This window comes from Enorma phocaeensis, assembly GCF_016901575.1.
Lineage (GTDB): Bacteria > Actinomycetota > Coriobacteriia > Coriobacteriales > Coriobacteriaceae > Limicola > Limicola phocaeensis_A.
In genome coordinates this window covers 229,696-285,190 of the sequence record NZ_JACJKQ010000002.1, presented here as the reverse complement: position 1 = coordinate 285,190, position 55,495 = coordinate 229,696, and the positions used below count along the sequence as shown (strand labels likewise).

General features: G+C 64.7%; 57 protein-coding genes and 1 pseudogene (1 of these 58 cut by a window edge). 16 read left to right on the top strand and 42 right to left on the bottom strand.

All coding sequences use genetic code 11. The features are described from left to right. Positions 1-70: 70 nt before the first annotated feature. The 3 genes and pseudogenes from H6A15_RS10705 to H6A15_RS10530 form a co-directional block, all read right to left on the bottom strand. Positions 71-367, bottom strand: a pseudogene (locus H6A15_RS10705) (sensor histidine kinase); the annotation flags it as partial. A 610-nt stretch (positions 368-977) separates the two neighbouring features. After that, positions 978-1,715, bottom strand: coding sequence for a response regulator transcription factor (locus tag H6A15_RS03025; protein ID WP_204672212.1), 738 nt, complete (start codon positions 1,713-1,715; stop codon positions 978-980). Positions 1,716-1,808: 93 nt separating this feature from the next. Then, positions 1,809-1,967, bottom strand: a complete 159-nt coding sequence (locus H6A15_RS10530) for an alanine racemase C-terminal domain-containing protein (RefSeq protein WP_204672211.1) — start codon at positions 1,965-1,967, stop codon at positions 1,809-1,811. Positions 1,968-2,058: 91 nt separating this feature from the next. Here H6A15_RS10530 and H6A15_RS03015 point away from each other — a divergent pair, with 91 nt between their 5' ends. Both H6A15_RS03015 and H6A15_RS03010 read left to right on the top strand, forming a co-directional pair. Next, positions 2,059-2,325: a hypothetical protein gene (locus H6A15_RS03015; protein ID WP_204672210.1), complete on the top strand. Its 267-nt coding sequence runs from the start codon at positions 2,059-2,061 to the stop codon at positions 2,323-2,325. Positions 2,326-2,449: 124 nt separating this feature from the next. Next, positions 2,450-3,550 carry a glycerol dehydrogenase gene (locus tag H6A15_RS03010; protein WP_204672209.1) on the top strand — a complete coding sequence of 367 codons (1,101 nt, stop codon included), beginning with the start codon at positions 2,450-2,452 and terminating at the stop codon, positions 3,548-3,550. A 73-nt stretch (positions 3,551-3,623) separates the two neighbouring features. Here the strand turns inward: H6A15_RS03010 and H6A15_RS03005 are convergent, their stop codons facing one another. After that, positions 3,624-4,562, bottom strand: a complete 939-nt coding sequence (locus H6A15_RS03005; RefSeq protein WP_204672208.1) for an AEC family transporter — start codon at positions 4,560-4,562, stop codon at positions 3,624-3,626. Positions 4,563-4,823: 261 nt separating this feature from the next. Between H6A15_RS03005 and H6A15_RS03000 the strand changes: the two genes are divergently transcribed. Continuing rightward, positions 4,824-6,002 carry a cation diffusion facilitator family transporter gene (locus tag H6A15_RS03000; RefSeq protein ID WP_204672266.1) on the top strand — a complete coding sequence of 393 codons (1,179 nt, stop codon included), beginning with the start codon at positions 4,824-4,826 and terminating at the stop codon, positions 6,000-6,002. Between the two features lie 62 nt (positions 6,003-6,064). Here the strand turns inward: H6A15_RS03000 and H6A15_RS02995 are convergent, their stop codons facing one another. The 4 genes from H6A15_RS02995 to H6A15_RS02980 form a co-directional block, all read right to left on the bottom strand. After that, on the bottom strand, positions 6,065-6,745 hold the full coding sequence (locus tag H6A15_RS02995) for a biosynthetic peptidoglycan transglycosylase (protein WP_239462298.1): 681 nt from the start codon (positions 6,743-6,745) through the stop codon (positions 6,065-6,067). 152 nt (positions 6,746-6,897) lie between these two features. Then, complete coding sequence (locus H6A15_RS02990; RefSeq protein WP_204672264.1) at positions 6,898-7,590, bottom strand: LysR substrate-binding domain-containing protein; 693 nt, start codon at positions 7,588-7,590, stop codon at positions 6,898-6,900. Continuing rightward, positions 7,587-8,960: an alpha-amylase family glycosyl hydrolase gene (locus H6A15_RS02985; protein WP_204672207.1), complete on the bottom strand. Its 1,374-nt coding sequence runs from the start codon at positions 8,958-8,960 to the stop codon at positions 7,587-7,589. The genes H6A15_RS02990 and H6A15_RS02985 overlap by 4 nt, the downstream gene beginning before the upstream one ends. A 149-nt stretch (positions 8,961-9,109) precedes the next feature. Then, on the bottom strand, positions 9,110-10,015 hold the full coding sequence (locus tag H6A15_RS02980) for an alpha/beta hydrolase (protein WP_204672206.1): 906 nt from the start codon (positions 10,013-10,015) through the stop codon (positions 9,110-9,112). A gap of 724 nt (positions 10,016-10,739) precedes the next feature. Between H6A15_RS02980 and H6A15_RS02975 the strand changes: the two genes are divergently transcribed. From H6A15_RS02975 to H6A15_RS02965, 3 genes are all read left to right on the top strand, one after another. Next, on the top strand, positions 10,740-11,075 hold the full coding sequence (locus H6A15_RS02975; protein WP_204672205.1) for an ArsR/SmtB family transcription factor: 336 nt from the start codon (positions 10,740-10,742) through the stop codon (positions 11,073-11,075). Positions 11,076-11,189: 114 nt separating this feature from the next. Beyond that, on the top strand, positions 11,190-11,408 hold the full coding sequence (locus H6A15_RS02970; protein WP_204672204.1) for a cation transporter: 219 nt from the start codon (positions 11,190-11,192) through the stop codon (positions 11,406-11,408). Between the two features lie 111 nt (positions 11,409-11,519). After that, entirely contained in the window at positions 11,520-13,430 is a 1,911-nt protein-coding gene (locus H6A15_RS02965) for a heavy metal translocating P-type ATPase (RefSeq protein WP_204672203.1), read from the top strand. Between the two features lie 102 nt (positions 13,431-13,532). Here the strand turns inward: H6A15_RS02965 and H6A15_RS02960 are convergent, their stop codons facing one another. Both H6A15_RS02960 and H6A15_RS02955 read right to left on the bottom strand, forming a co-directional pair. Then, entirely contained in the window at positions 13,533-14,114 is a 582-nt protein-coding gene (locus tag H6A15_RS02960) for a sugar O-acetyltransferase (protein ID WP_204672202.1), read from the bottom strand. 20 nt (positions 14,115-14,134) lie between these two features. Further along, positions 14,135-15,166: an ROK family transcriptional regulator gene (locus tag H6A15_RS02955; protein ID WP_204672201.1), complete on the bottom strand. Its 1,032-nt coding sequence runs from the start codon at positions 15,164-15,166 to the stop codon at positions 14,135-14,137. Positions 15,167-15,367: 201 nt separating this feature from the next. On the opposite strand from H6A15_RS02955, the gene H6A15_RS02950 reads away from it, so the two are divergent. Then, the gene (locus H6A15_RS02950; protein ID WP_204672200.1) at positions 15,368-16,036 is read left to right on the top strand and encodes a DedA family protein; all 669 of its coding nucleotides are present in this window, start codon (positions 15,368-15,370) and stop codon (positions 16,034-16,036) included. Positions 16,037-16,210: 174 nt separating this feature from the next. On the opposite strand, the gene H6A15_RS02945 is transcribed toward H6A15_RS02950, so the two are convergent. The 3 genes from H6A15_RS02945 to H6A15_RS02935 form a co-directional block, all read right to left on the bottom strand. Then, positions 16,211-16,573 carry a metal-dependent transcriptional regulator gene (locus H6A15_RS02945; RefSeq protein WP_239462296.1) on the bottom strand — a complete coding sequence of 121 codons (363 nt, stop codon included), beginning with the start codon at positions 16,571-16,573 and terminating at the stop codon, positions 16,211-16,213. A gap of 239 nt (positions 16,574-16,812) precedes the next feature. Then, the gene (locus H6A15_RS02940; RefSeq protein ID WP_204672199.1) at positions 16,813-17,583 is read right to left on the bottom strand and encodes a Cof-type HAD-IIB family hydrolase; all 771 of its coding nucleotides are present in this window, start codon (positions 17,581-17,583) and stop codon (positions 16,813-16,815) included. A gap of 37 nt (positions 17,584-17,620) precedes the next feature. After that, the gene (locus H6A15_RS02935) at positions 17,621-17,896 is read right to left on the bottom strand and encodes a hypothetical protein (protein ID WP_204672198.1); all 276 of its coding nucleotides are present in this window, start codon (positions 17,894-17,896) and stop codon (positions 17,621-17,623) included. A gap of 178 nt (positions 17,897-18,074) precedes the next feature. Between H6A15_RS02935 and H6A15_RS02930 the strand changes: the two genes are divergently transcribed. Both H6A15_RS02930 and H6A15_RS02925 read left to right on the top strand, forming a co-directional pair. Continuing rightward, positions 18,075-19,898: an ABC-F family ATP-binding cassette domain-containing protein gene (locus H6A15_RS02930; protein WP_204672197.1), complete on the top strand. Its 1,824-nt coding sequence runs from the start codon at positions 18,075-18,077 to the stop codon at positions 19,896-19,898. Positions 19,899-19,957: 59 nt separating this feature from the next. Then, positions 19,958-20,188, top strand: a complete 231-nt coding sequence (locus H6A15_RS02925; RefSeq protein WP_204672196.1) for an S-layer homology domain-containing protein — start codon at positions 19,958-19,960, stop codon at positions 20,186-20,188. A 257-nt stretch (positions 20,189-20,445) separates the two neighbouring features. Here H6A15_RS02925 and pstB read toward each other — a convergent pair whose 3' ends face one another. The 8 genes from pstB to rpsA form a co-directional block, all read right to left on the bottom strand. Then, a complete protein-coding gene (gene pstB / locus H6A15_RS02920) occupies positions 20,446-21,282 on the bottom strand; it encodes a phosphate ABC transporter ATP-binding protein PstB (protein ID WP_204672195.1) in 837 nt (278 codons plus the stop codon). Next, complete coding sequence (pstA, locus tag H6A15_RS02915) at positions 21,279-22,205, bottom strand: phosphate ABC transporter permease PstA (RefSeq protein WP_289545327.1); 927 nt, start codon at positions 22,203-22,205, stop codon at positions 21,279-21,281. The genes pstB and pstA overlap by 4 nt, the downstream gene beginning before the upstream one ends. Then, positions 22,198-23,109 carry a phosphate ABC transporter permease subunit PstC gene (gene pstC, locus H6A15_RS02910; RefSeq protein WP_204672194.1) on the bottom strand — a complete coding sequence of 304 codons (912 nt, stop codon included), beginning with the start codon at positions 23,107-23,109 and terminating at the stop codon, positions 22,198-22,200. Before pstC ends, pstA begins: the two co-directional genes overlap by 8 nt. A gap of 65 nt (positions 23,110-23,174) precedes the next feature. Next, on the bottom strand, positions 23,175-24,113 hold the full coding sequence (locus H6A15_RS02905; RefSeq protein WP_204672193.1) for a phosphate ABC transporter substrate-binding protein: 939 nt from the start codon (positions 24,111-24,113) through the stop codon (positions 23,175-23,177). Between the two features lie 224 nt (positions 24,114-24,337). Next, positions 24,338-24,514, bottom strand: a complete 177-nt coding sequence (locus H6A15_RS02900) for a hypothetical protein (protein ID WP_204672192.1) — start codon at positions 24,512-24,514, stop codon at positions 24,338-24,340. 76 nt (positions 24,515-24,590) lie between these two features. After that, positions 24,591-26,033: a Sapep family Mn(2+)-dependent dipeptidase gene (locus tag H6A15_RS02895; protein ID WP_204672191.1), complete on the bottom strand. Its 1,443-nt coding sequence runs from the start codon at positions 26,031-26,033 to the stop codon at positions 24,591-24,593. A 167-nt stretch (positions 26,034-26,200) separates the two neighbouring features. Beyond that, complete coding sequence (locus H6A15_RS02890) at positions 26,201-26,866, bottom strand: HAD family hydrolase (protein ID WP_204672190.1); 666 nt, start codon at positions 26,864-26,866, stop codon at positions 26,201-26,203. Positions 26,867-27,003: 137 nt separating this feature from the next. Further along, positions 27,004-28,161 (bottom strand): 30S ribosomal protein S1, encoded by a 1,158-nt coding sequence (rpsA, locus tag H6A15_RS02885; RefSeq protein WP_204672189.1) that lies wholly within the window; start codon positions 28,159-28,161, stop codon positions 27,004-27,006. A gap of 472 nt (positions 28,162-28,633) precedes the next feature. Here rpsA and H6A15_RS02880 point away from each other — a divergent pair, with 472 nt between their 5' ends. Continuing rightward, positions 28,634-29,419, top strand: a complete 786-nt coding sequence (locus tag H6A15_RS02880; RefSeq protein ID WP_204672188.1) for an HAD family hydrolase — start codon at positions 28,634-28,636, stop codon at positions 29,417-29,419. A 251-nt stretch (positions 29,420-29,670) separates the two neighbouring features. On the opposite strand, the gene H6A15_RS02875 is transcribed toward H6A15_RS02880, so the two are convergent. The 4 genes from H6A15_RS02875 to H6A15_RS02860 all read right to left on the bottom strand — a co-directional run bounded on the left by H6A15_RS02875 (position 29,671) and on the right by H6A15_RS02860 (position 34,324). Continuing rightward, positions 29,671-30,987: an L-serine ammonia-lyase, iron-sulfur-dependent, subunit alpha gene (locus H6A15_RS02875; protein WP_204672187.1), complete on the bottom strand. Its 1,317-nt coding sequence runs from the start codon at positions 30,985-30,987 to the stop codon at positions 29,671-29,673. Positions 30,988-31,243: 256 nt separating this feature from the next. Beyond that, positions 31,244-32,671, bottom strand: coding sequence for an argininosuccinate lyase (gene argH / locus H6A15_RS02870; RefSeq protein WP_204672186.1), 1,428 nt, complete (start codon positions 32,669-32,671; stop codon positions 31,244-31,246). Further along, entirely contained in the window at positions 32,672-32,917 is a 246-nt protein-coding gene (locus H6A15_RS02865) for a hypothetical protein (protein ID WP_204672185.1), read from the bottom strand. Between the two features lie 174 nt (positions 32,918-33,091). Beyond that, complete coding sequence (locus H6A15_RS02860; RefSeq protein WP_204672184.1) at positions 33,092-34,324, bottom strand: argininosuccinate synthase; 1,233 nt, start codon at positions 34,322-34,324, stop codon at positions 33,092-33,094. A 641-nt stretch (positions 34,325-34,965) separates the two neighbouring features. On the opposite strand from H6A15_RS02860, the gene H6A15_RS02855 reads away from it, so the two are divergent. Then, entirely contained in the window at positions 34,966-35,799 is an 834-nt protein-coding gene (locus tag H6A15_RS02855; RefSeq protein ID WP_204672183.1) for an HAD family hydrolase, read from the top strand. A 111-nt stretch (positions 35,800-35,910) separates the two neighbouring features. On the opposite strand, the gene polA is transcribed toward H6A15_RS02855, so the two are convergent. Continuing rightward, entirely contained in the window at positions 35,911-38,703 is a 2,793-nt protein-coding gene (gene polA / locus H6A15_RS02850) for a DNA polymerase I (RefSeq protein WP_204672182.1), read from the bottom strand. 245 nt (positions 38,704-38,948) lie between these two features. Here polA and H6A15_RS02845 point away from each other — a divergent pair, with 245 nt between their 5' ends. Together H6A15_RS02845 and H6A15_RS02840 are read left to right on the top strand one after the other, a co-directional pair. Beyond that, on the top strand, positions 38,949-42,284 hold the full coding sequence (locus H6A15_RS02845) for a vWA domain-containing protein (protein ID WP_204672181.1): 3,336 nt from the start codon (positions 38,949-38,951) through the stop codon (positions 42,282-42,284). Between the two features lie 170 nt (positions 42,285-42,454). Further along, a complete protein-coding gene (locus tag H6A15_RS02840; protein ID WP_204672180.1) occupies positions 42,455-42,592 on the top strand; it encodes a hypothetical protein in 138 nt (45 codons plus the stop codon). 508 nt (positions 42,593-43,100) lie between these two features. On the opposite strand, the gene H6A15_RS02835 is transcribed toward H6A15_RS02840, so the two are convergent. Both H6A15_RS02835 and H6A15_RS02830 read right to left on the bottom strand, forming a co-directional pair. Continuing rightward, the gene (locus H6A15_RS02835) at positions 43,101-44,558 is read right to left on the bottom strand and encodes an aminoacyl-histidine dipeptidase (protein ID WP_204672179.1); all 1,458 of its coding nucleotides are present in this window, start codon (positions 44,556-44,558) and stop codon (positions 43,101-43,103) included. 233 nt (positions 44,559-44,791) lie between these two features. Next, positions 44,792-45,133, bottom strand: coding sequence for an arsenate reductase family protein (locus tag H6A15_RS02830; RefSeq protein WP_204672178.1), 342 nt, complete (start codon positions 45,131-45,133; stop codon positions 44,792-44,794). Between the two features lie 220 nt (positions 45,134-45,353). On the opposite strand from H6A15_RS02830, the gene H6A15_RS02825 reads away from it, so the two are divergent. Continuing rightward, complete coding sequence (locus tag H6A15_RS02825) at positions 45,354-45,899, top strand: hypothetical protein (protein WP_204672177.1); 546 nt, start codon at positions 45,354-45,356, stop codon at positions 45,897-45,899. A gap of 26 nt (positions 45,900-45,925) precedes the next feature. On the opposite strand, the gene H6A15_RS02820 is transcribed toward H6A15_RS02825, so the two are convergent. The 5 genes from H6A15_RS02820 to H6A15_RS02800 form a co-directional block, all read right to left on the bottom strand. Further along, positions 45,926-47,191 (bottom strand): ABC transporter permease, encoded by a 1,266-nt coding sequence (locus tag H6A15_RS02820; protein WP_204672176.1) that lies wholly within the window; start codon positions 47,189-47,191, stop codon positions 45,926-45,928. After that, positions 47,184-48,098, bottom strand: coding sequence for an ABC transporter ATP-binding protein (locus H6A15_RS02815; protein ID WP_204672175.1), 915 nt, complete (start codon positions 48,096-48,098; stop codon positions 47,184-47,186). The genes H6A15_RS02820 and H6A15_RS02815 overlap by 8 nt, the downstream gene beginning before the upstream one ends. Before the next feature lie 16 nt (positions 48,099-48,114). Further along, positions 48,115-48,891 (bottom strand): hypothetical protein, encoded by a 777-nt coding sequence (locus tag H6A15_RS02810; protein ID WP_204672174.1) that lies wholly within the window; start codon positions 48,889-48,891, stop codon positions 48,115-48,117. Beyond that, positions 48,878-49,405, bottom strand: coding sequence for a sigma-70 family RNA polymerase sigma factor (locus H6A15_RS02805; protein ID WP_342635798.1), 528 nt, complete (start codon positions 49,403-49,405; stop codon positions 48,878-48,880). The genes H6A15_RS02810 and H6A15_RS02805 overlap by 14 nt, the downstream gene beginning before the upstream one ends. Positions 49,406-49,542: 137 nt before the next feature. Continuing rightward, entirely contained in the window at positions 49,543-49,686 is a 144-nt protein-coding gene (locus H6A15_RS02800) for a hypothetical protein (RefSeq protein ID WP_204672173.1), read from the bottom strand. Between the two features lie 272 nt (positions 49,687-49,958). On the opposite strand from H6A15_RS02800, the gene H6A15_RS02795 reads away from it, so the two are divergent. Beyond that, positions 49,959-50,309 (top strand): DUF2200 domain-containing protein, encoded by a 351-nt coding sequence (locus H6A15_RS02795; RefSeq protein ID WP_204672172.1) that lies wholly within the window; start codon positions 49,959-49,961, stop codon positions 50,307-50,309. Positions 50,310-50,466: 157 nt separating this feature from the next. Next, the gene (locus H6A15_RS02790; RefSeq protein WP_204672171.1) at positions 50,467-50,988 is read left to right on the top strand and encodes a gamma carbonic anhydrase family protein; all 522 of its coding nucleotides are present in this window, start codon (positions 50,467-50,469) and stop codon (positions 50,986-50,988) included. Between the two features lie 97 nt (positions 50,989-51,085). Here H6A15_RS02790 and H6A15_RS02785 read toward each other — a convergent pair whose 3' ends face one another. From H6A15_RS02785 to H6A15_RS02745, 9 genes are all read right to left on the bottom strand, one after another. Further along, positions 51,086-51,487, bottom strand: coding sequence for an MmcQ/YjbR family DNA-binding protein (locus tag H6A15_RS02785; protein ID WP_204672170.1), 402 nt, complete (start codon positions 51,485-51,487; stop codon positions 51,086-51,088). 26 nt (positions 51,488-51,513) lie between these two features. Then, entirely contained in the window at positions 51,514-51,798 is a 285-nt protein-coding gene (locus H6A15_RS02780; protein WP_204672169.1) for a DUF4160 domain-containing protein, read from the bottom strand. Between the two features lie 2 nt (positions 51,799-51,800). Next, entirely contained in the window at positions 51,801-52,028 is a 228-nt protein-coding gene (locus H6A15_RS02775; RefSeq protein WP_204672168.1) for a DUF7723 family protein, read from the bottom strand. Next, positions 52,021-52,305, bottom strand: coding sequence for a DUF7724 family protein (locus H6A15_RS02770; protein WP_204672167.1), 285 nt, complete (start codon positions 52,303-52,305; stop codon positions 52,021-52,023). The genes H6A15_RS02775 and H6A15_RS02770 overlap by 8 nt, the downstream gene beginning before the upstream one ends. Before the next feature lie 110 nt (positions 52,306-52,415). Then, on the bottom strand, positions 52,416-53,165 hold the full coding sequence (locus H6A15_RS02765) for a GyrI-like domain-containing protein (protein WP_204672166.1): 750 nt from the start codon (positions 53,163-53,165) through the stop codon (positions 52,416-52,418). A gap of 85 nt (positions 53,166-53,250) precedes the next feature. Next, entirely contained in the window at positions 53,251-53,703 is a 453-nt protein-coding gene (locus H6A15_RS02760) for a zinc ribbon domain-containing protein (protein WP_204672165.1), read from the bottom strand. A 128-nt stretch (positions 53,704-53,831) separates the two neighbouring features. Beyond that, entirely contained in the window at positions 53,832-54,485 is a 654-nt protein-coding gene (locus H6A15_RS02755; RefSeq protein ID WP_204672164.1) for a class I SAM-dependent methyltransferase, read from the bottom strand. 103 nt (positions 54,486-54,588) lie between these two features. Then, positions 54,589-55,179 carry a TetR/AcrR family transcriptional regulator gene (locus H6A15_RS02750; protein ID WP_204672163.1) on the bottom strand — a complete coding sequence of 197 codons (591 nt, stop codon included), beginning with the start codon at positions 55,177-55,179 and terminating at the stop codon, positions 54,589-54,591. Between the two features lie 246 nt (positions 55,180-55,425). Continuing rightward, positions 55,426-55,495, bottom strand: the end of a protein-coding gene (locus H6A15_RS02745; protein ID WP_204672162.1) for a helix-turn-helix domain-containing protein. Its footprint extends 260 nt past the window's final position; the window shows 70 of its 330 coding nt (coding positions 261-330); its start codon lies off the right edge, out of view; its stop codon occupies positions 55,426-55,428.

Below are 55,495 nucleotides of genomic sequence, written 5' to 3'. Positions count from 1 at the left end.
TGACCATGAGCGGCTCGCCGGGATCATCGGTGGTGGCGAGATGTCCCGAGACCTCGAGCCTGATCGAATTGCCGTGGGCGCCGAGCAGCGGGTAGAACTCGTCGGTCATCTGCACGAGCAGAAACGACAGGTCGACCGGCTCCACCTCGAGCTCGATATGCGTCAGGTTGTAGCGCGTGATGTCGAAGAACTCGTTGATGAGGCGCTCCAGGCGGCGCGCCTTGTCGAGCGTGATGCCAACATAGCGGGCGCGCTGCTCGAGCGGCATCTCGGGAATCTCGTCCAGAAGCGACAGGTATCCGATCACCGAGGTGAGGGGCGTCTTGAGGTCGTGCGCGAGGTAGGTGATGAGGTCGTTTTTGCGAGCCGCCTCGTCGCGCAGCGCGCGCTCGTGCTCGAGCATCTGGTTTTTCACCTGGGTCGCCTGCAGCGCAAAGGCGTCGTATCCCTCGGGGAACACCTCGCTCGCCTCGGCGTCGTGACGCATGTAGAACGACAGCAGGGAGGCCGCCTCGTCGATTGTCTCGCGCGAGCGGCGGCGCGCATACCACCATGCGACGGCGGCCGACACCACGACGAGCACGACCACGAACACGAGGCCCAGACGCAAAAAGAACTCCTTGGCGCCGGTGGGGTTGAAGACCAGGTTGTAGGTGACGCCGGTCTGGTAGTCCACCTCCCAGGTGCTCACAAAGGTGCTGAAGAACCAGTTGACGAAGGCGCCGTTGAGGCCGTCGTCGACAAAGCGGAACAGCAGCACATACAGCATGATTCCCACGGCGATGCCCGCGATCACGACCGCGACGACCCTCAGGCGCTCGCGGCCAGAGCGGTCGCACGGGCCGCCGACGGGCGCGCTCGCCGCATCGCGGACAAAGCCCGTGTCGGACGCGGCGCCCGCGGGGGCGACAGGCGTATGCGACGCCCCTGCAGGCGCCCGATTGGAGGGGTCGGCACCCGTTGGAGCCATCCGGCGTTTATCGCTCAATTTTGTAACCACATCCCCATACGGTCTTTATGTACTTCGGGTCTTCGAAGGAGTCTCCCATCTTTTCGCGCAGGTGGCGTATGTGCACGGCGATGGAGCCCGACCCCTTGTCGTAATAGGTATCGCCAAACGTCTTGAAATACAGGTCGCGCGCCGAGACGACCGATCCGTTCGCCTCGAGCAAGATGCGCAAGATCGAGAACTCGGTCGGCGTGAGCGACAGCGGGCGCTCGTTCAGGGTGCAGGCATGGCCAGGGACGTCCATGACCAGGCCGGCATAGGCGATCACCTCGCCGGGCCGACGCGCGGCATGGGCGTCGCCCTCCGGGGCATCGGCGTCGACTCCATAGCGCTTGTAGCGCCTGAGCTGCGCCTTCACGCGAGCGACCAGCTCGAGCGGCAAGAACGGCTTGGTCACGTAATCGTCTGCGCCCAGGGTGAGGCCGCGAATCTTGTCGATCTCCTCCCCCTTTGCCGTCAGCATGATCACGGGGTAGGTATGGTGCTCGCGGATCTTGCGACAGAGCTCGAAGCCGTCGGTGCCCGGCATCATGACGTCGAGCACCGCCAGGTCGATGGGCGCGGCAGACGCGTCCTCGACGCGCGCGAGCGCGCTGTCGCCGTCAGGAAACGCCTCGACTGCAAACCCTTCATTTTCCAGATAGACCTGCACCAGGTCGCAGATCTCTCGCTCGTCATCCGCGACGAGGACCCTCTCGCCCGCCATGCTCCTCCTTACGTCTCGCCTGGCACAAGCGTAGCGCGCGGCGCGCGGCTAATGTTAAACGAATTCTTAAGGTGAGCGCCCACGCGTGCGACGTCACGAACGGTAGATTCGGGGCAGGCGCGGACCAAGGCGGGAGACGAGCTCGTTCGCGATGGTGCCCGCATCCGCAGCGACATCCTCCATCCGCGCGCAAGCGGCGCCCGACCGCCCCACGATGGTGGCGACATCGCCCGGCCGCAACTCGAACTCCACATCGTGTTCGATTGACCCGTGTCCGCGCGAGATGCATCATAGGATAAGAACACATGTTCTACCGATGAGTCGTTGGGCAGGAGGCGGCGCCATGCACAGAAGGAAGCGCTACGTGGGCGTGACGCTCAAGGTGGACACCGCCGGCGTGGCGCGGCCGGTCGCTGTCGACTGGAGCGACAAGATCTCCTACCCCGTCGACGAGGTCGTCGACATGCGCCACACGAAAGGCAGCATCGGTGGCGACGAGGGGGTGCGCTACACCTTGCGCTTCGGAGGCGTCACCACCTACCTGTGGCGCACGGGCAAGTTCTGGTATGTGGAGGAGAAGGTCATCGATACCGACGAGCCGCTGCCCTAGCCCTGCCGCCCACCGAGCCTTTCATTCTCCTTGCGCAGCAAGGTGACCGCCTGCGCCCGTCGCGGGTACAAGAAAGGGCGGGCTCGCCCCGCGCGAGTCCGCCACCTACAACGAAGGGAGCCTCATGGCACGCATTTTCAACAGCCCCGGCAAGTACATCCAGGGCCCCGACGCCCTCGCAGAGCTGGCCCGCTACGTCGAGCCCCTGGGCACCAAGGTCCTTGCGCTCGCCACGCCCTCAGGCATCGAGCGCGTAGGCGACAAGGTGCGCGGCGGCTTTGAAGCCTCGAAGGCGGACGTGATGTTCGAGGCGTTTAACGGAGAATGCTGCGACACCGAGATCGAGCGCCTATGCGCGCTCGCGCGCGAAGCCGGCTGCGACGTGGTGGCGGGCATCGGCGGCGGCAAGATGCTCGACACCGCCAAGGCCGTGGCCTACTATCTGGACGCCCCGGTGGCCGTGTGCCCCACGGCCGCATCGAGCGACGCCCCGTGCAGCGCGCTCTCCGTCATCTACTCTGAAGACGGCGTCTTCGACCGCTACCTGTTCCTCAACGCCAATCCCGACATCGTGCTCATGGACTCCTCGGTGATCGCAGCCGCGCCGGCGCGCCTGATCGTCTCCGGCATGGGCGACGCGCTCGCCACCTACTTCGAGGCCAAGGCATCGGTGGATTCAGACAGCGACACCTGCGCGGGAGAAAAGGCCACGAGCGCCGCGCTCGCGCTTGCCCGCCTGTGTTTTGACACCCTTATGGCCGACGGCGTCAAAGCCAAGCTCGCCGTGGAGGCGGGCTGCCTCACCCCGGCGGTCGAGCACGTCATCGAGGCCAACACGCTGCTGTCGGGCATCGGCTTTGAAAGCTGCGGGCTGGCCGCGGCGCATGCGGTGCACAACGGCATGACGCAGCTTCCCGAGACCCATGCGATGCTGCATGGCGAGAAAGTCGCCTTCGGCACCCTCGTGCAGCTCGTGCTTGAGAACGCCCCCACCGAGACCATCGAGCAGGTGCTGGGCTTCTGCATGGAGGTCGGCCTGCCCATGACGCTCGAGGCGCTGGGCGTGGAAGACGTGGCGCGCGAGCGCATCATGGCCGTCGCCGAAGCCGCATGCGCGCCCACGGACACCATGGGTAACATGCCCTTCTCCGTCACGCCCGACATGGTATGCGACGCGATCCTGGCGGCCGACGCGCTGGGCCACTACTACCATCTGGAGTGTTAACGGATCCGTCTCTCATGCAGCGCTCGCAAAGGATGCCCGAGCAGCGCCCGAGACGTGCAGGCAGGACCGAAATCTACGCTCCAACGAGCACCGTTACAAGCGGAATGCTCGCAATCGAAGCGATGATGGAGAGAAACGTCGTCTGCAGCATGGGCATGGCATCCCGCCCATGCTGCAGGCAGAACAGAATGCCTGCGGTGGCAACGGGCATGGAGCAGTCGACCACCACGATGCCCAGCTGGTAAACATCGAGTGGAAAGAGCCTCGCGACCGCCAGGCTCGCCAGCGGAATCGCCACCAGACGCACGGCGCAGGCGACATAGGCGCGCCAGTTGCCCAACATGGCGAGCGGCTTGTAGTTGGCAAGCGAAGACCCCGTGACCAGCAGGGCGAGCGGCGTGGTCATCTGCCCCACGATCGCGACCGAATCGCCCACAAGCCCCAGGTCGTTCACCCCGGCCATCGCCAGCACGAGCACCACGACGCTCATGATGAGCGTGGGGCTCTTGAGCGACGAGACGGCGCGGCGAAGCCTGCGCCGCAGGCCCGTTTCGGAATCGGCGTCGAACATGATCGCCCCTGCGCTGAACAGCACCACGTTGGCCGGAATGAGCGAGATCGCCGCATAGAGAAGCGCCTCTTCGCCGAAGATCGCCGAGATGACCGGCAGTCCGATGAAGCCGCAGTTTCCGAAGGCCATGGCAAACTGGTATACGCCGCGCGCATCGGCGGGGACGCGCATGGCCGCCGTCGCCACAATGGCAATGGCGATGGCGACGATGTAGGCGGCAAAGGTCGCCGCGATGATGGCGAGCATGACGCCGGTCTCGGGAAGCTCGGGCGAGGTGCCCAGCGACGAGAGGATCGTGCAGGGCAAGGCGATGTTCATCACGAGGCGCGAGATGCCCGAATCGAGCTCGTCGTCAAGAAAGCCCAGCTTATGAATGGCCCAGCCCAACAGGATAGGCAGCGACACCATCAGCATCTGCAAGGCGACAAACTCGAACTCCACGGCACTTCCCCCACAACGCTCCATCGGCCCGGCTGCTGGCGTAGCCTACAGCTGCCGGGTTGCGAACACGTTACGACCTCCAGATTGTACCGCCTTGCCGATCGGGCGCCTCAAAGGCATGCTCCCCGCGCCCAGATTCGCGCGGCACGGCGCCGGGCGACGTGCTAGAGTCTTTGCGAACGATTCCCGGGAGCCCCGCGCCACAAAGCGCGACGCGACGCGCCCCGTGCTTGCACCCGATTCATTTCCATGGAGGTATCCATGACCGAATGGCTCATCAGGCACTTCGTGCCCGACGCAGACAACACCACAAGCCCTGCGGTTCGCAGCGCAACAGGACAGCTCGCCGGCATCGTCGGCATCCTGTGCAACGTCGCCCTGTGCCTGGCAAAAGGCACCGTCGGCGTGCTCTCGGGGTCGGTCTCGATCGTGGCGGACGCCGTGAACAACCTTTCCGACGCGTCGAGCAACATCGTGAGCCTGCTTGGCTTCAAGCTCGCCAGCCGCCCCGCCGACCCCGAACACCCCTATGGCCACGGCCGCTATGAATATCTCTCCGGCCTCGTCGTCGCGGCGCTTGTGATGGCTATCGGATTCGAACTCGTGCGCTCGTCGATCGACAAGATCGTGAACCCCGCCGCCACGGAGTTCTCCGCCGCTCTCGTGGGCGTGCTCGCGGCATCGATCGCGGTCAAGTTCTGGATGGCCGCGTTCAACCGCAACCTCGGCCGGCGCATCTCTTCGGAGACGCTCGCCGCCACCGCCATCGACTCCCGCAACGACGTCATCTCCACCGCCGCCGTGCTCGCCTGCGCCGTCATCTCGCATCTCACCGGCATCGACCTTGACGGATGGGCGGGGCTCGCCGTCGGCGTCTTCATCTTGTGGAGCGGCGTCGGACTGGTGCGAGACACCATCAATCCGCTGCTCGGCCAGGCCCCCTCGCCCGAGCTGGTGGCGCATATCCGCAACAAGATCATGAGCTACCCCGGCGTGCTCGGAACGCATGACCTCATGGTGCATGACTACGGCCCGGGCCGCCAGTTCGCCAGCGCCCACGTCGAGATGGCGGCGGAAGAGGACCCCAGGGAAAGCCACGACCTCATCGACAACATCGAGCAGGACTTCAAGACCGAAGACAGCCTCATCGTGACCTTGCACTACGACCCCATCGTCACGAACGACCCCGCCGTGCACGACATGCGCAACTGGATAGACCGCGCCGTGAAGGACATCGACCCACGCATCACCATCCACGATCTTCGCTGCGTGCCGGGCCCCACCCACACCAACGTGATCTTTGACTGCGTGCGCCCGTCCGATCTGCCGCTCGGCGAGGACGAGCTGCGCCGGAGCGTCGCGGCCATCGTGTCGAAGCACTATCCGCGCACCGTTTGCAAGATCACCATCGACGAGAGCTACGTGAGCTCGCAGCAGTAGCCCGACGCCGCCTCGGGCCGACGCCCCCAGATGCCGCCCCCGAGGCATCCTATCCCGATATCCTATCCCGCCGCCCCGGGATCAAAGCCGTATTTCTCCATCTGCCGCACCACGAGGCGCTGCCTGGCAGCGGCGGCGTCCTGGTCGGCGGACAGCACGTTGGGGGCGTTCGGGAGGCCCGCCATCAGGGTGCTCTCGTAGTCGGTCATGTCCTGCGGCTTCTTGCCCAAAAGGCCCGGCGCCGCCTGCCCGATGCCGGTAAAGCCGTCACCGAAATAGGCCGAGTTCACATAGAGCTCGAGTATCTCCCGCTTGCTGTAGAGCGCCTCGAGATCGAACGCCATGAAAACCTCGGCGACCTTGCGTGAGAAACGCTTTTCCTGCGTGAAGAAGAGGTTCTTGGCGAGCTGCTGCGTGATGGTGCTGCCTCCCTCGCGCAGGGAGAGCGTGCGCAGGTCGTTCACCGCGGCGCGGCAGATGGCGATCGCGTCGATGCCGCCATGCTCGTAAAACCGGTGGTCCTCGACGGCGACCACCGCGTCCAGGTATACCTGCGGCAGCTCGTCGATAGAGGTGTACCCGGGCTCCTCCTTAAGCTCGGCGACCGCCTCCTCGATGCCATGACGTGACAAGGCGTCGCGATAGAGCCCGTAGCCGCGCCAGGCGGTGACGGCGCACACGGCGAGCACGAGCACGAGCGCCGCGAGCAGAACTCGTTTGAGCACCTTCGCCAACAGTCCCATCTCCACCTCCGTCCATCTCCTCCATTGTGGGGCATCGCCTGCAAAAAGAAGCCCGCGACGGCAAGGTAGTCGGTGACAGTTTTGAAAGGTTGCCCCGGCGGCAGGACGTGCGGCCGAAGGGCGGCGGCCTACACGCTCGCCGCGGAGTAGGCCTAGCGAAGCTCCGGCGTCCGCCGCAGCTGCTCGGCAAGCACTTCAAGAAAATGGTCGAGGACAGCCGTACGCCTGCCACGCCGCACGCGCACCCCGAGCGTCACCACGGGAAGCCCCTCGATGGGGATATAGCGCAGCAGCGGCACCTCCATGGCGGGGATGCCCGCCTGCACGGTAAAGGCGACGCCCGCGCTCGCAAGCGCGAGCGCGACCTCTATGTTGTAGGCCATCATGACGCGCTCGGGAGGCATGTGCGACGCCGCCGCGCGCTGAATCTCGACGGTGGCCGCGGCGCAGTGGTGCGGGTCCCCCACCGCCAGGCGCCCTCCATCCGCCAGTTCGTCAAGCCCCACCCTGTCGCGGCCGGCGAGCGGGTTTTCCGGCGAGCACACGCACACGGACGGACAATCCAGCATGCGTCGAAAGACCGACGCCCCGTCCGGCTCGCCATGGGGATCCCGGCTCTCCAGCAGCACGTCGACCAAACCGTTTTCCAGCATGGAGCGCAGGGCGCCGAAAGGCGCCATCCGCACGACGGGGTCGAAGCCCTCGTGCTCCTCGTTCATGCGCCGCAGCGAGGACGACAGCATCTGTGCCTCGAGCCCGTCATGCACCCCGATGCGCAGCTGGTGGGCGCGCGGCTGCTGCCTATGCTTGAGCCGGCGGACCTGACCGCTCCTGCGCGCCCCTATGCCCTGCCGCTCAGAAGATAGCGCACCTCGTAGGGCTCGAGCGCAAGGGTGCCGTCCAGATGGAGCGGCGCATCGTCGGCGGCCGCGAGCATGTCGACGAAATCGCCCGCGAGCTCTGCCGCCTGCAAGCTGAAAGGCTCGCCCACGGCGTTCACCGCAACCAGCACGCGCTCGGCGGGCGCGCCGTCCGACGCCTCGGCCACGCGCTCAAAAAGGAGCTGCTTGTTCGTGATCACCACGTTGCGGTAGGTCCCGTAGCACAGCGCCCTCGATCCGGCTCCCCCGCCCGTGCGCGCGGCGATGAGACCCTTGATATACGCGGTGAGCTCGTTGGACATGGGCTCGTCGAACGACGGGCGCAGATCCCAGTCGTCATGGGCCCCCTTATGGCCCTCCTGGCCCCACTCGCTGCCATAGTACAGGCAGGGGATGCCCGGCATGCCGAACAGCAGGCCGTAGGCGGGGCGAATGCATGCCGGATCCGTAAGGATGCTCGCCAGGCGCGTGACGTCATGGTTGTCCGCAAACGACAGAAGGTGCAGTCCGCGGTAGATGCACCACGGGTCGCCGCCGAACTGCCTGTGCAGCGAATGGGCGATCTCGAACATGTTCGTGCTGTTGAAGCTCGAATACAGGCCTTTGTAGCACTCATAGTTCGTGCAGGAATGAAGCATCTCCGGATTGACGAGCTGGCTGTAGTCGCCATGCAGCGTCTCGCCGATGAGCACGAACTCGTGCTCGGGTCCAGACGCCGCCGTGAGCTCGCCGGCGACGCCGCGAAGCCGACGGATGAAGTCGTGGTCGAGCGAATAGGCGACGTCGAGCCGCAACCCGTCGATCATGAACATGGAGCGCCACTTGCGCACACAGTCCAGCAGGTACTCGACCACCTCGTTGTTGCGCAGGTTGAGCTTCACGAGGTCGAAGCAGCCCTCCCAGCCCTCGTACCAGAATCCGTCGTTGAACGCCGAGTTGCCGTCGAAGTTGGTAAAGAACCAGTCGCGGTAGCGCGAGTCCCAGCGCTTCTCGCGAACATCCTGGAATGCCCAGAACTCACGTCCCACATGGTTGAAGACGGCATCGAGCACCACGCGGATGCCGTGCTCGTGGAGGGTCTTGACGACAAAGGCAAGGTCTTCGTCGGTTCCCAGGCGACAGTCGACGTGATGCAGGTCGCGCGTGTCGTACCCGTGGGTGCTGGAATCAAAGACCGGGTTGAGCAGCACCGCGCCCACGCCCAGCTCCTCCAAATAGTCCGCCCAGTCGGCGACCTTGCGGATGCGCGAGACGGTCACGCCGTCGTTTGTGTGCGGCGCGTCGCAAAACCCAATGGGGTAGATTTGGTAGAACGCACTCTCATATGCCCACATGACTACCTCCCTGTTGACGGTTTGTCCATGTGCCAGTGTAGCGTAGGAACGCCCGCCACGGACCAGAACCGCTCTCCGCCCGAATCCTGCCGTTCGCCGACCGGCCGCGCCGAGTCCCGATCCGTCGCGCGATCGAGGCACCCGCGCGATTACGCCACGCCCCGACGCGCCAGAAAGGCGCATGCGAGGTCGAACCACGGACGCACCGCCTGCTGGCGGTCCTCGTTGTCAAAGCTGGTGTTGTCGTTTGCCACCGAGAGCCCGTGTCCGCCCTGGTCGAACACATGCACCTCGTGTGCCACGCCTTCGCGGGCGAGCGCAGATGCAAAGGCATGCACCTGAGCGATCGGGCACGTCTTATCGTCGGAGGTGCCCCACATAAAGGTGGGCGGCACGTCGCGCGTCACGTGCGTGGTGGGACAGACCTCGGCAAGGCGCTCCTCGGTCGCCTCGCCGCCCACGACCATCGAGAGGTAGTCGTTGAGCAGGTCGCGCCCCGTCTTCCCGCCTGTCTTGGGCACGCGCAGGTCGATGCGGGGGTCGCGCGTCTGCTCGTCGCGGGTAACGCGAAGGTCGAGCAGGGGATAGCCCAGCACCACCGCGTCGGGCCGGATGCGCTCGGGACGGTCCCCCACCAAGGCGGCAAAGTCGCGGTCCTTCCATGAGGTCGCGACCGAGGCGCACACAAAGCCGCCCGCCGAGAATCCCACCGCGCACACCTTCGCCGGATCGACGCGCCAGGCGTCGGCGTTTGCGCGCACCGTCGAGAGCATGCGGCCCAGGTCGACCTCGGGATTGGGATAGGCGACCTCGCCGGTGGAGCTCGTCACATAGTCCAAGACAAATGCCTGATAGCCCGCATTGAGAAAGGCGAGCGCGACCGGCTCCTGCTCATGCTCGGCGATGCGGGTGAACGCCCCTCCGCCGCAGATGATCGCGGCAGGCCTGCGCGCATCTGGCTTTGCAGGAAGCGGGTCGGCGAGATATGCCGTATAGGTTGCAGGACGGTCGGCGGTCGCCTCGTCGCCCCAGAGGGCGTGCTGCTCGATAATCATGTGGTCTTTGCTCCATTCGTAGACGTTTCAGGTGCAGTTCTATCTGCGCCCCGGCATGCGACGAGGCCGGTCGGCCCCGTCTGTGTCCAGGCGCACCCTCCAGCCGCCAGCCCCGCGCGCAGGACGGCGGCGGTCGACATGGTTCAAGCATGAAGATACCCCATACGGGCATCCGCTCACATAACTTCGAGCGAGTATGGTCAAAACATCTGTCGATATAGCATTTCAGATGGCTATACAGGATCTGCAGGCGGACACGTGGCCAGCAGGCTGGCGGCCCAAAGCACGTAATCCGCCAACCGGACCGTCCTTTCGACCGGAATCGCGCCCCAGGCGGGCCCTCGTCCGCCGCCAGACGTCCCTCGAGAGTCGCGTCCCCCGTCGAGAATGCTATATCGACGTATTTTTTGACCAGAATTGAAACAGCCCTTGTTTCACGCCTCATTATCGCTGCATATTTCGATGCGTTTTAGCATTTTAATTGTATATCGACGACAACCACCCCTCCGCGCCGCACGGGACGCCCCTCGAAGCGGGGCGGCAACGCCCCGACGGCTGCACAAAGGCCCCAGACCTGATGGCTGTGCAAAGGGGACCGCCCCGCCGCTCACCGCCGCATTGCGCCATTCCCCCAAAACCCGAAGTTTATCCTTGACTTATGAGCATACGTTCATATAATCGGAACTAGATATATGAGCATATGTTCATATATGGAAGGAGAGCCATGGAAGAACCCCTTGCGACGAACGGTCGCGCACCCGACGCCGAGCCTTGCATGCCCGACGAGGAGCTGCTCTACGACCTTGCCGACCTGTTCAAGATCTTCAGCGACACCACCCGCATCAAGATCCTCTACTCCCTCTACGACGAACCGCGCTCGGTCGGAAGCATCGCCGAGGCGATCGGCGCCACGCAGAGCGCCGTCTCGCATCAGCTGCGCATCCTGAAGCAGGCTCGCCTCGTGCGCTTCGACCGCGACGGGCGAAGCCTCATCTACTCGCTTGCCGACGACCACGTCCACACCATGCTCGCTCAGGGCATGAACCATATCTGCGAATAACGGCCGGCCCCGGCGGCACCAAGGCGGCACGCCGCGCAGCCAGCAGCCAAGGCGCCTGACAAGGCGACCTGCAATCCAAGACCTTGCGACCCCTCACAGAAAGGACTCCCCACCATGCGCAAGTCATTCAAGCTCGATGAGATCGATTGCGCCAACTGCGCCCAGAAGCTCGAGGACGCCATCAACAAGCTCGACGGCGTCGAGCAGGCACGCGTCAACTTCCTGCTTCAGAAGCTCACCCTCACCGCGGCAGACGACGCCTTCGACGAGGTGCTCGCTCGCGTGGTCGAGCTCACCCGGCAGGTAGAGCCCGACTGCGAGATCATTCGCTAGCCTTCGGGATAAATCCCGCTCGTTCAAGGGCCGCCTGGCAAGGCAGCCCTTTACTCGGCTGATATATATGAACGTATGTTCACATATATGGTCTGACAAGAGGAGTTACCGATGAATAAGAAGCAGCGGAAGTGGCGCAACCGCATCCTGATCGCGCTGGCAATCTTCGCGGTGGTGATGGTCATCGACGAGACCGGGGTGCTGGGCGCAGCCTTTGGCAAGCCGGGCGACGTCTATGCGTCGTTTGTGCTCTTTCTCATCCCCTACCTCATCGCCGGATACGACGTGCTCATCAAGGCGGCGCGCAACATCCGCCGCGGAGACGCCTTCGACGAGGCGTTTCTCATGACGGTCGCGACCATCGGCGCTTTCGCCATGGTCATCTTTCCCGACACCGACCCGCACATGGCGGAAGGCGCCGCCGTCATGCTCTTCTACCAAGTCGGAGAGCTCTTCCAGAGCTACGCCGTGGGGCAGAGCCGCAAATCCATCAGCGAGCTCATGGACATCGCGCCCGATTATGCCAACATCGAGCGCGACGGCAAGCTCGTAGAGGTCGATCCCGACGAGGTCCAGGTTGGCGACGTCATCGTGGTGAAGCCCGGCGAGCGCGTGCCCATCGACGGCGTCGTTGTAGACGGCGTCTCCCAGCTCGACACCGCGGCCCTCACCGGCGAGTCCGTGCCGCGCCATGTCGAGGGCGGCTCAGAGGTCATTTCGGGCTGCATCAATATGACGGGCATGCTGCACGTCCGCACCACCAAGCCCTTCGGAGAGTCCACCGTCTCGCGCATCCTGGAGCTTGTCGAGAACGCCAGTGAGAAGAAGGCGCGCACCGAGAACTTCATCACGCGCTTCGCCCGCATCTATACGCCGGCCGTGGTGTTTGCCGCCCTCGCCCTTGCGGTGCTGCCGCCGCTCCTGGGGCTGGGCGCCTGGAGCGACTGGATCTTGCGCGGCCTTACCTTCCTGGTGGTCTCCTGCCCCTGCGCACTCGTCATCTCGGTGCCGCTCAGCTTCTTCGGCGGCATAGGCGGGGCGTCGCGGCTCGGCATCCTCGTGAAGGGCTCGAACTATCTCGAGCTGCTCGCGAAGGTCGACACGGTGGTCTTCGACAAGACGGGAACCCTCACCAACGGCACCTTCGACGTGGTCGCCATCCGTCCCGCCGATGGCATCGACGAGAGCACGTTGCTCGAGCAGGCGGCGCACGCCGAGGCGTTTTCCGACCACCCCATCGCGCTCTCGGTCAAGCAGGCGTTCGCGGGGGCAGTCGACGAGACGCGCGTCGCAGACGCCCATGAGGAATCCGGCCACGGCGTCGCCGCGCGCGTCGACGGCCGGCAGGTGCTGGTGGGCAACGACAAGCTCATGGCAGAGCACGGCGTCGCATACCGCGATTGCGACATGGTCGGAACCGTGCTGCATGTCGCCGTCGACGGACGCTACCTGGGACATATCGTCATCGCCGACGTGGTGAAAGACGACGCGGCGCAGACGATTCGCGACCTGCATGCGGCCGGCGTGAAGCGCTGCGTGATGCTCACCGGCGACCGCGCCGACGTTGCGGCATCGGTCGCTTCCGAGATCGGTCTCGACGAGTTTCACGCACAGCTTCTCCCCGAAGACAAGGTCGACGCCGTGGAGACCCTGCTCGCAGGCGAGGCCAACGGCGGCAAGCTCGCCTTTGTCGGCGACGGCATCAACGATGCGCCGGTGCTCACCCGCGCCGACGTGGGCATCGCCATGGGGGCGATGGGGTCGGACGCCGCCATCGAGGCGGCAGACGTCGTGCTTATGGACGACAAGCCCTCGAACATCGCGCATGCGATGCACATAGCCCGCAAGACCATGCGCATCGTATGGCAAAACATCGTGTTCGCCCTGGGCGTGAAGATCATCATCCTGCTGCTTGCCGCGCTCGGCATCGCGAACATGTGGCTCGCCGTCTTCGGCGACGTGGGCGTAGCGTTTATCGCGATCCTCAACGCCATGCGCGCCATGCGTGTAGACAAGAGCTGACGCGGCTGCCGTCGCATCCAAACCGAGGCAGCGCAGCGGCACGCGGGCCCCGCGAGACGTACAGCCTCGCGGGGCATCCGTCCACAAATGCCGCGCGAGACGTCAGGCGTCGCGCGGCCGGTCCGCATCGGTTATCTCCCGCACGACGCGGCACGGGTTGCCCGCGGCGACCACGCCGGCGGGCACGTCGCGCAGGACCACGCTGCCCGCGCCGACCACGCTGCCCGCGCCGATGGTCACGCCGGGCAGAATGGTCACGTTGGCCCCGATCCACACGTCGTCCTCGACCGTGATGGGGAGCGCCCGCTCGAGCCCCGCGTTTCGCTCGGCTGCCGTAAGGGGGTGCTGTGCGGTGTACATGCCGCAGTAGGGACCGATAAACACATGGCTTCCGATGGCGATCGGCGCGCCATCCATGAGGTAGGCGTTATGGTTGATGAAGCTCGCGTCGCCGATGCTCACGTTGTAGCCATAGTCCACGTTCAGCGGCGCGAGCACCTCGACATCGTTGCCGTAACGCCCCAGGAGGTCCCCGAGCGCGGCGGCCCGCTCCTCGCTTTGGTCGGGAGCGAGGGCGTTGAGCCTGAAGACCTTTCGCTCCGCCTCCATGCGCTCAGCGAGAAGCTCCTCGTCGAAGTTCGCGTCGTACCACAGCCCTTGGTCACGCTTTTCTTTCTCCGTCATGAGATATTTCCTCCAACCATCTACTCCCTGCACGCCGCCGCTCGCGGCATGGCGTGCGAGGGCGTCCCATCCAGACGCATGTCGAGGGCGCGGGCGGCGAGCCCCCGCACGTAGCACGCGTCCATGTCGTCTCGATACTCCAGCCGCGGGAGATAGCGGCGGGGGATCCACTCCCCCAGCAACGCCTCGACCCCGGAAAGCGCATCCGCATCTACCAGGTCGCCCGCGCACAGGATGAGGTCGGGATTGATCACGGCGATTACCGAAGCAAGGCAGCGCGCCACAAGATCGGGACAGGGCGCCGCAAACGAGGCGGGCTCAGGGGCGCGAAGCCCCTCGGCTCCCTCGACGGGCACAAAGCCGACCATGCCGGCAAAACTGTTCGCGCCCTCGATCACCTCGCCGCGATAGATGGTCGCCGTGCCGGGGCGAACCCCGTGGGGAAAATAGGCAAGCGTCACGATCTCGTCTTCGATGCCGAGCTCTCGATACAGCCCGTACGCCTTCATATGCATATCGTTTCCGGCAACGACCGAGGCGCCCGTGCCCTCCTCCAGCAGCGACACGACATGCATCCCGTCCATCTCCCGGGCGTCGCAGTCGCGCACCACGCCGCCCTGCACGATTCCGGGAATCCCCAGGGCTATCTGAACGACCCCCGGAAACCGATCGAGCGCACGAGCCGCCACGTGCACGAGCGCCTCGCCGTCGACCCGCTCGGCCGTCTCCTCAAGACGCGCGAGCACTCGACCCGTCACAGAGACGACCTCCGATACCAGCGCCCGTTTGGCACCCGAGAGCTCGAGTCGCATCGCGAGCAGCTGGCCCATGTCTTCCTGTACGCGATACAAGGCGGTGCTCCTGCCCGCGGGACCCTGCACGCGTTCGGAAACGGCGACCTCGCCCATGCGCTCCATCTCGTTGAGGGCCCCGTTGCACGTCGCGACCGACAGGCCCGTCAGCTGCGCGAGCTCGCGCTTGCTTCGGGCCCGCCCGTCCCATAGCAGGCGCCGAATGGCGTTCTTGCTCGCCTCGGATACCGTCGATGCCATCTATCGCCTCCCATCAGTTATTTCACCATTTATTATATCTACTATAATAATTAAGGCAACAGAGCTTCCTCTACCGCTGGCCACACCTGCAGCCGGACTCTTGCGAGGGTACGGTGGAAAACGGCGCCGCCCCTTTCAGTTCGGCTACACTTCCCACAGCACGGAAACACGCCGAACGGCGCATCCGACTAAAGGAGAGTCATGGAAGACCTGTTCTTCAATTTCATCAATCAGTTTGGCTACTTTGCGGTGGGAGCCCTCATCTTTATCGAGAACATCTTCCCGCCCATCCCCAGCGAGCTCATCCTCCCCCTCTCGGGCTTCTTCACCACCACGACCGATATGGTCTTGCCCCTGGTCATCGTCTCGGCAACCGCAGGCTCGGTGCTTGGCGCCTACATCCTCTACGGCATCGGGTACGTGCTCAACCGCGACCGCCTCATGCGCTTCTTCGAGACCCGCCCCATGCGGCTGCTCGGGTTCAAGGGAGACGACATCGCCAAGGCGATCGACTGGTTTGACCGTCGCGGCCAGATCTCGGTGCTCATCTGCCGCTTCGTGCCCATCGTGCGCAGCCTCATTTCCATCCCCGCCGGCGTAGCGCGCATGAACATGGTCAAGTTTGCCATCTACACCCTGGTCGGCTCTGCCATATGGAACACCGTGCTCTGCTCACTCGGCGCCGCCGCGGGAAGCGCGTGGGAGACCGTGACCGAGCAGGCAGAATGGGTCTCCGACGTCGTGAAGTACGTCATCATCGCCATCGTGGCGGTGGTAGCCATCTTTTGGATCGTGAAGCGCATCGTGCCCAACCTCAGGCATGCCGACGACACGAACGGCACCGGCCACACCCCTGCCCACATGAAGTAGCCGCAGGTGGATGGATGGGGACGTGCCCCCTTCATCCACTTGGGATGGATGGGGACGTGTTTCTTTCATCCACTCGCTCAAGACGGCGGCGCGCAGATGTCCGCCTTATGAGGGCGCCCGGACGACACGCATCGTCCGGGCGCCCTTCTGCATGCCGTGTGCCCGGCAATACCCTCAGCGCGACAGATACGCCTGGAGCTTATGGAACGAATCGTCCGACAGGCAGTGCTCCATGTGGCAGCCTTCCTCCGTCGCGACCTCGGGGTCGACGCCGGCCGCGATCAAGAGACCGCGAAAGAACTCGTGCCGCTCGAGCATGCGCTCGGCGACTTCACGCCCCGCCTCGGTAAGCCGCACGTCGCGCTTGACCATCTCGACGTAGCCGCGCGCCTCCAGATTTGCCATGGCCTTGGACACGCTCGCCTTGGTGACCCCCAGCAACGTCGCGATATCGATGGAGCGGACACTGCCGCACTTGATCTGAAGCATGAGGATGGCCTCAAGATAGTCCTCGCCGGATTCATGGAGCATCGACATGGTCGGCCTTTCGGAGCTCGGGGAGGGGCACATCCGTACCCGCCCCTATTAGTTAGCGTTAGCTTACTCTACCTGAACCCCCTGCGGTTATCCAGTCTCCAACAGGAAGCCCATATGTTACGCCCGCGAAGCAAACCTTCCGACGCGCGGCCAGGCCGACGGACGGGGAAGGCGCCCGCCCTACCTGCGCCGACCACGGCGTTTCGCACCCGGCTACTTCGCACTCGCTGCCTGGCTGCCTAGAGCAGGCCGAGCTTCTCGCAGGCGTTCCAGATGCCGTCGCTGTCCACGTCATCGGTCACCATGGTCGCCCGTTCCTTCACGACATCCGACGCGTTGCCCATGGCGACGCTCGTTCCCACCGCCTCGAACAGGCTGATGTCGTTCTCGCCGTCGCCAAACGCAATCGCCTCATCGGGCGCGAGGCCATAGCGCTCGAGCGTCGCCGCGACTCCGAAGGATTTGCCGCCCGCGCACGGAACCACGTCGCAGAACAGATTGTTCCAGCGCGTCGCCTTGACCTCATGCGTGTGGTCCAAGAAAACGCGCTCCTCGCCCGGCTCCACGAACACGCAGAACTGGTAGATCGGGGCGGCGAGCGCCTGCCGGTAGTCCTCGGCATGGTAGGTGATGCCCACTTTGGCGCCGACCTCGAGCACCCGCTCGCTCAGGTTGCTCACAAAGCTGCGCTCGCGCTGCTGAATCAAAATGTCATAGCGGTGCTCGAGGAATGCGGCGTCCACGATATGGCGTGCATCGGCCGGGGCGATCGATACGTCGCGGTACGCGCCCTCGTCGTCATAGCACAGCTGACCGTTGAGCGTGATGTAGGCGTCGAACCCCTGGCGCAGCGAATCGTTCAGCTCAAGGGTCGATCGCCCCGAGGCGATCACCACCTTCACGCCCTGCTCGCGCAGACGGGCAAGCGCGCGACGGGTGGATTCCGGCATCTGATGGGTCTTGAAGCTCAGCAAGGTGCCGTCGATATCAAAAAAGGCCGCTTTAATCATGAATATACCTCTTGCAATAACATGCGGCGGCGGCGCGCTATATGACGAACCGCCAGATGGCAAACGCGCCCAGTCCGCTCAATACGAAAAAGACGAAGGTGAGGATGAGCATCCATTTGCCCACGCTGACCGCGACTCGCTGCCATGCCACCTCAGAATCAGCGAGCTCGAAGACGCCCTTTTGCTTCATCACCGCAAAGGCGATCGCGGTGATGACGGCCATGACCGCTGCAAACGCGGCATAGATCGGCAGCGCAAAAAACGCGACCGCGCACACGAAGCCCACGGCCACGAGGACGGGAAATAAAAACAAGAAGAAACAGCCGCCCATAGAAGCCTCCCCGACGCATCGCTCGCATTCGTCCCCACAGTGTACCACGGTGCCTCACAGGCCCAGGCAGCGCGTGATAGGATTGATTGTATTCGCCCGGGCCAGGGACGCGGCCCGTCCCGCTCCGCGGCGCCATGAAAAACGATGACGAAGGGGTCCTATGGCAATCCTGCTTGGATGTGACGGCATCGACCTAGAATATCCAACCAAACATGTTCTTCAGGGCGTGACGCTCGGCGTAAACGAGGGCGACCGCATCGGCATCGTCGGACGCAACGGCGATGGCAAATCGACCCTGCTTTCGATCCTCTCGGGCGAGCTCGAGCCCGACGCGGGGCGCGTCACCCGGCGTCGCGACGTCCACGTGGGGCTCCTGGGGCAAAAAGACGCCCTCGTGGACACCGACAGCGTGCACCATGCCGTGGTGGGCGACCTTCCCGAATATGAGTGGGCGTCGAGTCCGCGCATCCGCCAGATCTTAGACGGACTCATCGCAGACGTTCCGTGGGAGGGCACGGTGCGCGAGCTGTCCGGAGGCCAGCGCCGCCGCGTCGACCTCGCCCGCCTGCTCATCGGCGATTACGACATCCTCATGCTCGACGAGCCCACCAACCACCTCGACATGCGCACCATCAACTGGCTCGCCCAGCACCTCAAGAGCCGCTGGCAGGCAGGGTCGGGCGCGCTGCTCATGGTCACCCATGACCGCTGGTTCCTCGACGAGGTGTGCACCTCCATGTGGGAGGTGCACGATGGCGCCGTCGACCCCTTTGAGGGCGGCTACTCCGCCTATATCCTGCAGCGCGTCGAGCGCGACCGCATGGCACAGGTCGCCGAGGAGCGCCGCCGCAACATGGCGCGCAAGGAGCTCGCTTGGCTTTCGCGCGGGGCCCAGGCTCGCTCTACAAAACCAAAGTTCCGCGTCGAGGCGGCCCGCGAGCTCATCGCCGACGTTCCGCCCCTGCGCAACGAGCTCGAGCTCAAGCGGCTCGCGGTATCTCGCCTCGGCAAGCAGGTCATCGATGTCATCGACGTCACGGCGGGCTATCCAGGCTCAGAGGGCAACGCCTCCGTACCGGTTCTGGACGACATCACCTGGCTCATCGGAGCAGGCGACCGCTTTGGCCTTCTGGGCGAGAACGGCGCCGGCAAGTCGACGCTGCTCGAGGTGATCCAGGGCCACCTGAAGCCGTTGTCGGGACGCGTGAAGATCGGCCAGACGGTACGGTTCGGCGTACTCTCCCAGCAGCTCGAAGAGCTCAAGCCGCTCGAAAAGTTCACCATCCGCGAGGTGCTCTCGCGCTACAAGCGCGTCTACGTGGTCGACGGCAAGGAGACCAGCCCCGAGAAGCTCCTCGAGCGCCTCGACTTCACCACCAAGCAGCTCTGGAGCCGCATCGGCGACCTCTCGGGCGGCCAGCGCAGGCGCCTCATGCTGCTGCTCACCCTGCTCGAGGAACCCAACGTGCTCATCCTCGACGAGCCCGGCAACGACCTGGACACCGACATGCTCGCCATCGTGGAAGACCTGCTCGATGGCTGGCCGGGGACGCTCATCCTCGTCACGCATGACCGCTATCTCATCGAGCGCGTGACCGACCAGCAGTACGCCATCATCGATGGACGCCTTCGCCACGTGCCCGGCGGCGTGGACGAGTATCTGCGCCTGGTCGAGCATGCGTCCCCTCAAGCCGGCAAGCGTCCCTCCCCCGCCGCTGCAGCCAAGGCGCCTGAGACGGCGCCCAAGGCATCAGGACTTTCCAACGCCGAGCGCCAGCGGCTGCGCAAGGAGGCGTCCTCGCTCGAACGCAAGATCGAGACCCAGCGCCGCCGCGCCGAGGAGCTCCAGGCGGCGTTTCAGGACATCGACCCCACCGACTACCAGGCACTCGAGACGCAGCAGGAGCGCATCAAAGAAGTGAACGACCTCATCGACGAGCTGGAGACCTCCTGGCTCGAGGTGAGCGAACAGCTGGAGGGCTAAGGGCCCTTTCGGGCGGGCCGCGCTCTCCGGGCAGAACGTCGTCGCGGCGAGCGTGGCGCATGGCCGGAACCGCATCCGCCGATGGCGACCTCTCCCACTTCGTCGACGGCGCCTCCGTGTCCGACTGGGCCGCAGACGGCGTGAGCTGGGCGGTCGGCGAAGGATACCTGCGCGGCATCGGCGGCATCTCTGAGCTCCGTCCGCAGGGAGGCCTTGAGCGCGCACAGGCGGCAACCGTGCTCATGCGCGCCGACCGCGCGGGATTCCCCTTTCCGGAGCCCGCTGAGTAACCCTGCTGAGCAACCTTTTGAGATGAGGGCGCCCACGCCATCGGCATCGCCGGAGACGTGGGCGCCCCGCCATCAAGGCCCGCGCCCACTTGCCCTTCATAGCGAAAAGCGGCGACCCAGATGGACATGGGTCGCCGCATATAGGGGAAGAGCCGCGTCGCACATGAATGGCATGGCAGGAAGGCGCGACGGGCCGATGCGAAAAACAATAACGATGGGACGCCGGCACGAAGGCGGCGCCCGGCATCGAGGCGTCCTTACGAGAACATACCGGTCAGGTAGTCGTTCAGACGCTTGTCTTTCGGTCGCTGGAAGATCTGGTTCGTCTCACCGTACTCGACCATATCGCCCATATAGAAGAAGGCGGTGCGGTTGGACACACGGGAGGCCTGCTCCATGTTATGGGTCACGATCACGATGGCGCGATCCTTCACGATGGATGCCATGAGGTCCTCGATGGCGAGCGTCGAGATGGGGTCGAGCGCCGAGCAGGGCTCATCGAACAGGATCACGTCGGGGTGCATGGCAAGGGTGCGCGCGATGCACAGGCGCTGCTGCTGGCCGCCGGAAAGGGCGAAGGCGCTCTGGTCAAGCTTGTCCTTGACCTCGTCCCACAGCGCGGCGCCGCGCAGGCTCTCCTCGACCATCTGATCGAGCGTGTCCTTGTCTTTGATGCCGTGACGCTTCGGCGCGAACGTGATGTTCTCGCGAATGGACTTATGGAAGGGATTGGGCTGCTGGAACACCATGCCGATGGACTTGCGGAGCTCGTAGAGGTTCTCGGTCTTGGTGTTGATGTTGCGGTCCTGGTAGATGATCTCGCCCTCGACGCGGCAGCCTTTGATCTCACGGTTCATGAGGTTCAGGCTGCGCAGATAGGTCGACTTGCCGCAGCCAGACGGGCCGATGAGCGCAGTGATCTCACCCTTGTGGAACTTCAGGCTCGTGTCGTGCAGGGCATGATGGTCGCCGTAGTAGACGTTCACATCATGGGTCTCAAGCATGACCTCGTCCGAAACCGCCACACCCGAGATGCGGGCGCCCTTCTCGCTGGAATCGACGTCGGCCAGGAACTGATCGGTCTCGTTCGTCATTCGGCAGTCATCCTCCTAGCGAGCGCCTTGCCTGCGATGCGGGAGAGCACATTGAACAGCAGCACGCAGATCATAAGGATCGCGGCGGTGCCCCACACGATGTGCTGCGCCTCGGGGCTGCCTTCGCCGTAGATCTTGTAGATGTGCACGGCAAGCGACTCGCCCGGACGGAAGATGTTCCACGCGCAGGTGGGGCTCGCGAAGTTCAGGGACAGGAAGTTGAGGCGCGCGGGGCTCGACATACCGGAGGTGAACAGCAGAGCCGCCGCCTCGCCGAACACGCGGCCGGCAGAGAGCACCACGCCGGTCACGATGGCGGGCATAGCCGCCGGAATCAACACGTGAATCGTGGTCTCCCAACGCGTAAGGCCCATGGCCAGGCATGCGTCGCGCTGGCTTGCGGGAACGTCCTCGAGCGCCTGGGTGATGACGCGGGTGAGGATGGGGATGTTGAACATCGTGAGAGCGATGGCGCCTGAGATGAGCGAATAACCCCAGCCAAAATTCACCGAGAACATGAGGAAGCCGAACATGCCCACCACGATGGACGGCAGCGAGGACAGGGTCTCGATGGCCGTCGAAGCGATCTTGGTGACGGGCCCGTCGGGGGCATACTCGACCAAAAAGACCGCCGCGAACAGCGAGATGGGCACCGAGATGATGAGGGTGAGCACCAGCAGGTAGAACGAGTCGAAGAGCTGGTAGGCGATACCGCCCTCGGTGCCGTTGGAACGGCTCGCCTCGGTGAGGAAGCCCGGCTGGAAGAGCTGGCCCACGCCCTGGAAGAGAATGTAGACGACCATGGACACGACAATGGCCATGACGATGGCTACGATCACGGTGAGGATGCCCGTCGCGATCTTATCGTTGCGCATGGAGCGCTTGATGCGCGCGTCCTGCGCCGGAGCGGTTGCATTAGCCACGGGACTTCGCCCCCTTCGCGCCGATGAGGTGGATGATCAGGATGAAGAAGAGCGACATGCCCATGAGCAGAAGGCCAAGCGTCCAGAGCGCGTCGTTTTGCACCGAGCCGGTGGCGTAAACCGCCATGGAGGTGGTGAGCGTCGTGGTGATGGTGGACGCAGAGTCGATGAGCGATGTGGGCATGGCCTCGACGCCGCCGATGACCATGCGCACGGCGAGCGTCTCGCCGAAGGCGCGGGTCATACCCAGGATGACCGCGGTCATGAGCGACGGCGTGGCGCTTTTAAGCACCACGTGCCAGATGGTCTGCCAGCGGGTATAGCCAAGCGCCAGCGAACCCTGACGATAGCTATCGGGTACGGCGCGAAGAGCGTCGATGGAGAGCGTGGTGATGGTGGGAAGGATCATGAGCGCCAGCACGATGGAGCCGGGCAGGATGCCGAGGCCCATCTCGACGTTGAAGATCGCGCGCACCGCACTAACGATGACATGGAAGCCAATGAGGCCGAAGACGACCGAAGGGATGCCCACGAGAAGCTCGATGAGCGGCTGGAAGTACTTCTGGCCAAACTTCGGCTGAATCTCCACCACGTAGATGGCCGACCCGATGGCGATCGGCAGCGCGATCACGGTCGAGATGATCGTGACCGCGAAGGAGGTCACGATGAGCGGAAGCGCGCCCGTGAAGGGCAGACCGGTGGCCTCATCGGTCACCGCCAGGTTCCACACCGTGCCCGTGAAGAAGTTGAGAACATCAACGCCGTCCTTGATGAAGGTGGACAGGCCGCGCTGCGCAACCATGACGATAAGCGCCACAACGACAAGTGTCACGAGCGCAACGCATGCGCCCGTGACACTCAATCCGACCTTCTCAAGGCTGCGTTTTGGCATCTGCTTTGCCATAGCGCACCTTTCGAACAGTATCGCGTACTATGCGTACGCACAGGGCGTAGAAACGAGGGCCGATCCTACTTCTCGGTGACGTTGCCCTCTGCGTCCTTGACGACGGTCATGCTGGAGACGGGGATGAAGCCCTGCTCCTCGACGAGCGAACCCTGGACGTCGTCGGAGAGCATGTACTCGAGGAACGCAACGGTCACCTCGTCGGCATCCTCCTGGCAATACATGTGCTCGGTCGCCCAGATCGGGAAGGAGTTGTCGGTGACGTTCTCGTCGGTCGGGTCGACGCCGTTGACCTTGATGGCCTTGAACTTGGTCTCGTCGAAGTGCGAGAAGTCGAGGTAGGAGATGGCGTTGTCGGTGGAGCCCATCTGGGTCTGAACGTCGCCGGACTTGTCGAGCTCGGCATCGCCCTTGAAGGTGCTCTCCTCAGCGCCGGCACCGAAGACCGCGGCCTCGAAGGTGGCGCGGGTGCCGGAGCCAGACTTGCGGTTGAGGACATGGATCTCGGCGTCCTCTCCGCCGACCTCGCTCCAGTTGGTGATCTCGCCGGAGAAAATGCCCTTGAGCTGGTCGAGAGACAGGTCGTCGACGGTCACGTTGAGGGAGACGACGGGGCCCATGCCCACGACGGCGACCTCATGGTCAACGAGGGTCGCAGCCTGGTCTGCGTCGAGCTTGGTCTCGGCGAAGACATCGGAGTTGCCGATGGTGACGGTGCCGTCGGCCACGGCGGTCAGGCCGGTACCCGAGCCGTTGCCGGAACCGGTGATGGAGACATCGGGGTTCTCAGCCATGAACTGCTCGGCGGCAGCCTCGACGAGAGCCTGGAACGAAGAGGCGCCATCATAGGTAACGGTGCCCGTAAGAGTCGAGCTGCCACCAGCGGAGCCCGCAGCGGTGCCACCGGTCTCGCCGCCGCATCCCGCGAGGCCGAGGCCGGCGACGGCAGCAGCGCCACCAAAGATGCCGAGGAACTGACGACGAGAGCAATTGAAGTCGAGCATGGTTCTCCTTCCAAAGAACACGTTGCGTGAGATGCGGACGGATCGGTGCTTGCCATCTGCACCGGCGTCGGGCATGTCCACCTGCCCCAAACGCACTCCATCCGTTGTTCCGGAAGGTACTGTAACGCCCGCCAAGAAGCCCATATGCCCTCGTCCGGCAGTCATTACCCGTCGCTTATGAAACGTTACGGCTCCCCGACGAAGGCCTTACGGCCAGCTTACAATTAGCGCTTTTTGCGCGGCCTTGCTTTACGTTGCTGGCGCCGCCCTGAAGCCGCCGGACGCTCGTCGCGGCGCCCCCTGGCCGCATGGCGACGGTAGAGCAACGCGCCAAAGAGACCTGCGACCGCAATGATCAGCAGGTACACGAACTGTTGGACAATGGGATCGAGCGATTCCATGATGGCTCCTTCGAGGCGGTCGAACGTCCCTGGGGCGACGAGTCGCCCCAGGGACGGCTTTGGTTACATGCTCGTATTAGAAGTCGAGCTGCATGAGGCGAACGATGGCAAGGATGTAGATCTTGAGCGCGCGGCGCAGCAGCTGCTCGTTGGCACCCTCGTTGGCGCCATGCATCGGACCCACCCACGACGGAACCTCGCCCTCGTCTCCCTCCGGTCCGAAGGAAACGGCGCGCTCGAAGTTTCGGGCGTACGTTCCCCCGCCCATCGAGAACGGCTTCGCCTCGTTTCCTGTCACCTCGCTATAGACCGCAAGCAGCGTCTGCACCGCCGGATGGTCGGCCCCCACCGAAAACGGCGGCTTGCTGCGCGTCTCTTCAATCGTAGCGCCAAATTGCCCGGCAAGCTCGCGCAGAGCCCCGAGCATGGACGCCACCGTGGTGCTATCGGGAAAGCGCACGTCGATAGTCTGCCTGATGTGGCCGTCGGCGACGTCGATGGTGCCCCCGTTGACCGTGAGCGGACCGAACGCCTCGCTGCGGCTCGCGATGCCGAGACCCTCTCCGGCCGTGTCGGCATGTACGCGCGCCAGCAGCTCGCAGAACCGCTCTTCCTCTGCGGAGAGCAGCGCCCCTTCGCCCCGCGCGGCGCGCGCACGGCTTGCCTCGCGCAGGTAGTCGACTACAAGGCCGATGGCATTGATGGTGCCTTCCGGCAGCGATGCGTGGCCGCCGATACCGGTGGCGACGATACGCGCCACGCCCGGACGCACCTCTTCGATACGAATGCGGCCGGCACCTGAGACGGGCTCGGGCAGCGATGCCGCATCGACGGCGATCTCCAGCACCGACTCGCCGGGGATGGCGTTGGTGACCTCGGCTCCGCTCCAGGAGAGGATGCGGCCGCCCGAGATCTCTCCGCTCGTGAAGACGGCGCCGAAGCAGCCCTTCTCGGCGTTGCAGACAGGAAACTCCGCATCGGGGGTGAACAGGAACAGGGGCTGCTCATGTGACGCGAGATAATGGTGGACGTCGGTCATGCCCACCTCTTCGTCGCACCCGAGCAGGGCCCGGAAGGTATAGCGGGGACGCACGCCCTCGCGGAGCAGAAAGGCTCCCGCATACAGCGACAGCACCGCAGGGCCCTTGTCATCGATGACGCCGCGGCCGAGAAGCCATCCATCGCGCCTTGCCATGGCGAACGGATCGGTCGCCCAGCCCGTGCCGGCGGGAACGACGTCCACGTGCGCAATGGTGGCAACATGCTCCATCCGCTCGCCGGGAATGTCCGCGATGCCCATGTATCCGTCATCGTCGGAGGTCTCATAGCCCAGACGTCGGGCAATGCCGAGCGCGCAGTCGAGCGCGCCCCGGACCGGCTTGCCGAAGGGGGACCCGGGCTCTGCCCGTCCGGCATCCGCTACCGATGGGTATGACACCAGCCGCTCGATGTCGCCGACGACGTCTTCCCAAACCTCATCGATATAGGCATCAATCTTTGCCTCGATAGCTGCGTCCATGGTGCATCGCCTTTCCTTGAGTCGAGTCTCCGTCCCTCTTGTCGACTCGATTCTGCCAGAGGCGACCATGCAGGGCAATGGGGGTCAGACAGGCCGGCCCCGGACGTGCGTGCCCACCAGGCACCCGAATCAGCCGAGGCCACCAGCCGCCGGCAGGGCTATGCCCGTCAGCGAGGCAGCAATATGGCTCGCAGCTCCTCGACCGAGTGGCAGATCGCCTCGGCGCCCGCACGTTCATGCTCCCCAGGCGCGGCAGCGCCCGAATAGATGCCCACGCACGGCAGGCCGACTTCGTGGGCGCCTTCGACGTCGTTGAAGCGGTCGCCCACCATCACGGCGTCCTCAGGGCGGGCATGCAAGCCTGCGAGCGCGCCCCGAATCGAATCCGCCTTGGTCTCGCGCACGCCGTAGACGCGACCGCATACCACCTCAAACACATCGAGGTCGATGCCCCGCAGCATCTCAAGACAGCTCCGCTCCAAGCGCGAGGTCGCAACCGCGAGACGCCTGCCTGCAGACGTCAGGTCGCGCAGCAGCTCGACCATGCCCTCGGGCGGCGGATAGTCGCCAGGGTGCACCGTCTCGGCAAATATCTCACGATACCGGGCGACGAGGCAGTCCGCCTCCTCGCGCGACACGCCCATGGTCATCATGAAGCCCATCTCGATCGGCGGGCCGATGATGGGTGTGAGGTCGGGGATCTGCTCGTCCGTATACCCCGCGCTCCACAGGGTCTCTCGAGCGACGCGCAGCACCGCCGGCCCCGTGTCGACAACGGTCCCATCGAAATCGAAAAGCACCACCGGGCGCTCCGCAAGAGATGCGCCCGCCATGTTCGCCTCGTCCTCCACGCTCGAACCCTTTCCATACCTATGTCGCGACAGGAGCCATCATGTCCTGTGAGGGAAAACAAAAAACGGTCCGCCACCGCTTAGGTGACGGACCGTACAAAACACCAGAAGCTACAAGGCTACTCGGCGTCCTTCTCCTCGGGCTTGTCCAGCGGAGCAACCTCCACCTCGACGCCCAGCGTCTCGGCGGCGGACTTCATGGACAGGGAGATGCGACGACGGTCGAGGTCGATCTCCATGACCTTGACCTGCACCTTGGCGCCCACATGGGTGACCTGGCTGGGCTGGTCAACGTGCTTGTTAGCCATCTCGGAGATGTGCACGAGGCCCTCGATGCCCTCACCAAGGTCGACGAACGCGCCGAACGGCACGAGCTTGGTGACGGTGCCCTCGACGATGGCGCCCACGGGGTACTTCTTGACGAGCGTGCGCCACGGATCCTCGGTGGTCTGCTTGAGGCCAAGCGAGATGCGCTCGCGGTTCAGATCGACGTCGAGCACCTCGACCTCGACCTCCTGGCCGACCTTGACGACCTCGGAGGGGTGGTTGACGTGGTTCCAAGAGAGCTCGGAGATGTGGATGAGGCCGTCGATGCCGCCCAGGTCCACGAAGGCGCCGAAGTCCACGATGGAGGAAACGGTGCCCTTGAGGCGCATGCCGCTCTTGAGCTTGGAGAGGATCTCGGTGCGCTCGGCCTTGCGGGACTCTTCGAGCACCACGCGGCGGGAGAGCACGACGTTGTTGCGGTTGCGATCCATCTCGATGACGCGGGCCTCGATGCGGGTGCCCAGATAGCTGGTGAGGTCCTTGACGCGACGAAGGTCGACCAGGGACGCAGGCAGGAAGCCGCGCAGGCCGATGTCGAGGATGAGACCGCCCTTGACGACCTCGATGACCTCGCCCTCGACGTTCTCGCCGGAGTTGAACTTCTCCTCGATGCGGTTCCAAGCACGCTCGTACTCAGCACGCTTCTTGGAGAGCACCAGGCGACCGTCCTTGTCCTCCTTCTGAAGGACCAGGGCCTCGATGGGATCGCCCAGGGCAACGATGTCTGCAGGATTGGCGTCCTTGCGGATGGAAAGCTCGCGAACCGGGATGACGCCCTCGGACTTGAATCCGATGTCAACGAGGACTTCGTCCTTCTCGATCTTGACAACGGTGCCGTTGACCAGATCGCCCTCATCGAAGTCGGTGATCGTGCCGTCGATAAGGCTGTTCATCTCCTCATCGTTTACGTCGTCGAGGGAGAAGATGGACGAGTTCTGAATCTCACTCAAAGGTGGACCCCTTTCGAACTACGGGGCCCCGATTGCAAGGACCTGCAGTGAACGCGAGCGCCAAGATTGACATCCGCGCGCGCCGCCTGGAACAACTCGGGGGCCGACAGATACGTATGTGAAGCAGATGCATTCACGGTCTTATAGGGTACGAGGAATTCGGCCTGTTTTCAAGGTTGTCGACCGATTTTTTTACCAATGCCCCCGAAGCGGTCCCAACGAGCGGGATAGGCGGCGTACCTGCGCCGGCGAACGGCACGAGCGTCGCTCAAGGCGCCGCGCGAAGCCATCCCGAACGAAACATCTTGGAAACAAGCGCGGCAAAATGGGTAAGAATGAACAATTAGCCGTGCCGCCCTGTGACCGTCGCGGTGCCCGCCCCCGGCATCTGGCTTCCGACGAGCCGGCCTCGGGCACCGCGGCGACCCTTCGCGCCTCGCATCCGGACGCACGCCCCGAAAGGAGGGACGCCATGCTGAAAGCTGTCGTATTCGACATGGATGACACACTGCTCGACATCAACCTGAGCGCGTTCATCGCGGTCTACGCCATGGACATGGCGCGCCTGCTTGCCGACATCGCGCGGAAAAGCCCGCTCTCCATGCTCGCAACCGTGACCGGCGCCATGCTCGAGCTCAACAACAACGAGCGCCCCGATGACGACCTGCGCACCAACGGCGAATTCTTCGCGCGCAGCATCGAGTCGCGCTGCGGCGTGCCGCTCGACGACCCCGTGGTCGCCGACGCCTTTGAGTTCTACGAGCGAGAGGTCCTCCCCCGCCGCAACGACGCCATCATCGCCGCCCGCCCCCGCGCGGGCGCCCACGAGGCGATCGACCTGCTCGTGTCACGCGGCATCCGCGTGGCGCTGCTCACCAACCCGAGCTTCAGCCGCGCGTGCATCGAGTGCCGCATGGGCTGGGGAGACCTGCTGGACATGCCGTTCGACGTGGTGACCACCATGGAGAACAGCACCCGCTGCAAGCCTTCGGAGCGGTATTATCGCGAAAACCTCGACAGGCTGGGATGCTCCCCCGAAGAGGCCCTCATGGTGGGCAACGACCCCAAGCGCGACTTCTGCTCGCCGGACATCGGACTCCAGACCGCCTTTGTCGGCCGCGGCAACCCCGTCCGCGCGACCTGGTCAGGCTCCATGGCAGATTTTGCCGCGAGCTTCAACGAAATCGAGGAGCGTTTCTACGAGCGCCAGGAGCGCGACCTGCTCGATATCGTGCAAGACACCGCCGGGCATCGATAGCCGAGGGCGCGCCGCAACACGCGTCCAACGCATCATCAGGACACGTCGCCCACGATACGTCGGCGCGGGGCGCCCAGGGGACGCCCCTTTTGACCAGAAGGCCTCCTCGGCACGCGGGGCATACCCAGATGGGACATATATCGACCATCCAGGCCGCACAGGCGCAAAGTTCATACCCAGAGGGGGCCAGATTGACCACGAGCGGCGCCTGCCGCAGCTCGCAACAGCCCTCCGCGCAAGGCGCCGAGAAGCTACACCCGCGTCTTGCCGATCATCACGTTCAAGATCTCGACATCGGTGGGGTGCATGCCAACGCGGCCGACGTATCCCATGCTCGCGATGGTCTCCTCCACGGTCTCCTGGACAAGGCCCTCGCCCGCACGGAAGCTCCTGCCCACCATGGCCATGTTGTGCCCCAGAATGGCGGCATCCACCGCAGCCGAGATCTTTGCGGCGCAGCTCGACTTGGCGCCGTCGCACACGATGCCGCCCACGTTGCCCAGCGTGTTCACCACGGTGGCGCCCACCTGCTCCGGCGTGCCGCCCGCCATCCATGTGATGGCCGCGCCGGCGCCGCAGGCGGCGCACACCACGCCGCAGAACGCCGAGAGCGCTCCGATGTAGCTCTTCACATGCACCGCGACAAGATTCGAGAGCGCGAGCGCGCGCAGCAGCCCCTCGTGGGACACGCCGAACTTGTGGGCGTATTCAACCACCGGCATGCACGCCGTGATGCCCTGGTTTCCCGAGCCGCAGACGATGACGACGGGCATGGAGCACCCGTTCATGCGCGCATCCGAACCGGCCGCGGCGCGGGCACGCGCGCGGCAGGCGACGTCGTCATAGCGGCTGGCGAGCAGGGTCTTGCCCACCTGGGCGCCCCAGGGATTGGTCAGGCCCTCTTCAGAGATGGCGCTGTTGAGACGAATCTGGCGCTCGAGCGCCTCGCGCGCGGCGTCGATGTCCCCCGTGCGCGCAAACTCCATGATGCCGTCGAGGGTCAACGCCACGTCCTGCTCATGCGACGCGTCGGCGGCGTCCATGCAGCCTTGGGCGGCCGCGACGGAACCCTCCTGCGCCACGCCGTCGAGGGCGCGCAGGACGACGTTGGTGTGATGATCGGCGATGACCACCTCTGCGGCGTGCCCGCCGGCCGTGGCAACGACGCGAATATACAGGTTGGGGACGCCCTCGGCGAGCGACACCTCGCATGCGTCGGCGGCAAGGAGCTCGTGGGTGCGGGCGAGGTCGCGCTCCCCCACCGACTCGAGCACCTCGAGGGCGCTCGAGGCGTCGCCGCCCACGGCGCCGAGCAGCGCTGCGGCCTCGATGCCGTGCATGCCGCCCGAATTGGGAACGGTCACGCTCTTGACGTTCTTGATGATGTTCCCCGAACAGTCGACCTTGAGGTGAGTCGGCTCCGCGCCGAGCGTTTCGCGCGCAAGCGCCGCGGCATACGCGACGGCGATGGGTTCGGTGCAGCCAAGGGCGCACACGAGCTCGCGATTAAGGATGTCGCAGTACAGGCGGTCGCGAGAGGCGGCGTCGAGCGGAGCGGAGGTACTCACGGAATTCTCCTTTATATAGGTGTGTTATAGATACCGCTCAATTGTATGCGCAACCAAAGACTCGTGCATCTCCGCACTCGAAACCGGCGCAAACGCCATGTTCGGATACCACGCGTGCATGATGCGCACAAATGTGCCGCGACATGCGGCGGCGCCCCGCCGGCCCCCAGAAGGCGTCCGGCAGAGCGCCGCAGTGCATCTATCTCGCCCGCAGCCGGGCTGCCCCGGCGTGGACCCGGGACGCGTGCCGGACCTCTTAGGCGCCGTGCCCCATCTCGACAACCGGAGACAGCAGCGCCATAGAGGACTCGTCCACCAGATAGCGCGCCTGCGCCCGCTTGAGCTGGTCGGCGACGGCAGACGGAGCGGTGCCGCCCTCGGTCGTGCGCGCCGCCACGATCGCATCGATGTCGAGGGCGCCGGTGATATCGCGCCGGAACAGCTCGCTTGCCTCTTGGAACGCCTCGAACGGCAGCTCGGAGATGTCGCAGCCGCGCTTCTCGGCCTCAAGGACCAGGTGGCCCACCACAGCGTGCGCCTCGCGGAACGGCATGCCGCGCTTGGCCAGATAATCGGCCACGTCGGTCGCGGCGAGATGCCCGCGGTGCATGACGGCGCGCATGCGGTCGGCATGCACCGTCCACGTCGACACCATCCCCGTCATCACCGACAGGCACTGCATGAGCGTATGGGCGGCGTCGAGCGCGCCCTCCTTGTCCTCCTGCATGTCCTTGTTGTAGGCGAGCGGCAGGCCTTTGAGCGTCACGAGAAGCTGCGTGAGGTCGCCCACCACGCGGCCGGTCTTTCCACGGATCAGCTCGGCGAAGTCGGGGTTCTTCTTCTGCGGCATGATCGACGATCCGGTGGAATAGGAGTCGGAAAGCGTGATGAAGCCAAACTCCTGCGAGCTCCACAGCACGATCTCCTCCGAGAGCCGCGAGAGGTGCACCGCCATGACGGCGCAGGCATACTCGAGGTCGAGCAGGAAGTCGCGATCAGACACGGCGTCGAGTGAGTTATCGATCACGCTCGAGAAGCCGAGCGTCTCGGCCGTCATGCGCCGATCGAGCGGATAGGTGGTGCCCGCCAGCGCAGCCGCGCCGAGCGGGGACGCGTCCGACGCGTCAAACGCGGAGCGGAGCCTGCCGAAATCGCGCGTGAACATCCAGACATAGGCGAGCAGGTGGTGCGAGAGCAGCACCGGCTGGGCATGCTGCAGGTGCGTCATGCCCGGCAGCACCGTGGCGCCCGCCTTGTCCGCCTCGACCAGAAGCGCCCGGCGCAGGCCGAGATTCGCCTGCATGAGGTCGCGGGCGAGCGCCTTGGCAGCGAGCCGTGTATCGGTCGCCACCTGGTCGTTGCGCGAGCGGCCCGTGTGAAGGCGGCCGCCCGCCTCGCCGATGCGACGCGTGAGCTCGCTCTCCACCGCCATGTGGATGTCCTCGTCATTGATATCAAAGACGAATGTGCCGGCGTCGATGTCGGCCTCGATGCCCTCGAGGCCCTCGCGGATGGCGCGCTCGTCCTCATGCGAGATGATGCCCTGGGCGGCAAGCATGGCGGCATGCGCCTTCGAACCGGCAATGTCTTGCCTATAGAGCGCCTTGTCCACGGGCAGCGACGCGCCAAACTCCTGCGTCACCTCGGCGACGCCCTGCTCGAACCTGCCTCCCCAGAGCGCCATTTAGCAGACCCCCTCGGCGAGACCGACCGCGAACCGCTTCACCGAAGTCTTCACGCCGCCGCGGTGCAGCAGCGCCTGGAGGCTCACGGCGTCGTACGTCGCGCGCGTGGCGCAGCCAACGAACGCCGCGACATTCGTCCGCGGGCCGCACGAGGAGCACCACTCCTTGAGCGTGGATGGGGTCGTGCACATGAGCTCGATATCGTATTCGGGCGCGAGGGACGCCAGGCATGAGGTGATGGACATGGGAGAACTCCAAACGGCTTGGGAGGCGCCTCCGGCGAGTCGCTTCCGGAGGCGCGAGAACACACAGAACGGCTTGGGCGGCGCGCCCGCCCGCGGCGACAAGGCGGCGTGGCGGGCGATGGCATGCCGGGTGCCGACAGGGACGCAGGGGCGCCGCAAGGCGCGGGCAGGTGCCTACGCCAGGCCCTTGGCGGCATCGGACGTGGGACCCTGCATCTTGGCCCACGTCTTGAGAGAGAGGGTCTCGATCTGGATGAAGCCCTCGGCGGCCTTCTCGTCAAAGGTGGTGTCGCGGTCGTAGGTCGCCAGGCCGAAGTCGTAGAGCGAGCAGGGGCTCTTGCGGCCCATGACGGTGCAATGTCCCTTGAAGAACTTGACGCGCACCGTACCGGTCACGAACTTCTGGGTCTCGGCCATAAAGGCGTCGAGCGCCTTCTTGAGCGGGCTGAACCACTGCCCGTTGTAGACGCAGGTGGCCCAGGTCTGCTCCAGATAGAGCTTCTGGTGCAGCACGTCGCGCTCAAGCGTGAGGTCCTCGAGCGCCTTGTGGGCGTTGATGAGGGTGAGGGCGGCAGGCACCTCGTAGCACTCGCGGGACTTCAGGCCCACCATGCGGTTCTCCATGAGGTCGAGGCGTCCGTAGCCGTTGTCGCCGGCGATGTGGTTGAGCTTCTCGACGAGGGCCGCCAGGGGCATCTTCTCGCCATCGAGCGCGACCGGCTTGCCCCCCTCGAAGTCGATGTCGACATAGGTGGGCACGTCAGGGGTCTCCTCGGGGTCCTTGGTCATGACCCACACGTCGTGCGGGGGCTCGTTCCAGGGATCCTCGAGCACGCCGCACTCGATGGCGCGGCCCCACAGGTTGTCGTCGATGGAGTAGGGGTTGTCGTTTGCGCCCTCGGGAACCGGAACGCCGTGCTCGTGCGCATAGGCGACCTCGTCGGGACGGCACTTGAGGTCCCACTCGCGAACCGGGGCGATGACCTCGAGCTCGGGGTCGAGCGTCAAGATGGAAGCCTCGAAACGCACCTGGTCGTTGCCCTTGCCGGTGCAGCCGTGCGCCACGTACTTGGCACCATACTGGTGCGCCACGTCGACGAGCTTGGCAGCAAGCAGAGGACGCGAAAGAGCCGAAAGCAGCGGGTACTTGTTCTCGTACATGGAGTTTGCAGCGATGGCACGGGTGAGGTACTCGTCGGCATACTCGTCTTTCAGCTCGAGCACGTGGCAATCGATGACGCCGAGGTCAAGCGCCTTTTGCTTCTTGTAGTCAAGGCCGTGGATCTCCTGGCCGACGTTGCCCAGCACGCAGATGACGTCGAGGCCCTTCTCCTCTTGGAGCCACTTGATGCAGACGGAGGTGTCCAGGCCGCCAGAATACGCGAGTACGACTTTTTCCTTGCTCATGGGAGTTCCCTTCGAATCATGAACGTACAGATGGAACCGGATGAGCTCGCCTAAAGAGTGCTTGCGCTGCGCATACGCGAATATCGAGTTGTCCTTATGACAATTCCCAAAACGGACCACGCACGTGAAACCATGGCCCCCAAGGGAGGAACACCCGACGCACCTATCGACGAACTCTGCTGAGGGTCAAACCCTCACGCGAACAGAGACGACAGGCTATCGTCGTCGGGAAATAGCACGCTGGCGTCGGATGGCAGCCGCAAGGGCGTTCTGGCTGGGAAGGATGGCGACGGTCGCCATGCCCTCGTATGTAGCCATCTCAAAGCCCACGTTGCTCTCCATACAAACGTCAGTCCGTGCAATACCAAACCTGCGAACGGCATCCAAACGTCGATAAACGGAAGCCGTTTCAGGTTGGTCGCTATCATACGCTAAAGTGCGCGCAGAACAAGCGAGATTCACAATATTTCTTCTCTGTTACGTATTTTGTAGCATCTCGCCTTGCTGCGCCGCGCGCAGCATCCCCATACAGGGTGTCAGCGCTTCTTGTGTTGGCTTTGCTGAATTCGGCAAACGACCGCAGACGACCCGGCGCTTTCCGTACAATACCGCCGAATCTTCGAATACGAGAAAGGGGTTTCATGCTGGACTTCACCCAGGATCCCAACCTTGGCTCCATCAGGCTCATCGCGTGCGACATGGACAACACGCTGCTGGCGGATGACAAATCCCAGCCCGAAGGCATGGCCGAGCTCATCGACGAGCTGCGCGCCGCCGACGTCATCTTCTGCCCGGCAAGCGGCAGGCCCGCGCCCACCCTCCAGATGATGTTTCCCGAGCACCGGCATGACATGGCGTTTTGCGCCGACAACGGCGCATCGATCGTCTACCGCGGCGACTACGTCTACAAAGACCTCATCGACCCCGCCGTCTACCACGAGCTTGTCCGCGCCACGATCGAGGAGGGCTCGGGCATCCCGGTGCTGTGCGCCTTCGACGAGGCCTATGTCCTCGCCAGCGGACACCCCTATCACGACGCGCTCAGCGTGTACTACAAGGTGATCAACTACGTTGACTCCTTCGACGACATCGACGTCGAGTCCAACAAGTACACCATCTATTTCCCGAACCGCAACAGCCAGCAGGCGAGCGAGGAGGTCTTCGGCCCCGCCTTCGGAGACAAGCTGTGCGTGGCGGGCGCCGGCGTCGAGTGGCTCGACTTCATGAACAAGGGCGTCAACAAGGGCTCCGGCCTACACCACCTGTGCGAGCAGCTGGGCGTCGACATCGCCGACACCGCCGCCATCGGCGACACCTACAACGATATCGAGATGCTTGAGGCCGCGGGCCACAGCTTCGTGGTCGCCAACGCCGAGGAGCACATGCGCGCCCATGCGCAATACCTGCTTCCCAGCAACAACGACCGCGGCGTCGCCGCGCTCATCCGCGCCATCCTCGCGGCGAAGGAGCGCTAAGGCAGGCAGCAAGCAAGACAAAGCATTGCAGGGGGCGGGCGCGTCGATAGTTCACGACGCGCCCGCCCCTATCGTTTGGGCAGGTGCGCCACATCGCCCCGAGGGACGTCGCTACTTCGCGTCGGCCCAGGTCTCGCCGCAAGAAGCCTCGGCGATGAGCGGCACCGAGAGCTCGACCACGCCCTCCATGGTCTCACGCACCATGGCGACCAGGCGGTCGACCTCGTCCACCGGGCACTCGAAGTCAAGCTCGTCGTGCACCTGCAAGATCATGCGCGCGCGGAAGCCCTCGTCGCGCAGGCGCCTGGCAACGCGCACCATGGCGATCTTGATGATGTCTGCCGCCGTGCCCTGCATGGGATGGTTCATGGCGGTGCGCTCGCCAAAGGAGCGCTGGGCGGGGTTGCGCATCTTGAGCTCGGGAATGGGGCGGCGCCTGCCAAAGAGCGTCTCCGCGTATCCGTTGCGCTTGGCCTCCGCCACCGTGTTGTCGAGATAGGTGCGCACGCCGGGATACGCCTCGAAGTAGCGGTCGATCATCTCGCGCGCCTCGGCCATGGGAATGTCGAGCGACTGCGAGAGGCCGTAGGCCTGCTGGCCGTACACGATCCCGAAGTTCACCGCCTTGGCGCGGCTTCGAAGCTCGCGCGTGACCTGATCGACCGGCACGCCGAACACGCGCGCCGCGGTCTCGGCATGGAAGTCCTCCCCTTCGTTGAAGGCCCGGATGAGATGCTCGTCGCCCGACAGATGCGCAAGCAGCCTCAGCTCGATTTGCGAGTAGTCGACCGCCACGAAGACGGCGCCCTCCCCTGCCGAAAAGGCGGTCTTGACCGTGTGGCCGAGCTCGGAGCGCGTGGGGATGTTCTGCAGGTTGGGATTAGAGCTCGAGAGGCGCCCCGTTGCGGTGATGGTCTGGTTGTAGGTGGTGTGCACGCGGCCGTCGCCATAGCTCTGGGCAAGAGGGCCCAAGGTGTCCAGATAGGTGCTCTTGATCTTGGTCTTCTCGCGATACTCCAGAATGAGCCGCACGATCTCGTAATCGCGAGCAAGCTCCTCAAGCACGCGGGCGTTGGTGGAGTAGTAGCCGCGCTGGGTCTTCTTCAGGCCCTTGGTCGGCAAGCCCATGACATCGAAGAGGATATGCGAGAGCTGCATCGGGCTCGCGATGTTGAAGGAGTCGTCGCCCGCAAGCCCGCGGATGCGAGACGCGAGCTCGTCGATCTCGCCAGACAGCTTCTCGGACATAGCGGCGAGACGCTCGGGGTCGACGAGCATGCCGGTGCGCTCCATCGCGGCGAGCACGGAGACGAGCGGCATCTCGATCTGGCTGAACACAGGCTCGGCGCCAGCGGACTCGAGCGCATTCGAAAGCGGCTCCACAACGCCTCTCGCCACGACCGCAGACAGGGCAGCGGCAGCGGGCGCGCCCGAGGGCGCGTCGTCAGCTCCGGCGGCAAGGGGGAGCGCGACGTGCAGGTAGGTGTCGGCCAGATATGCGTCGTCGAAGCTCGAGCGAACAGAGTCGAGCAGGTAGGCGGCGACGACCGTATCGAACAGCCCCTCCACAGGCACCGCCAGCGGGTCGAGCGCCTGCGGCTTTGAAGAGTCTGCCGGCGAAAGCTCGTGAAGCAGCGCCTTGATATCGGGAGACGCGACCTTTCCCTCGAGCAGCAAGCGGGTCAGGCACCCCGCGATCACGCCCCGCGAGCAATCGAAGCCATCCGTGGCAACAGGGCACGCGCCGCTGCCATCGGGCTCCTCGATCGCGACGACCGCCTGGGACGTCGCCGCCCACAGCGTGTGCGTGAGGCCGAACAGCGCGCCCGACTCCTTGTCGTCGTCTACGCATACGCCCAGCCACTCGCCCTGCGAAAGCGCGCGGTCAAGCTCCGCCAACGCCTCGGCCATGCCCTCACCCGTCGCGGCGGCGGCACGAAGGATCTGGGGAACCTCGAGTGTCGAGGGCTCGTCGACCACCGAGCCCTCGCCGTCGATAAGTGCGAGGAAGCGGTTCTGCATGGCCATGATGCCGAGCTTGCCCAGGGCGTCCGAGACGGCGCGCGCGTCGAACGCGGGAAAATGCGTCCCCTCGAAGTCGAGCTCGACCGGGGCATTGGTCTGGATGGTGGCAACCCTGCGGCTCACCAGGGCGTCGTCGATATGCGCGCGCAGGTTCTCGCCCATCTTGCCCTTGACCTCGTCGGCGTGCGCGATCACTTCGTCGAGAGAGCCGTACTGCGCAATGAGGGCGCTCGCCTTCTTGGGACCGATGCCCGGCACGCCCGGGATGTTGTCGGACGAGTCGCCCTTCAGCCCATAGAAGTCGGGCACGAGCTCGGGGGTGATGCCATGATAGAGGTCCTCGACGCTCTCGGGCGTCATGATCTGCACGTCCGAGAGGCCCTTCTTGGTGCCCACGACGCGCACGTGGTCGGTCGTGAGCTGATACATGTCGCGGTCGCCGGTGATGAGATACATGTCGCAGCCCGCCTGCTCGCCGGCGCGGGCGACCGTGCCCAGGATGTCGTCGCCCTCCCATCCCTCGGCTTCCAAAATGGGCACCGAGATGGCTCCGAGCAGCTCTTTGATCATGGGGAACTGCTGGCGCAGGTCGGGATCCATGGGCGGACGCTGCGCCTTGTACTGCGGGAGCATCTCCATGCGCACGCGCGGCTTGCCACGGTCGAAGGCGACCGCCACGCCATCCGGATGAAAGGCGTCAATCATCTTGAGGAACATGTTGAGGAAGCCGAACACGGCATTCGTGGGACGGCCGTCCGGAGCGTTCATGGTGGGCGGAACGGCATGGAACGCGCGATGCATGAGCGAATTGCCGTCGACGACGGCAAAGGTGCGGCGCGCGGAAGGGTTCTCGAGAGTGCTGACGGGGGTCTCGGACATGAGGTTCCTCTCTCTATCGAAGTGCTCTACCCAGTCTACCCCATCGCGCGGATACGCATTGCCCCCAAGGAACGGGCATGCCGGGGGGGTCCGTCCGCTTCCTTGCGTTTTACTTAACCGAGCCCGCGCGGAGGGTAGGCGGTATAGGTCTATGGGAAACGGGTAAGCGGGTTGCAACTACGTAGGGTGACGCACCGTCAACAGGATACCTCCCGTTCTCTCTCGCCGCCCAGAATCGAGGTCCCATGGCCCGCCCCATCCGTCGCCTTGCCGCCATCGTCCTTGCCCTCGGCATGGCCGCCACGCTCTTCCTTGCCGCCGGTGCACCTGCGTCGGCACGGCCAGGCCCATCGAACACGACCCGAAGCGGCGCCCCTGCCGCCGACGACTCTCAAGATGAGAGCGGCTCCGCGATAGCGGGCGTGACCAAGCTTGCAGATCCGGACACCTCTTCGACCTGGCGGGACTTTCTCGGCGCGGGGGAGCAGGATGGATCCTACAGCACGGCGAACGCCGGTCGCATCTGGGTCGATGGCTCGGTCTATTCCGATGAGGCATCCGCTGATGCGGCAGGCATGGCCGCAGGCTCCTTCAAAGACCCCGAAAACGACTTCCTCGTGAGCATCTCCGCCATCGCGCAGGCCGCATCCATCCACCAGCAAGACGGAGGGGGGCACGATGTGGTGTTCGTCGTGAGCCTGAACGGCGTGCTCGGCAGCATGACCTATGCCGAACGCCCCTATGCGGACTATGTGGTCTCCGCCCTGAACAGCGCCATCGGGCGCCTCATGGCAGAAAACGACGCGGGCGCCAAGCCCACGCGCGTCGCGGTTATCGGATACTCCTCAGAGACGACCGTCCTCATGCCGCTCGCCACCTACCGGCCCGCCGCCGACGGCACCTATCTGAGCTACGACGCCTCGGAGCACGCCGTCAACGTGACGGCAAACGTAGCCGACGGCAGCGCAGCAGCGACGGCAGACGCCCGGCTCAAGAGCGGGTCGTATCTGCAGCGCGGCATCTACCTCGCCGGAGACATGCTTTCTCGGGCGGGAGCCGCGGGCGCCCAGGGCCGCTCGCCCGAACTCATCGTCATGGGCGTGGAGAACCCGCCCATGGCAAACACCGACATCGAGAAGCCGCCCGCCTACACGGGGAACCTGGAAGGCTTCCTGGGCCCGCTCCCCAATGCGCACGAAACCGGCTATGGAACCGATAGCATGTTTGCCACCATGCTCACCATGCGCCTGGTGCAGCAGCGTGTGGACGATGCCTACGCGCAGGGCGGGGATCAGCTCACCATCTATACGACCGGCATCGACACCACCGACGCGGTCGCCTACCTGCTCGACACCGCAGAGGGCCAGGCTGCGCGCGACCTCACGGCGACGGTCGGGGGGAGCCCTGTGGACCTTAAGGAGAACCTTGCGCAAGCCGCCCGCGCCTATGCCCGGGCGACAGGGCAAGACGACCCCACCGTGACGCTTGAGCTCTTTGGGTCGGGCGGGTCGGGCATCGTGGCAGAGCCCGTCAAGCTGCCGGCAATCAAAGGCATTCTCGACGAGGGCGACCCCGCGACCTTGAGCTGCGTGCACCGCTACTATTCATCGCGCAGCGCATCGGCGGTGAACTGGGCGTTCGCATCCGCCCTCGACGAGATGTTTGACGTCCGCTATACCTCTCCCGTCGATGCCGACGACGCGCTTGCCGGAGGCGCCCGCATAGAGGCGCATAGCGCGGTGGGCACGGGCATGGAGGTCGCATCGATAGCGGGCGTCCAATATGGCGACACCCTGCTCACCGGCTCGCTCGCCGCACAGGCAATCGAGAGAAGCCTGAAGGACCCGGGCGACCTTTCGGGCGCGACGCACGAGTTCGACTACCTGATCAAGAGCATCAACGAGCGCTATCACCTGGGCTACGACGCGTACAAGCTGTTCTATGATGCCATGGAGGACGGGCAGGTTTCCTACGACCCGGCAAGCGGCGCGTTCTCGAACCGCGTTTCGTGGTACATCGACGCCGACCACCGTATGGTCGCGGGCGACAACGGCCTTCCCTACCGCTTCGCCTCGCAGCGCGAGATCGACGCCGTCACGACGGGCTCCGCCGACGCCCAGGCCCAGCAGAGCATCGAACAGGCCCGGGCGGCAGGGGCGAGGGCGGTGTGCGAGACCTATCTCTATATCGGCAACCTGCCCAATTTCTACACCGGCGGCGACGTCGCGCTCTACGACTTCTATATCGCCGTCGAAACCGACCTCGACACGCGGGACCAGACCGTCTACCTCTCGATTCCCTCTGACGCCGTGCCCGCCCTGCGCACCGATGTCACGCTTCGCGCCAACGGGGATGCGAGCATGTCGATCGATGGCGCGCAGGGCCTGAGCCCGCTGCGCTTCGTCTTCGAGGTTGCCCCGCGCAAGGAGCTAGATGACGCGATCGAGCGCGTACGCAGCGGAGAGGCGACGACGCGCGGAGACGTCGAGGCGGCGCTGGGAGCTGCCGGGTATGAAGACGCCACGGGCAGCCTTGCCGCGACGGCCCTTTTGGTCGAAGGCGCCGGCAGCGGCGCGCAGGCCAAGACCATAGTCACCGGCGCCGCGGCAAGCGGCAACAGCGCCTACGTGCTCGCACAGGACCAGCCGCTCTATACCGTCGCCTCGGGGGCGCAGCCGCCCTCCGGAACCCTTCCCGATCCGGGCGACCTCACGCCGCTCACGCGCGCGCCGCGTGCAGGCGAGACGCTCTACTATATGACGACCGCCTATCGAGCCACCTTTGCAGACGGCAGCGGGACCGCTTCAGCCGAAGCATACAGCGCGGTGCATCCCTACCAGGTAGCCGAAGAGGAGAACCCCTCCTGGCATATCGGAGACGACGGCAGCTACGAGCTCGACGCGGGGACGCCGGCAAGCTCGAGCGAGACGGCGACCGTGCAGACGGCGAAGACGGCGAATGCGACGGGCACGGCGACGTACAGCCAGTCGCTCACCGGAGCGCGAACGGACGGGAGGCTCGTGCTCTCAGCCGCACTCGGCAACGACGGGTCATATCGCTTTGAGACGGAGCAGAAGGAGCCCGAACCCGGCGAGCCAGGCACAGAAGACCCCGATCCGGAGGAGCCGGAAACCCCTGGCCCGGAGGAGCCGGGAACCGAGGACCCCGACCCCGATACGCCCGAGACGCCCGACCCGGAGAAACCGGGCACGGATGACCCAGACCCGGAAACCCCGGACCCGGAGACCCCCGACCCGGAGGAGCCAGACCCAGAGGAGCCCGAGACGCCCGACCCGGAGGAACCTGAAAGCCCGGATCCGGAAGGACCGGACGATCCAGACCCCTCTACCCCGCTCGACCCCGACGAGGGAACCGGGAGCGACCCCGGCGATCAACCCCCGTCTACCGAAACGGGAACAGGCACGGGAAGCTCCGCACATGACGACGAAGACGCGCCGGGCACGTCCGAGACGCTCGCCGGCACGGGCGATTCCAGCGGATCCGCACTCGCCGCCATGCTCGGAATCGCGGGCGTCACGGCATGCGCCGCGGGCATCGTGCTGCACCTGCGCCGCAAATAGGCGGCGACCAGCTCAGGCGGCGCGACGATCCCGGCAGGGAGCCTCGCCCGCAAGAGCTGCCAGCCGCCCCGCGTTTACAGGGCGGCCCAAGGCCGCGCACAAGACGCCTCGACCTTGGGCCGCCCTTCAAGCGCCCGCGCGACTGGGGGTTCGATAGCGCACGTTGCCTCATGCCCGCGTATCGCTGGCATGATGTCGACGGTTTTGCCGAAGATGACCTCGCGCGCCTCGAGTCGTTCCTGCGTGACAACGCCCCCCTCATCTTCGAGTTCGCAAGCGACCCCGAGAGCGGATGGAGAGCAGCCTGATGCCCACCATCCTCACGCTCGGACGCTACGCCCTGTTCTTCTGGCTGGGCGAATCCGACGAGCCGGTCCACATTCACGTTGCGGTTCGCAGACCCGTTGAGCACGCTACCAAGTTCTGGCAGCGGGAGAGCCGGTTGCCGTCATGGAAAACGACGAGCGAGTGTTGGTCGCTATGTCTGCTGGAGCGTTTAACGAGATTAACGAGGTAATTCGTCGCTTCGGCCTGCGAGAAGCCGATCACAAGACAGCGTGGAGGCGCGCTGCAGTCCATGTTTCGCAAACTCAAGCCAAACTTCTTAGTCCACCCTCGTGATGGTGACGGGGCTGTAGGTCTTGAAAAGCTCTCCGAGGATAGAGAGGGCATCATCCGTTCCAACATCAAGCAATGTGAAACGGGCATCCAAAGAGCTTCCTTATTCTATCCATCGCGTGAGACGATGGGGCTTCACGCATGGAGCCCCTCGCGGGTTTGCGAGGGGCTCCGTGAGGTCACGACCGATGCGACGGGCTACGCGGCAAGACGCTTGAGCACGTCGACGAGCAGCTGGTAGAAGCGCTCGATGGAATCGATGGGGGCATGCTCGTCGGGGGTGTGCACGTCGTAGAGCGACGGGCCCACGGCGATGGCATCGAGACCGGGCAGCGCCTCGGCGAACAGGCCGCACTCAAGACCGGCATGGATGGACTCGATGCGCAGCTCGGTGCCGAACAGCTCGCGATAACTCTCGCAGAACACGTCGCGAATCGCGGAGTGCGGAGCATAGCTCCAGCCGGGATACTCGTTCTCAAAGGCGGCGTCAAAGCCAAAGGTGTCGGCGAGCACCTGGATGCGGTCCTTGACATCCTCCTGCAGCGAGGTGATGGAGGAGCGCGGCGAGAGGAGCATCCACACGCGGTCGTCCTCGGTCACGAGAACGCCCAGGTTGGAGGATACCTCGACGGCGCCGTCGGCAGCCACGTTGCGGCGCATCACGCCGTTGGGGGCAAGGCGGATCGCGCCGATGACGGCACGGGCATCCGCGTCGGAGAGCACATCGGCCTCGACGCCATCCGCGACGGTGGAGGCGCAGGAGAACTTGGGATCGAACTCCTCGAGCTCCTGGGCGATGTCGGCGGCGACCGCCTCGACGATGACCGCGGCGTCGCGGGCGGCATCCGAATCGGGATACAGCAGGACCGCGGTGTTCTCGCGCGTGATGGCGTTGTCCTTGGTGCCTCCGTCGATGGACACGAGCCTGCCCGACGTCTTGGCAAGCAGGCGGCAGACGATGCGCGCCATGAGGAGGTTGGCGTTGCCGCGCTCCAGATGGATGTCGCTGCCGGAATGGCCGCCGAGCAGCCCCGAGATCTCGATGGTGAGCGTCGAGCCCGCGGCGTGCTCGCGCTCCACGGGGCGGACAAGACGGGCGACGACGCCGCCGGCGCAGCTCACCGTGGCCACGCCCTCTTCCTCGGAGTCGAGGTTGATCATGGTGCGGGCGGAGATCTGCGACTTGTCGAGCGTCTCGGCGCCCACGAGTCCGGTCTCCTCGTCAGTGGTGAACACGCATTCCAAGGCGGGATGCTCGAGCACGTCGTCATCGAGGAGCGTCATCATGAACGCCACGGCGACGCCGTTGTCGGCGCCGAGCGTCGTGCCGTTCGCGCGGATCACGCCGTCCTCGACAACGATGTCGATGCCGTCGCGCTCGAAGTCATGCTCGACGCCGGCCAGCTTGTCGCACACCATATCGATATGGCCCTGCAGCATCACGGGCGCCTTGCCTTCGGCGCCGGCGCTCGCGGGCTTCTTGATGATGACGTTGTACACCTCGTCCTGATACACCTCTAGCCCACGCTCGCGCGCGAAGGCGACCAGAAAATCGCTGATGCCCTTCTCGTTGCCCGACCCGCGCGGAATGGCGCTGATGTCTTCGAAGAAGTGGAAGAACCGCTCGGGCTCATGGCCGACAATCTTGTATTCCATGCAAACCTCCTTGGGAAGCACCGCTCACAACGAAACGCACACACGGACGTCCGTCCGAGCGCATCCTATAACCTACCATGATGGCAGAATGCGTTGTGCCGCGCAGCCTCGATGCGGCAGACGGCGCGAGGACGGCGTAATGCGGCAGATGATATGCAGAATTAATCCGATTCTATACAGATTCTGCACATGTGGCGAAATCGTCGCACCCGAGCCGGACGGTGCCTGAAGGCCTACTCCCAGCCCTTCCAGACGTCCGGGGCATAGCCGACCGTTGCCTGCCTGCCGTTGCGCACGATAGGCTCGCGCAGCACCTGCTGGTTCTCGAGCAGCTTCTCGAAGCGCTGGCTCTCGACCAGATGCTGCACGAGAGCGAGCGTGTCTTGGTCCTTCGCCTTCTCGTCCAGCAGGGCGTCGAGGCCGCCCACGGCGCGCGCCACGCTCTGAAGCTCGCCTTTGCTCAGGCCCTTTTCGCGCAGGTCTACAAACTGAAACGGAATGCGGCGCTCCTTGAAGTAGCGCTGGGCTTTCTTGGTGTCGAAACTCTTCTTGGTTCCAAAGACCTGGATGTTCATACGGCTCCCCATCGTCTTGTGGGCAGGCGGAAAGACCGTCGCCCAGCCCGCCTGCGCTGAACTGTCTGGACAGCATGATACCGGGCTTCGGCGCCATCTCGCCCGCGCGGGAGAAAAGAAGCGGCGCCTCTGGTACCATGGCGCCGCAAAGATGTACATCGAGCGAGCGGCATCGGGCGCGCCTCAAGGCAGCGCCCTCGCCCGAGGAGGGAGGTGGGCCGTGGCTGCCAACGATTATCGCGCGCGCCTGCTTGCCTCCCTGGACCGCCGCGGGCTCCTTGCCCCCGCTGACGCCGCCGGCGCGGCGCCCATGACGATCTACGGGCAGCCCGCCTGGCGCCCGATTCCGCCCGGGCACGAGCCCCAGCCGCTGATGGAGGGCACGCGGCGCCAGCGGGACCTCGTGGTGAGCGCACACGCCACCCCTCCAACCGCTCCCGACCAATGCGCCGCATGGGTGGAACTTGTCTTTGCCCGGCTGGGCATCGGCCGCGTCACCGGCGATGCCTCGGGCCTCTACCACAGCTGGTGCCATGAGGCAGACACCCGCGGCCTCCTTGTGGGCATGATCGTGGCGACCCCGTCCCATCCCTATGGGTGCGGCGGCAGATCCTGGGGGCACGTAGGGCTCTACGCGGGCGACGGGTCTGTCATGCACTGCAACGACGGCAAGGTGCTCACCGCCCCGCTCGAACTCTGGATTTCCGCCTACGGCGTCATGGCGGAGCCACGCTGGGGATGGCTCGGCGGCATCGCGCTCGACTAAGCCCCGCTCGCGCGCCGCCGAGCCTCCTAGAGCACCTGATGCCGCCTGAACGAGGCGGCGGCAAGGGGCGCCATCGCCACCGACAGGACGATATATGCCGCGACGACCATCCCGACGAGGTCCACCACGACCGGCCCCACGGGATAGGAGTTCATCGCAGAAAACAGCGCGTCGAAGTTGGTGAATCCCAGCGGGAAGAGGGCGAGCACATGGGCGAGCGCCCCGATGCCCGCAGAGGGCACCATGCCCGTCAAGAACGCAAGCACCACGTCTGCCACGAAGACCGAGAGCGTCGAGCGCGTACGTGAAGAGAGCGCGAGCGTGAGGCAGGTGAACCCCATGCAAGCAAGGTACATGAGTCCGACCGAGATGAGCGCCGCCTGGCCGGCAGACAAGGCATACGGGCACGAAAGCGAGATGTTTTGTATCGAAAGCCAGAAGCCGTCAGGCCCGAAGAACACCAGCGAGAAGCCGACGACGATCGCCGCCGCCATGGCGAAGTACGCCGTCGCATAGAGCAGCGCCGCCACCACCTTTGCCGCCACGAGTTTTGAGCGGCCGTATCTGGTGGAGAGCACCACCGCGTCGGCGCCCGACTGGTACTCGAATGAGAACACCGGGGCGACGGTCACGCAGATCGACAGGATCGCGAACACCAAGAACGCCACGCAGCTGATGATATTGGACCATCCCCCTACATAGCCGTAGGAAAGCGGCCGCTCGACCGACGCCTGCATGTCGGTCCAATAGGAGCGCTCGGCATCCGAGTACGCCCACGTGCCGCCCTGTCCGTCGTCCAGATTGCTCTCCGTCATCTGCGCGACGGCGCCGTACCAGTCGGCAGCCATCTCGGGCGTCACCCGCGCAGCGGTCTGGGCGGGCTCCTCCCCTGCGATGCGCCAAGGCGCAAGCAGCGTGCTCCAATACGAATTGTAGAGCTCATAGACCTCTTCGGTGTCAAAGGCCTCGAACATAAGGTCATACACCGCGGCGCCGGTCATGCCGCCCACCGCCTCGCGGTCGATGCGCTCAAAGAGCCGCTCCTGATAGGAGGCTATGTCCGAGGCGACCCGCCCGGGATCGAGCGTGCCCGCATGCGCGTCGTCGTTCTCCTTGACCTGTGCGATGGCGTCGGGCCCAGGGAGTATGTTGCCCTGGGCGTCGGTCGTCTGCGTCTGGACCACGTTGAGCGTCATGATCGCAGCCATGAACACCAAGACCCCCAGGTTGACCGCCGCGGCGACACGCCTGGTGAGCATCTTTTTCAACTCGAATACGACAAGGCTAGCCATGGCGGTCCTCCTTGAAATGCACGCCCGCGGCGAGCGCCGGGCCAGGTTCGCGGAACACATACAGGTAGAGGTCCTCGAGCGTGGGCGCCACCGAGACAGACCCGGCGAGCTCGGGGGCGTCGGCGACGTAGCGAACGCACGCCGCGCCGCCATCCAGATAGTGGATGTTGCTTGCCGTGAGCCTGCCCTCAAGACGCTCCGCCTCGCGCGCGGGAAGCGTCGCCTCCCACACCTTGCCCTCCGCCTCGGATACCAGGTGCGCCGGAGAACCCGAGAGCACGATCGCGCCGCCGCGCATGACGAGGATCCTGTCGGCGATGTACTCGACATCTGAAACGATGTGCGTCGAAAGCAGCACGATCTTGTCTTGCGCAAGGCTCGCGATGAGGTTGCGGAAGCGCACGCGCTCCTTGGGGTCGAGTCCCGCCGTGGGCTCGTCGAGCACGAGCACCTCGGGGTCGTTGAGCACCGCCTGCGCGATGCCGAGGCGCTGGCGCATGCCGCCCGAGAACGTGCGGATGCGGCGCCGCTCCTCGCCGGCAAGCCCCACCTGATCGAGCAGGCGGAGCGAGCGGGCGCGCGCGTCATGCCTCCCGATGCCCTTGAGCGCCGCCATGTATTCCATGAAGTCGAGCGCCGTGAACTCGGGATAGTAGCCGAAGTCCTGGGGAAGGTACCCCAGAAGCGAGCGGTAGGCATCGCCCAGATGCGAGATCGGCACGCCGTCGTAGGAGACCTCTCCCCCGGTCGGGCGAAGCACGCCGCAGATCATGCGCATGAGCGTGGTCTTTCCCGCGCCGTTGGCGCCGAGCAGGCCATACACCCCCGCAGAGAGCGCGGCGCTTACGCGGTCGACCGCAATCTTTGGACCAAACTTCCTGGTCAGACGGTCAAGCTGGAGTTCCATACACACCATCCTCTTTTCAGTTGACATCAAGCAGGACTTGGGGCGACGCCGATATCCCTGCGGCTGCGCGCAGCCACCGGCGCCCTTCAATGCAGGCGAACACGCCGGCGGACGCGGCGGCGCCCAGCCAGATGGCCCCGGACGTGGCACCGAATGCCTCAGGGAGCGCCAGATACAGCCCGAGGCACGCCGCAAACACCAGCGCCGCGCTCGCCATCGCGCCCACGGTCGCGTCGGAGCTCGACACCCGGCGCGCGACGGCGAGGCCCGATGCGACGGCGAGCAGATACGGCGCGCCGATCTGGGCCGCCATCAACCAGAGCGAGTAGCCGGATGCCACCAGGCCCGAAACTACAACGATAAGGAGAGCGTCGATGCAGCCGAGCACCACCAGGCGGGCACAGGCGACCGACTGGGCGTTGACCGCGCACGACGCCTCAAGCTCCGCCATGGAGCAGGAGCGCGAGCGCGTCGCCTCCGAAAGGGATGCAAGGGCGAGCACGGCGGCAAGCGCTCCGGCCAGCAGCCCGTATGAAACGCCCGCCCCAGCCGCCGCAAACGCCGCCAGCACCACGACGAGATGCAGCGCCCAGCACATGGCTCCCATATACCGGACCTGCACCGCGGCGACATGTGGCCATCCCGGCCAGGCAGGCCGCGCCGCCTGTGCCGCAAGCGCCGCCACGAGTCGCTCCCGAGAACCCATCGGCTCGTCCGTCGCCAGCGATTCATCCACATGGTGGAAATGGCTCCGCAATGAGGCTTCCAGCGCCTGCCTCTCACTTCGTCTCATCGACGCCCTCCTTCCCGAGACCGCCCCGCGCGTGCTGGAGCTGCCCCCGAAGCGCTTCTAGACCGGCCGAGATGGTTCGCGAAGCGGAGAACCGGCTTATCCCCATCACGCGCGCGACCTCGGCAACCCCCAGCCCCTGGCCGTATCGGAGCTCGACGGCCTCACGCTGGGCACGCGGAAGCGAGGCGAGGGCGCGGGCGACATCATGCTCGCCGTCGTTCTCACCCGGCTCATCACGACCGTCGCTGACCGTCTCGGGAAGCTCGTCCCAGCCCTTCGCCTGCGCACGCAGCATGTCGATGCAGACGTTGCGCGCGATGGCTATCAGGTAGGCGCCCGCCTGCCCCCGCTCTCGATAGCCCCCAGAGGCACGGACAAACCGCAGAAAGGCCTCCTGGGCGGCATCCTCGGCAAAGCCCGACGGCGCATGGCGCCGGCAATATCGGACAACGTCCGCGTAGTGTTCTTCGACCAGACGCTCCGCATCTGCCTGACTGCGAGAAAACAACGGCACCCCGCATCACCTCCCTCTAACCCTACTAACGGGAGGCGGAAGTGAAATGTGCGGTCGAAAGGAAAAAACTTTGAAGCACCTGAAATCTGCACGCCGCAAACCGGCATGGAACGCATCGATGCTGAGTCGAGGGTGCGCTACCGGTCCAAACCTGCCAGCATGTCGGCAATGCGCCCAGCCATGTCGTCCGCCGCGGCGCGCATGTTGCCGATCCAGGGCGTGAGGGCGGGATCGCCCCCTGCCTCCGCCTCCAGCACGTCGCAGTTTGCCGTCACCGCCATGAGCGGCGGCGCGCCACTTTCCGCCGTCGCTCGCACTTAACCGAGCAACGGCGACCTCTTTTTTCACCGTTGCTCGGCTTTTTTACAAAATCGGGGCCATTTTTGTAACTTTACGTAGATTCGACGAGGCGGGCACGCGCAGACGGATTGCGTGCAGATTGCTGGCGCCGCCCCGGCCCCGAGCGCGGACGCCTGCCATATTGGCGACCCGAACGTGGAAGCAAGCCGTCTATACTCGATGGAGCCGGAGAGCCCCGAACCAAGGAGTCCCCATGCCCCGCACGCCCATCGCAAAGATGTCTCTCTCCAAGATCTATCCCTTGCTGGTTCAAAAGGCCGAGCGCAAGGGGCGCACGCGCGCCGAAGTCGACGAGGTGACCCGCTGGCTGACCGGCTATGACCAAGAGACGCTCGAGCGCCAGATAGAGACCGGGGTCGACTACGAGACCTTCTTCGCTCAGGCACCGTGCATCAATCCCAACCGCACGCTCATCACAGGAAAGATCTGCGGCGTGGACGTCGCCACAATCGAAGACCCCGTGGTACAAAATGCACGCTATCTCGACAAGCTCGTCGATGAGCTCGCCCGCGGACGCGACATGGAAAAGATTCTGCGTTCCTAGGTGGATGATCGGGGACGGGTCCAATCCATCCAAGTGGATGATTGGGGACGGACCCGATCCATCCCATCTGAGCAAATCGGGGACGGGCTCGTTCCATCTCAACGCGCATCGATTTCGCCCCACGGCCCGCGCATCCAAATGAACGAGGAGAGATGCCATGAATCACTCTGAGGTACGGCCCAGCATCCATCCGACCGCGTTCGTCGCCGATGGCGCCGTGGTGTGCGGCGACGTCACGCTGGCAGAAGACGTAAACATATGGTTCAACGCCGTGCTGCGCGCCGACTCGGATGCAGTCGTCGTGGGAGCGGGCACCAATATCCAAGATGGCTGCATCGTGCATGAGGACCGGGGATGCCCGGTCAAAATCGGCAGCAACGTGACCGTAGGACATGGAGCAGTCCTGCATGGCTGCACCGTGGGAGACGACACGCTCGTCGGCATGGGCGCCATCGTGCTGAACGGAGCGGTCGTTGGCTCTGGATGCATCATCGGCGCCGGCGCGCTCGTGACGCAGGGGGCGACGATTCCCGACGGCAGCCTTGCACTCGGCAGCCCCGCGCGCGTGGTGCGAGCCGTTACAAAAGAGGAGCAGGAGCACGCCATCGCCGGGGCACGTCGCTATGTCGAGGAGGCTCGCGCGTATCGCGCACGACAAACGGCCTCCGAGCATGATTGAGCGCGCTACGCTCGCCCCTCCGCTGGCCACGCTCGTGCTGGCGGCACCTCATACGATGCATGCCGGCAGCACGCGTCCCCAAAACCGATCGACGGGCTCAGGCGCTTGCCGCAAGCTCCCGCTGAACGCGTTTGGGAAGCTTCGCGAACACGAGGCGATAGCTCATCTCGCATAAGTCGAGCACAAGCTCCTCGGTAGGACCGTCGGGCGACCCGACGAGATTCAAGTCGACCGAAATCCACGTGCGCCCGTCTGAGTAGTAGCCCGGCAGCACGGCGTTTGGATACTCGGCCCTCAGCTCGCGAATGCGGTCTGGGTCGCACTTGAGCGACAGCAGGTGCCTTCCCGCATAGGGCGGCTTAGCGTCTGGCGCCGCCGTGAATTCGCAGGCGAACTGCTTTCCGCCTACCCACCAGACCATCCATCCCCACACCTCATGCAAGGCGTTCGACGCGCCCGGAAGCGAACCCATCCGCTCACCGATGTTCAATGCTTCCATTCGCATTCCCCGTTCGAAAGATATGGCTACTTCTCGTCTCCATAGAACCCCTCGTCGCTCATGGTCGACCAGGAAAGATACATCTCGCGATAGTTTGCCTTGATAAAGCGCTGGATTATGCGGGCTTCTCGCTCTGACAGAGACCCTCGATGCTGCATGACAGAATCTCCGTTGCTCTTAACGAAAAACTTAGCCGAACCGCCTTCCGTTAATTTCGCGTCGCTCGCATGAACATGCATACACTCAACGATGCAGTGTGCCGTGAAATACAGGTAGTATCCACATACCTTGAAATCGAAGTATTTTGGCATGGCTACACCGCTAAGAAATCGCGGTTACGGCAGTAATACTCCCCTACTATTGACAGCTCTATGTCGTCCATGCTTGTCTCGAGAACCTCTCCCGCATGAGAGAGCACAACGGCACGCGACGGAGCACTCAGATTAAGCACGCGAACAGACCCATCGGTGACGGTGAACGCATATCCATTCACGATCATGTCGGCCGCATCTGCCACCGCCTTGAGCTCGGACTCACTCATAGCTCACCACAACCTCTTTAATAGGTGCCAAAATACGCTTGGCGTCGAAGTAAAGGTTGTTCAGAATCGGAACAAGATCGATATACTCTTCGACCGGCGCTGATGCCCCATCATATTCGGCGTCAACAACAAGATAACCGTTATCCCACTGCTTAATCGAAAGGTAGCGCTTTAAAGCACGTGAGGTTCGGAAACGAATGACATGCGGACCGAACGAGAAGATGGAATATGCGCCCTTGCTACTCAAGCGAGCACACCCCGAAACATCGTTTACCATGTGGCACCTCCTCGCCTCAGCTCACAGTATACCCACGATACAGCCCCATGCCCCTCACTCGCCCTCGCGCCAGCGCTTGAGCGTGGGGGCACCGCTACATCGCGGGCGCCCTACGCACGGACGCGCACGGGGTGCCTGATGACCGTCTTGAGATTCTCTGGCTTTGTGCGACGCGGGTCCCCCAGGTATATCTCATGATGCAGACGGACGGAGGGCACTCCCCCATGCGCATCAAGGGCGTCGAGCACCGCAGCCGCATCGAATGCACCCGTCGCCCTGTGACCGACCGGGGACTCGCCGCCTTCGGCAATATCGGTCTCAAGCCCCTCTTCCTCAACAAATGAAGCCAGCTTTGCTATGGTCGCCGGCTCATCGTCGTACGGCCCGCGATGCATGATCTGCACGCACGGGCCCTCGGCAAAGCGGATCAGACGCATGTCGCCACGATCGAGGGCTCCGGCAAGCTCGGGCTTCTTCTCGGCGAGCATGGCACACGCCCGGGCGAACACCTCGGGCGTCACAAAGTCTGGCTGCCGGATAAGCGAGACCCACGACAACGCGCCCTTGTCGACGATAGCCGTGCCGCTGAAGGCCCCGGCGCCGCTCCACCAGAGCCCCTCAAGCGGCGGGACCACATAGTCGAAATAGCCTTCAGGCTGCCACGAGCCCATCTTGGCCATCTTCACCGAATACGAAAACCCATAGAGCAGCGCGAGCGCCTGTGAATAGGCGCCGCCCTCCTCGTTGGGGTCACCCGTGCCGGCGACCGCGGCAAACGTCATCGCGGGAACCTCGACACGCATCGGTTTCGCCTTGGCTTGGTACAAGTCGCGATACTCTTTTTTGAAGTCAAACGCCATGTCGAGCCCCTCTGCCGCAGACTACCTTGCCGTCAAGCATAATCGAACATAGGTTCTATTTCAAGACGCTGCTCGCCTGCCGGACCTATTCTTCATCGCGCCAGCGCTTGAGCGTGGGGAGCACCGCCCCCAAGAGCGAGGCGCTTTCGTCTATGGTCCAGCCCATCGCCTCCGCCATGCGCGGCGCGCATTCCTCGATCATGTCTTCCATGGTGGTCTCGTAGGTGTAGGCGCCGTCGTCGTAGCACCAGCGGCAGAACTCCTCGGTCTCGGTGCCATCCGCCTCGTGGCCATGCTGACCCGGCGCGGTGAACATCATGCCGCAGCTCTGGCAGTAGTGCTCGGGCATCTCCAGAAGCTCGGTCACCGGCACGTCCAGCGTAAGGGCAATCAGCTTGGTCATATCGATGCCCGGGGTCGTCTCGCCCGTCTCCCAACGGCTCACCGCCTGCCGGGTGATGTAGAGCCGCTTCGCCAAATCCTCCTGCGTGAGCCCTCGTTCGCGGCGCAGACGGGGAAGCACGTCCTTGATTGCCATGGGGTCCTCCTGACCTCGACGCTCTCAGTGTGCCCATTATCAGGCGGCCGCGACGGAGCAGCAAGCAACGCTCTGTTGCGCAGGACGTGCCACCGGGCCGAAACGTCTGGGCAAGGCGGCGCCCCGGGCTACTCCTTATGCGCCGTGGCGACGCACGCCGTAAAGCCGACGCGCTCCCAGCCAACCCGCTTGAACCATGTTCCGAGCAGCTCGCGAAGCTCGGACTCCGAATACATGCGCACGTCGCCCTCGCGGGACAGAGGCATCCATGCGTTCATGATGGCGCGGGCGGGAGCCGGCTGCCACACGTCGCCCACCACGAGCATGCCGCCGCGTCGGAGCACGCGCCACATCTGGAACGCGGCGCGCTTGGGATCGGGGTAGTGATGGAACGAGTCGTTGCAGACCACGAGGTCGAACGATTCATCATGGAACGGCAAGCGCTCGGCGTCCCCCTCGAGAACGTCCGCCCTGCCAGCAAGACGCCCCCGAGCCCGCGCGACCATGGCGCTCGAAAGGTCGATCCCCGTGAGGCGGCATCCCGGAACGGCGTCGAGCAGCCGGCAGGCGAGCGCCCCGGTGCCGCATCCGACATCGAGGATGTGCGGCGCCCGCTGGCCCGAGAACGCCTCTTTGGCGACGGCGACCACCCATGGATACAGCGACCGGGCATGGCTTCCCTGCATGCCGCCGTCGTAGCTTTCCGCCTGCTCATCGAATGCCGCGCGCGAACGAGCCTTCAGCCGCTCCGAGGCAGGTCCGTTTTCTTCATGACTTCCCATCTTCCATCCTTTCATTAAACATTGTTCAATACTTGCATTCGAGAAAAGCCCTGGCTCCATGTGCCAGGGCGGATCTCCTGAGCCGGGGTGCGCGGACGCCTTGCTACCCCGCGTCGGCGCCCCTGCGGAACTCGGCAAGCAGGGCCCCGAAATATCTCCGCGCAGCCTGCAACGCCCGCCCATCGGGCATGCCGGGGCCCGATGCGAGCCCGATGCTCCCATACACCATCATGCTCGCGAGCGTCCCGGCCTCCGGGGCAGCAGCGCCCCGCGCGGCAGCATCCCGTTCAAGCGCCGCCGCCACATGCGCGCCCACCACCTCGCACAGGGCGAGCGAAAGCCGGTCGTGCAGGGCGTCGTTGCCTTCGGCATGGAAATAATCCGCGTAGGGAAACGCATCTTGATCAGCGGCGAGCGCGAGCGCGCGGTCGAGCTGCTCATCGAGCGTCAGCGACCGGTCGTCGAATATCCGGCAGAGGGCCTCCGCGCTCTGGCGCGCGTACTCCTCAATCGTCGCGTCAAACAGCGCCTGCTTGGAATCGAAATAGTGGTAGGCAAGCCCGGCAGCCACCCCCGCCTCGCGCGCGACCGCGCGGACCGACACGTTGTCGTAGCCCTTTTCGGCAAATAGCCTCATGGCGCACGCGAGCAGCTCGTGCCTGCGCTCCTCGGGATTCTTGATGGTACGGGCCATGGTGCCTCCTCACTTTGCGTGCAGGATACACCTTCATTGAACATTGGTCAATATTCGGTTGATTTCAGAATTTGCCTGAGATATAGAATCCCATCTCGCTGACGGCATGGTCGACGTCCTTGTCTTATACATGCCCCACCGGTCCAGCCCGGTCATCAGACTTGTACGCATGGGGTCGCACCGAGAGCTATTTCTGCGTCCGCTACAATAAACCCCCCATGCCACAGAGCCCAGGTAATCGCCCCGTCAGGCCCCAACGCCGCCTTGACGCCCGTTCTCGCGGCGATAGGCGCTCGGGCTCATGCCCTGCCACGCG

Excerpts from the sequence above, each read along its gene's own strand:
- H6A15_RS03025 (WP_204672212.1), bottom strand. The coding sequence starts at position 1,715 with ATGGCGGGCGAGAGGGTCCTCGTCGCGGATGACGAGCGAGAGATCTGC.
- H6A15_RS03015 (WP_204672210.1), top strand. The coding sequence starts at position 2,059 with ATGCACAGAAGGAAGCGCTACGTGGGCGTGACGCTCAAGGTGGACACC.
- H6A15_RS03010 (WP_204672209.1), top strand. The coding sequence starts at position 2,450 with ATGGCACGCATTTTCAACAGCCCCGGCAAGTACATCCAGGGCCCCGAC.
- H6A15_RS03000 (WP_204672266.1), top strand. The coding sequence starts at position 4,824 with ATGACCGAATGGCTCATCAGGCACTTCGTGCCCGACGCAGACAACACC.
- H6A15_RS02995 (WP_239462298.1), bottom strand. The coding sequence starts at position 6,745 with ATGGGACTGTTGGCGAAGGTGCTCAAACGAGTTCTGCTCGCGGCGCTC.
- H6A15_RS02985 (WP_204672207.1), bottom strand. The coding sequence starts at position 8,960 with ATGTGGGCATATGAGAGTGCGTTCTACCAAATCTACCCCATTGGGTTT.
- H6A15_RS02980 (WP_204672206.1), bottom strand. The coding sequence starts at position 10,015 with ATGATTATCGAGCAGCACGCCCTCTGGGGCGACGAGGCGACCGCCGAC.
- H6A15_RS02975 (WP_204672205.1), top strand. The coding sequence starts at position 10,740 with ATGGAAGAACCCCTTGCGACGAACGGTCGCGCACCCGACGCCGAGCCT.
- H6A15_RS02970 (WP_204672204.1), top strand. The coding sequence starts at position 11,190 with ATGCGCAAGTCATTCAAGCTCGATGAGATCGATTGCGCCAACTGCGCC.
- H6A15_RS02965 (WP_204672203.1), top strand. The coding sequence starts at position 11,520 with ATGAATAAGAAGCAGCGGAAGTGGCGCAACCGCATCCTGATCGCGCTG.
- H6A15_RS02960 (WP_204672202.1), bottom strand. The coding sequence starts at position 14,114 with ATGACGGAGAAAGAAAAGCGTGACCAAGGGCTGTGGTACGACGCGAAC.
- H6A15_RS02955 (WP_204672201.1), bottom strand. The coding sequence starts at position 15,166 with ATGGCATCGACGGTATCCGAGGCGAGCAAGAACGCCATTCGGCGCCTG.
- H6A15_RS02950 (WP_204672200.1), top strand. The coding sequence starts at position 15,368 with ATGGAAGACCTGTTCTTCAATTTCATCAATCAGTTTGGCTACTTTGCG.
- H6A15_RS02945 (WP_239462296.1), bottom strand. The coding sequence starts at position 16,573 with ATGTCGATGCTCCATGAATCCGGCGAGGACTATCTTGAGGCCATCCTC.
- H6A15_RS02940 (WP_204672199.1), bottom strand. The coding sequence starts at position 17,583 with ATGATTAAAGCGGCCTTTTTTGATATCGACGGCACCTTGCTGAGCTTC.
- H6A15_RS02930 (WP_204672197.1), top strand. The coding sequence starts at position 18,075 with ATGGCAATCCTGCTTGGATGTGACGGCATCGACCTAGAATATCCAACC.
- H6A15_RS02925 (WP_204672196.1), top strand. The coding sequence starts at position 19,958 with ATGGCCGGAACCGCATCCGCCGATGGCGACCTCTCCCACTTCGTCGAC.
- pstB (WP_204672195.1), bottom strand. The coding sequence starts at position 21,282 with ATGACGAACGAGACCGATCAGTTCCTGGCCGACGTCGATTCCAGCGAG.
- pstC (WP_204672194.1), bottom strand. The coding sequence starts at position 23,109 with ATGGCAAAGCAGATGCCAAAACGCAGCCTTGAGAAGGTCGGATTGAGT.
- H6A15_RS02905 (WP_204672193.1), bottom strand. The coding sequence starts at position 24,113 with ATGCTCGACTTCAATTGCTCTCGTCGTCAGTTCCTCGGCATCTTTGGT.
- H6A15_RS02900 (WP_204672192.1), bottom strand. The coding sequence starts at position 24,514 with ATGGAATCGCTCGATCCCATTGTCCAACAGTTCGTGTACCTGCTGATC.
- H6A15_RS02895 (WP_204672191.1), bottom strand. The coding sequence starts at position 26,033 with ATGGACGCAGCTATCGAGGCAAAGATTGATGCCTATATCGATGAGGTT.
- H6A15_RS02890 (WP_204672190.1), bottom strand. The coding sequence starts at position 26,866 with ATGGCGGGCGCATCTCTTGCGGAGCGCCCGGTGGTGCTTTTCGATTTC.
- H6A15_RS02880 (WP_204672188.1), top strand. The coding sequence starts at position 28,634 with ATGCTGAAAGCTGTCGTATTCGACATGGATGACACACTGCTCGACATC.
- argH (WP_204672186.1), bottom strand. The coding sequence starts at position 32,671 with ATGGCGCTCTGGGGAGGCAGGTTCGAGCAGGGCGTCGCCGAGGTGACG.
- H6A15_RS02865 (WP_204672185.1), bottom strand. The coding sequence starts at position 32,917 with ATGTCCATCACCTCATGCCTGGCGTCCCTCGCGCCCGAATACGATATC.
- H6A15_RS02860 (WP_204672184.1), bottom strand. The coding sequence starts at position 34,324 with ATGAGCAAGGAAAAAGTCGTACTCGCGTATTCTGGCGGCCTGGACACC.
- H6A15_RS02855 (WP_204672183.1), top strand. The coding sequence starts at position 34,966 with ATGCTGGACTTCACCCAGGATCCCAACCTTGGCTCCATCAGGCTCATC.
- polA (WP_204672182.1), bottom strand. The coding sequence starts at position 38,703 with ATGTCCGAGACCCCCGTCAGCACTCTCGAGAACCCTTCCGCGCGCCGC.
- H6A15_RS02845 (WP_204672181.1), top strand. The coding sequence starts at position 38,949 with ATGGCCCGCCCCATCCGTCGCCTTGCCGCCATCGTCCTTGCCCTCGGC.
- H6A15_RS02840 (WP_204672180.1), top strand. The coding sequence starts at position 42,455 with ATGCCCGCGTATCGCTGGCATGATGTCGACGGTTTTGCCGAAGATGAC.
- H6A15_RS02835 (WP_204672179.1), bottom strand. The coding sequence starts at position 44,558 with ATGGAATACAAGATTGTCGGCCATGAGCCCGAGCGGTTCTTCCACTTC.
- H6A15_RS02830 (WP_204672178.1), bottom strand. The coding sequence starts at position 45,133 with ATGAACATCCAGGTCTTTGGAACCAAGAAGAGTTTCGACACCAAGAAA.
- H6A15_RS02820 (WP_204672176.1), bottom strand. The coding sequence starts at position 47,191 with ATGGCTAGCCTTGTCGTATTCGAGTTGAAAAAGATGCTCACCAGGCGT.
- H6A15_RS02815 (WP_204672175.1), bottom strand. The coding sequence starts at position 48,098 with ATGGAACTCCAGCTTGACCGTCTGACCAGGAAGTTTGGTCCAAAGATT.
- H6A15_RS02810 (WP_204672174.1), bottom strand. The coding sequence starts at position 48,891 with ATGAGACGAAGTGAGAGGCAGGCGCTGGAAGCCTCATTGCGGAGCCAT.
- H6A15_RS02800 (WP_204672173.1), bottom strand. The coding sequence starts at position 49,686 with ATGGCGGTGACGGCAAACTGCGACGTGCTGGAGGCGGAGGCAGGGGGC.
- H6A15_RS02795 (WP_204672172.1), top strand. The coding sequence starts at position 49,959 with ATGCCCCGCACGCCCATCGCAAAGATGTCTCTCTCCAAGATCTATCCC.
- H6A15_RS02790 (WP_204672171.1), top strand. The coding sequence starts at position 50,467 with ATGAATCACTCTGAGGTACGGCCCAGCATCCATCCGACCGCGTTCGTC.
- H6A15_RS02785 (WP_204672170.1), bottom strand. The coding sequence starts at position 51,487 with ATGGAAGCATTGAACATCGGTGAGCGGATGGGTTCGCTTCCGGGCGCG.
- H6A15_RS02780 (WP_204672169.1), bottom strand. The coding sequence starts at position 51,798 with ATGCCAAAATACTTCGATTTCAAGGTATGTGGATACTACCTGTATTTC.
- H6A15_RS02775 (WP_204672168.1), bottom strand. The coding sequence starts at position 52,028 with ATGAGTGAGTCCGAGCTCAAGGCGGTGGCAGATGCGGCCGACATGATC.
- H6A15_RS02770 (WP_204672167.1), bottom strand. The coding sequence starts at position 52,305 with ATGGTAAACGATGTTTCGGGGTGTGCTCGCTTGAGTAGCAAGGGCGCA.
- H6A15_RS02765 (WP_204672166.1), bottom strand. The coding sequence starts at position 53,165 with ATGGCGTTTGACTTCAAAAAAGAGTATCGCGACTTGTACCAAGCCAAG.
- H6A15_RS02760 (WP_204672165.1), bottom strand. The coding sequence starts at position 53,703 with ATGGCAATCAAGGACGTGCTTCCCCGTCTGCGCCGCGAACGAGGGCTC.
- H6A15_RS02755 (WP_204672164.1), bottom strand. The coding sequence starts at position 54,485 with ATGGGAAGTCATGAAGAAAACGGACCTGCCTCGGAGCGGCTGAAGGCT.
- H6A15_RS02750 (WP_204672163.1), bottom strand. The coding sequence starts at position 55,179 with ATGGCCCGTACCATCAAGAATCCCGAGGAGCGCAGGCACGAGCTGCTC.